This is a genomic window from Shewanella sp. AS16 (assembly GCF_021412365.1).
Classification (GTDB): Bacteria; Pseudomonadota; Gammaproteobacteria; order Enterobacterales; family Shewanellaceae; genus Shewanella; species Shewanella salipaludis.
On the sequence record NZ_JAKCLK010000003.1, the window covers coordinates 633530 to 691200 of the forward strand.

The following is a 57671-nucleotide window of genomic DNA, read 5'->3' on the forward strand; positions in this document are numbered from 1 at the left end:
GCCCTGCAGCAAAACATCACTACTATCCGTAACAGGGTTAACGAGTTAGGGGTAGCTGAGCCTGTGGTCCAACGTCAGGGCGCCGAGCGCATAGTCGTTGAGTTGCCAGGGGTGCAGGACACGGCCCGTGCCAAGGAAATTCTCGGCGCCACCGCCTCGATAGAATTCCACATGGTGGACGACAAGGCCGATGCTAATGCCGCCGCCAGTGGCAGGGTATCTGCCGGCTCCGAAGTGTTTCAGCGCCGTGAAGGCGGCGCCGTGGTGCTGAAGAAAGAAGTCATGCTGACCGGGGATCATATTACCGGTGCCCAGCCAAGCTTCGATCAATACAGCCGACCACAGGTGAGCATCAACCTGGACGCCAAGGGCGGCAGCATCTTCTCCAATGTCACCAAAGATAACGTCGGTAAGCCCATGGCGACCCTGTTCATCGAGTACAAGGACAGTGGCGAGCGCAATGCCGACGGCAGCGTCAAGATGAAGAAGATTGAAGAAGTGATCTCGGTTGCCACCATCAATCAACGTCTGGGACGCAACTTCGTCATCACAGGCCTGGGTCATGCCGAGTCGCAGAACCTGGCGCTCTTGCTGCGTGCCGGTGCCCTGATTGCCCCCGTCTCCATAGTCGAGGAACGTACCATAGGTCCTAGCCTGGGGGCCGAGAACATAGAAAACGGTGTTCAGGCCATGGTCTGGGGCATGGCTGCCGTGCTGATCTTCATGCTGGTGTATTACCGGGGTTTCGGTCTGATTGCCAACCTGGCGCTGACGGCCAACCTGGTGATGGTCGTGGGCGTGATGTCGATGATCCCGGGTGCTGTGCTGACCCTGCCCGGCATCGCCGGCATGGTGTTGACAGTGGGTATGGCGGTCGATGGCAACGTGCTGATTTACGAGCGTATTCGTGAAGAATTGCGCGCGGGTCGCAGTGTGCAGCAGGCCATACATGAAGGTTATGGTAATGCCTTCTCTACCATTGCCGATGCCAACATCACCACCTTCATGACGGCGCTTATCCTGTTTGCCGTGGGTACCGGCGCCGTCAAAGGCTTCGCCGTGACCCTGATGATAGGTATCGCGACTTCCATGTTTACTGCCATTGTGGGTACTCGCTCGATCGTCAATGCGATCTGGGGTGGTAAACGCGTGAAGAAACTGTCTATCTAAGGGGTAGTTGAAATGTTCGAGATTTTATCATTAAAAAACACAGTAAACTTCCTGCGCCATGCTGTGCCCATCAGCATCATGTCCGGCGTCCTGGTGCTGGCTTCTTTGGTCTCTCTGGCAACCAATGGCATCAACTGGGGACTGGATTTTACCGGTGGTACCGTGGTCGAGATGGCGTTTTCCAAGCCGGTCGATCTCAATGTGCTGCGCAGCGAGTTGACCACACCCGCATCCGAAGGCGCCCTGGTGCAGAACTTCGGTTCCAGCCGTGATGTCTTGGTGCGTCTGCCGGTTAGACCCGAGCTCAAGAGCGAAGTGCAGGTCGACGGCGTGATGGCGGCTGCCCTCAAGGTCGACCCTCAGGTGCAGCAGAAGCGGGTCGAGTTCGTCGGTCCCCAGGTGGGTAAAGAACTGGCGGAGCAGGGTGGCCTGGCGGTATTGGTCGCCCTCATCTGTATCCTCATCTATGTGTCGTTCCGTTTCGAATGGCGCCTGGCTCTGGGCTCGGTGGCGGCATTGGCGCACGACGTGATAGTCACCTTCGGGGTCTTCTCTGTGTTCCAGCTGGAGTTCGACCTGACGGTACTGGCCGGGGTGTTGACGGTTGTGGGTTACTCACTCAACGACACCATAGTGGTCTTCGACCGCATCAGGGAAAACTTCCTCAAGTTGCGCAAGAGCGTTCCGGAAGAAGTGGTCAACATCTCCATCACCCAGACCATGAGCCGTACCATTATCACCACGGGCACCACGCTGGTGGTGGTGGTGGCCCTGTTCCTCAAGGGGGGCAGCATGATCCACGGTTTTGCTACCGCGCTGATGATGGGGATCTTCGTGGGGACTTACTCTTCCATCTATGTGGCGAGCTACCTGGCGATCAAGCTGGGGATCAATCGTGAACATATGATGCCGGTGGAAATCGAGAAAGAAGGTGCGGATCAACCGCCCATGATGCCTTAAGCTTATAGGCCTATAGAAGAAACCACCTGCGGGTGGTTTTTTTATGGCTGTTGCCCGGCCGGTGGGGCATGGCGGCTTGGGCAGGGGGAACGTCTTGGGCTATTGCCTGGATAGCACTCGACAGCCGCCGCCTTTTGGCAGTAGGATGGCGAGTGATAAATTTGCCAGAAGAGCAATAGCCGTAGGAAATAGCATGGAAGAGCGCAAGTGTTTAGTCGCAGGTGGTAATTTGCTCCAGGCCCATACCTGGAAGGGGCTGCTGGAGGCCAGTGGCATCAGGGTCGAACTCAGGGGCGAGGCCCTGCTCGGCGGTGTCGGTGAGTTGCCGACCGATATGCAAAACGTTGAGTTATGGGTGAGTGAGTCCGAACTGAGGGCCGCCCAGACCCAGTTGGCCGGCCTGGATGTCGAAGGGCCCAGATGGCAATGTCTGCAGTGTCATGAGATGAACGAGGCCAGCTTCGAGCTCTGTTGGCACTGTGGTGCCGAGCCGAGTCAGTCTCACGGCTGAGACCACGGCTTAAACCATTGCTTAGGCCAGCCTATGCTGAAGTGCCGGCTTCTGAGTTGCTACCCCGGGCTTGGCCACTGGAGCCGGCTTAGTCCCCTGCCGCAGGCCGGTGCCGTGAAAGCGTGTCATCGCGGCGCGTCATGCTGCGTTATGTATATGCAGCGTTATATAAAAGTGCCATGCAGCAAGATGCATCGAATAAGGAGACTCACGTGCAACACAATTCCGAATTTTTCGCCTTGGTTCAATCCATACAGCCCAAGATCACTGAGATCAGCATAGAGGCCTATCAGGCCGATGACAGCTGGACCCTGATCGACGTGCGCGAAGATCATGAATGGCTGGCAGGGCACCTTCCCCGGGCCGAGCATCTGGGCAAGGGCATTATAGAGCGGGATATCGAGACCCGCTTTCCCGACAAGAGCCGGCCGCTGTTGCTCTATTGTGGCGGCGGTCATCGTTCGGCCCTGGCGGCCTATCAGCTGCAGCTGATGGGCTATTCGCATGTCGCTTCCCTCAGCGGCGGTTTCAGCGCCTGGACGACGCGCAGGTTACCCGTAATCCAGGACCAGGCAAAGCCGTAACAGGACCTTCAACTATGCAGTATTTCCCCCTGTTCGTCGACACGACAGAGCTCAAGGTATTGGTGATCGGTGGCGGCGAGGTCGCGAGTCGTAAACTCGATCTATTGACGCGCACCCGCGCCGAGATCCGGGTGATTTCCCCCGAAGTCAGCGAGGATATCCTGGCGTATGAGGCCAGTGGCCGTATCGGCCTGTGGCGTCGTGGGGCAACTGAGGCAGATATCCAAGATTGGGATCTGATTTATCTGGCCACGGCCGATGACAGGCTCAACGCCGAGCTGGCTGCGCTGGCCAAGACGCGCGGGATCTGGGTCAATGTGGTGGATAACCCGCAGCATTGCCGTTTCATCACCCCATCGATCGTCGATCGCGGCCGCTTGGTGGTGGCCATCAGCACGGCGGGTGCCGCCCCGGTATTTGCCCGCGACATTCGCGCCCGGCTGGAAACCTGGCTGCCTCAGTCTTTGGCGCCCCTGTTCGATTTCGTCGCCGAGCGCCGCGATGAGGTACAGGCGAGGCTGAGTACGACCAAGCTGCGCCGCTTGTTCTGGGAGACGTTTTTTAAACTCAATGGCGACAGGTTCGATGCAGCCACCGCCGAGCATTACCAGGATGCCTTTCTCGACTTAACGCCCGGCGGTGAGATCCTGCTGCTCGATGCCAACACCCGGGTCGACTTACTGCCCCTGGCGGCGATGCCACTGTTGCAGCGGTTGGATTGGGTGCTCAGCCCCGGGTCCTTCCCCCTTGAACTTGCCGAGCTGCTGCGCCGTGATGCCGGTCGCCGCGAGCTGCCCGGTCTGAGCGAGATCACCCGTCTGTACGAGCAAGGCGGCCGCTTGCTGATCTATGCCGACAGCGACAAGATAGCCCAGTTCAAGGCCCATTTCCCCATGGCGAAACACCTGCGTGGCGGCAGCCTGTAACCTGTCTGGCGCCGAGTGCTAAATTTGTGACTGGACCGGGTCTGAGGTAGACTCGGCTCCCTCTTAGGTTTGGGAATGTTTGGGCGGGATTTTTTATGGCACTCAAAGCCACAGTTTTTAAAGTCAATCTGCAAATTGCCGACATGGACAGGGGCTACTATCAGGATCATCAGCTCACCCTGGCACAACACCCTTCGGAAACCGACGGGCGCATGATGATCCGGTTGCTGGCCTTCATCATCAATGCCAGCGAGTCGCTGAGTTTCAGCAAGGGCTTGTGTGTCGATGACGAGCCCGAACTCTGGGATAAAGATCTGTCCGGGGTGATAGATCTTTGGGTGGAGTTTGGTCAGTCCGATGAGAAATGGTTGCGCAAGGCCTGTGGCCGGGCCAAACGGGTGCAGCTGTTTGCCTACGGTGGCCGCAGTGTGCCCATCTGGTGGAAACAGCATGAAGCCGTGTTCGAGCGCTACCAAAACCTCAAGGTGTGGAACATTGACGAAGCCTCGGTCGAGGCGATGCAGGTATTTGTGGCGCGCACCATGGCCTTACAGGTTTCGATAAGTGAAGGGCAGATCTGGCTGTCGGATGCCAGCAACAGCGTGATGGTGGAGCCGCAGGTGCTCAAAGCCGCAGAGTTTGACTGACGCCAGCGGGCAAGAATCGCGTGAATAAGAAAAGGGCTGCACACTGTGCAACCCTTTGGTTTTTGTCGTCTAGCGGGTCATAAGACCCGGCAGGACTCGGGGATTACTGAAAGCTCAGTTCCCATGAATCTATGTAACCTGTGTCCTGGCTGGCACTGTCCACCGCCTTGAGCGCCCAGGTGCCATTCGACTCAACCCCAGTCATATCGGCTGTGAAGGTCTTGTTGATGTTGTCGGCACTGCCGCCGCTGTTGCTTTGCAGTGTGACGGCTTGGCCTGTAGGGCTAACCAGGCTCACTTTCAGATCACCTATGTAGGTGTGAACTATGTTGACAGTGACAGACACAGTACCTGAGTCACCGCTGCGGGTAACGCTGATAGGGCTGGTGATGCCGGTGCTGTTGTTGTCTGGGATGTTGTAGTTGTCTGTGTTGCTGTAAGTGGCCGGACCGCCGGTGCTGCTGCCACCCGTGCTTGCGCTATAGCTGGCAAGCAGGTTGACATCGCTGAAGGCGGAGAAACCTTTGAGCATCACATAGTAGGTGCCGCCCTGAACGTTGGCATCTGCGATTGGGCATGACTCAGTGTTGCCACCCTTGTATGGACGGCAATCGTAGTCGGCCGTGGTTGGCGCAGTACCGAAGCGCACATACATGTCGGCATCACCCGAGCCACCGGACATGGCGAAGTTCAGGTTGGTGGCACCCTCGGGAACGTCGAAGGTGAAGTTGAGTTCTTCAGCCTTGGCGCCGGCGAGACCTGACTTGGTGACGCCGTTTTCCAGTACGTTGCCTACTACAGGACCCGTAGGACCATCACAAGAGGCATCCAGGTATTCCTTCGCCGCTACCGCATTGATCAGGCCGTAACCCGTTTGATCGTCGCGACCCGCTACGCCCAAATCTTCAGCCGTCATCTTCAGCGCAGTGCGCACTTGTGCCGCGCTACATTCTGGGTGATAGCTCCAGACCAGTGTCGCTACACCCGAAGCGTGTGGTGTCGCCATCGAAGTACCATTGTAGTACTCATAGTCTTCGCCACCCGTGTTCGCCACAGTCGCGGTTTGACCGACTTTGGCACGCAGTGCCAGGCCAGTTGTACGGTCGACAGACATGGAAGGGATGGTTATCTCGCTGTTGGCATCGACCAGGAAGGGGTTTTGCAAACCAGGCAGGGCCGAGTTACTGAAGACGATGGCCGCGCTGGCACCGGCATCTTTACAGGCCTTGACCGAGTTGATTTCCGGGTAGCTTGAACCTTGGTTGCCGACACGCTCGACCAGACAGATCTTGTTGCTCATGTCGCCACAGTTGAAGTTGCCGCCGCTGACGTTGCATTCTGCCAGGGTGGCAGTGACGCTGGCGTTGACGGGCGCAGGTGCATAGTTGGTGCCCGAGGGTACCAGGCGATTATGCGGCACTACGCCGTCGTTGAAGTAAGACTGACCCCCGACATTGATGTCGGCCAGGCGACCCTCACCGCGAGTCACGGTCGAGAGTATGGCTTCACCCGGGGCTGAGATTTCAACTTGGTTGGTGTACTGGGAGAAGGCCGAGTGATCTTTGTGGTTGTCGACCGAGGCGACCGACATGACGGCATCGTAGGATGCAGGGTAGCTGTGAGTGCTGTTGCCCGCGTTACCTGCGGCGGCGATCAGCAATACGCCGTTGTTGTAGTGCGCCGCCAGGGCGTTGCGTTCCGTGGTGCTGGAACCGCTGCCACCCAGACTCATGGTGACTACGTTTGCGCCGTTGCTGACGCAGGTGTCTACCGCACCGACCAGATCAGAGGAGTAACCCCAACCCGCTTCGTTGAACACCTTGATCACATGGATGTTGGCATTCTGGTTGGGCATCACCCCGACCACACCGTCACCGTTGGCGATGGCGGCTATGGTGCCGGCGACATGGGTGCCGTGGGCATTGTTATTGCCGGGCTCATACCAGTTACCCGTGCCCGAGTTATTGGTGCCTGTGACATTGTTACCACTGAGTTCGCTATGGCTGCGATCATAGCCAGAGTCTATGATACATATGGTTCTGTTGCCTGCCTGGGCGTCACTCAACATGGTCGCGCCGACGAAGGTCTGGCCCCATGGGGTGGTTTCGCTCAACAGCTGACGTGGCATGTCTTCTTCGACATATTCCACATCGCTCTGGGCGCGTAACGCCTCTATGCTGGCGGCATCGAGCTTGGCGGTATAGCTGTTGCTGCGACCCAGGCGTTTCATTTCCTTGGCCTTAACCTTGTTCAGGGTTCTATGCTGGGCAGTAATTTCATCGGACTGAGGCTGATAGGCCATGGAGTTGATGTTTGCCGCTGCACTGGCGACCGAGGCCGCATGGGCATTCTTGAACTTGACTATGTAGCGCTTCGGCAGCGGTGAATGTTGTGCTAATTGATTTTGTGCCTGGTGCAGGCCTTGAGGGGCTGCGGTGACAGCGGCCGAAATGGCCAGCGCCAGAGTGGACAGACTGAGCGCTATGCTGGTTGATTTTCTCATTGTCATACTTGCCTTCCATGTTACAGATCAGAATAAATCATTATTATTTGAAGTTTTGCCGAGTCACCATGCCGTCCGGCAAGGTGACTCAGGGGAGTGAACTTAGCGCTAGCCGTTACTTATGTAAACCATTTGTTAGCAGGATGCTGTTTGGTATTGATTGCTAAAGATTTTATTGATTTAGAATAAATATTCGAATTTATACCTGGCTTCGCAATGTTTCAGTTGTTGCTGTGAATAGTTATTCATTTCGCTATGGTTGCGGCAGCGGACGCCGCTGTGACTATACCATGGTGGCTTGGTGGCGATTTCGAAGCTAGTTGTTTGATAATATTACAAATTAAAATCTCTTATTCCTATTTTGAATTTCTTATGCTTCTTGGTTATTTGTTGTTGTTTTTATTCAGATTTATTCAGGATTTGTTCAGCTTTATCCACATGAACTGGGGATAGACAGGAGTGAGACGCCATGGGATTTTGGGGATGAGCCACAGCCAAAGCCCTGGGTTTGGTGATGGCGGTTTCGGCTGCGGATGTTAGCCAGTTGTAACTGAGGTTGCGCGCAATAAAAAAGCGCCGACGGCGCTTCTTATTCAGGATGTAGCATATTCTTGGGATGCCGGGCGCTATGCCCGGCGGGCAAGATCAAGGCTTCTCGGATGCGGCGGCATGCTGCGACAGGCCTTCGAAGCCGCCACCATTATAGGTCTGGGTATAGCCTGCGGCTATGAGTGCCTCCTGGGCCTTGCCACTGCGTCTGCCGCTGCGGCAATAGAGGACTACCGGCGTATCCTTGGGGATGTTGCGAGCGGCAAACTCTTCGGCAACCTGCTGGAAGGGGATGTTAACCGCTTGCGGCAGATGCCCCTGGGAAAACTCCTCCGCGGTGCGCACATCCAGTACCATGGCGCCGGCATGGATTTTCTCCCAGGCGAGCTGGGGATCTTTCTCTGCTGCCAGGAGTGTCGGCGAGGCCGTCAGCAGCAAGCCCAGCAACAGCAGCTTGAACGCGGCCAGGGTATGATTAACAGCGAGTTTGAGATGAGACATGGGATATTCCTTCATAGGGATGTAGATGACATTCTTGCCAGTTCTGCTTCTGACTTTATCCCGAATTTACGCATTAGCATAGCCGCAGGACAAAAGCCGCTGAAGGCACTCTGGAACAGGTTGGCGCCGACGAAGGCGGTAAACCAGATGAAGTTAGGGTGCACCCAGACTGTCAGTGCCAGTGATACCAATACCATAAAGCCGGCGAAGGCCATGACGCAACGTTCTAATGACATGTGAAAACTCCTTACTGCCTGACATCCAGGCTAACTTGGGTTAATGGGCAGGCCGGCCACATCGGCTCGGCTCCGCGGTGGATTTATGGTGCATCAGGCTGAAATAGAGCACAGGGATCACTATCAGGGTCAGCAGGGTCGAGATCAGTATGCCGAAGATGAGACTGATGGCCAGGCCGTTGAAGATGGGATCGTCCAGAATGAACAGGGAGCCTATCATGGCGGCCAGGGCGGTGAGCATTATGGGTTTGGCCCGCACGGCACCCGAGTGGATCACAGCTTGCTCCAGGCTCACCCCGGCGGCCAGTTGCCTGTTGATGAAATCGACCAGCAATATGGAGTTACGCACTATGATGCCGGCCAGGGCTATCATGCCTATCATGGAGGTGGCGGTGAACTGCGCCCCCAGCAACGCATGCCCTGGGAGTACGCCTATGATGGTCAGGGGAATGGGGGCCATGATGATCAAAGGCACCAGATAGGAGCGGAATTGCCCCACCAGCAGGAAATAGATGGCCAGCATGCCGACGCCATAGGCTATCCCCATGTCGCGGAAGGTTTCATAGGTGATCTTCCACTCTCCATCCCAATGCACTGCGATGGCATCGAGCCCTTTGGGGACATGGATGTAATATTGCTCGAATCCGGGGCCGGTTGCCGAGTCCAGCTCCGCCGCAACGGCAAACATGCCATAGAGGGGACTGTCCGTCGACCCGGCCATGTCGGCCACGACCATCACCATGGGCTGTTGATCCCTGTGAATGATGGGGGCATCTATCTTGCCCTTATGGACGGACACCAGATCGGCAACGGCTATCTGTTGCCCCTGATTGCCCGGCAAGGTCAGCGCCAGCACTTGTTGCAGCTCGACCTTGGCACCTTCCTGCAATGTCAGGCGGATGGGAACCGGTTGTTTCTGTTGCGGCAGATGCAGGTAGCCGACATCGGCGCCGCCAACCGAGGTGCTGATGAGTTCGACCAGACTGGCATAGGAGACCCCCAGCAGGCTGGCCTTGCTCCTGTCTATGCTGATGCGCCATTGCTGCTGTTCGGCGGGCAGGAAGATGTCTATGTCGACCAGATCCTGGGTCCGGCGGAATAGGGCCTCCAGTTGATGGGCCGCCTGTTCCCGGCCGGCGGCGCTGGGGCCATAGACCTCGGCCAGGATCGGCGACCAGACCGGAGGGCCGGGCGGCACTTCGACCACCTTGACGTTGGCGCCATAGGGTTCGGCCAGGCGCTGCAATCCGGCGCGCACCGCCAGCGCTATCTCATGGCTGTCTCTGTCCCTGTGATGCCTATCGACCAGGTTGACCTGGATATCGCCCAGTTCGAAACTGTTGCGCAGGAAGTAATGCCGCACCAGACCGTTGAAGTTCATCGGCGCATGGGTCCCGGCATAGAGTTGCAGTTGCTCTACCTCATCGACAGTCATCAGATACCGGCCCAGTTGCTGCAACAGCCGCTGGGTTTGCTCGACCGGGGTGCCCTCCGGCATATCCACCATGACCTGGAATTCGGATTTATTGTCGAAGGGCAGCATCTTGAGCACCACGAGTTTCCCCAGCGGCAAGGCCAGTGAGACGGCGATCAATGCCAGGACGCCCAGGGCCAGCAGGACTCTGCTGCGCCGGGCAGCGGCGCCCAGGAGGAAGGGGCCGAGCAAGCGCCGGAATAGCCGCGCCATGAAAGACGCGTCTCCTGGGGTGTGTGCCGCCATGGCATGGGGACGCAGCCATTTACGGCTCAGCCAGGGGCTGATCACGAAGGCAACGGCCAGAGAAATCAGCATCCCCATGCTGGCGTTGATGGGGATGGGGCTCATGTAGGGACCCATGAGGCCGGACACGAAGGCCATGGGCAGCAGGGCGGCGATCACCGTCAGGGTCGCGAGTATGGTGGGGCCGCCTACCTCATCGACGGCGGCTGGTATGAGCTCGGTCAGGGATTTCTTGCCCATGGTCTGATGCCTGTGAATGTTCTCCACCACCACTATGGCGTCGTCGACCAGAATGCCTATGGAGAAGATGAGGGCGAACAGGGATACCCGGTTGAGGGTAAAGCCCCAGACCCAGGAGGCGAAGAGGGTGGCGGCCAGGGTGATGATGATGGCAATGCCGACCACCAGTGCCTCACGGGCCCCCATGGTCAGCAACACCAGCAGCACCACGGCGGCTGTGGCAAATATCAGCTTCAAGATCAGAGTGTTGGACTTGTCTGCCGCGGTAATACCATAGTTGCGTGATACAGTGATCTGCACATTGGCGGGAATGAGCCGGTTGCCAACCTCAGCCACCCGTGCCAACACCTGCTTGGCGACGTCGACGGCGTTCTTGCCCTGTTGCTTGGCGATGGCGATGGTCACGGCAGGGTAACTGCCCTGGCGGTTTTGATGCCAAACCCCTTGGCTGGGGATATCACTCTTGAGGCTGATGTCGGCGATATCACTCAAATACACGGGGGCTGCGCGATTATCCGGGCCGGGGTAGAGACCGACAACCAGGTTGTTCACATCGTCCAGCGTTTGCAGGAATTGCCCCGCCTGCACCTTGATTTCCTGGTTGTTCTGCACCAGCGACACGGGCATGCCGACGCTATTATTGTCTGCCAGACGCTGTCTCAGCTGGGCGTAGCTGAGTCCATAGGCCGTCAGCTTCACCGGATCCAGGCGCAGGTTCAGCACCAGTTCATGGGCTCCCAGGGTGGCGATTTCCTTGGTGCCGGGAATGCGTTTCAACTCTGTTTCCAGGCCCGAGGCCACCCGGGTCAGGTGCTCGGCCGTGACCTTGGGGTCTTGCGACCAGAGGGTCAGGCCGACTATGGGCACATCTTCTATGCCCCTGGGTTTGATCTGCGGCTCGCCGACGCCGGCCGCCAGCGGCAGCCTGTCCATGTTGGAATAGAGCTGGTTATACAGCCGGACTATGGCGTCGTTGCGGCCGACACCCACCTCGAAGACGACGATGAGCAGGACACCACCTGGCTGGGAGAAGGAATATAAGGTGTCTATGCCGTCGATTTCAGAGATCAGCTGCTCCGCCGGGCGGGTGACCAGGTTTTCGACCTCGGTCGGCGCCGCGCCCGTGAAGGGAATGTAGACATCGGCGAAGGTGACATCTATCTGTGGCTCTTCTTCCTTGGGAGTGATCACCAGGGCAAACAGCCCTAACAACAATGCCAGCAATGCCAGCAGCGGCGTGAGGGCACTGGTCTGACAGGCGGCGGCAATCCTGCCGGATATGCCAAGAGAAGCGGATGTTGGCGTCTGATTCATGTATGACCTCTGAATGTGCCTGCCGGCGGTTAGTCTTGTGTCTTGGCAGGGTGTGTGTTGGCCAACACCCGCGAGGCCTGGACGGCGATGACATCACCTGGATTCAGGCCGGCGAGTATTTCCACTTCATCGCCGTTTACCTGGCCCGGGCGCACCTGAACCAGCTCGAAGTCATCCCCCCGTTGCAGGTAAACGCCACTGAGTTCATAGTGACTGAGCAAGGCGCTCCTTGGTATGTTGATGCCCTGGGTTTGGGCTATGACGAAGGCCAGCTTGGCCCAAGCTCCCGGCGTGAGCCCTGGCTCATTCTCAGGCAATGGCATGCGCAGCCGATAACTGTGGCTGAGGGGATCGGCGAAGCTGAATAGCCTGGATTCGCTCGAGGCGTATTGACGGCCATCGGCCAGGGTCAGCCTCACTTCCGCCGCCTGCTTGAGTGCCGTGGCGTAGCGCTGGGGTACCTGGGCCACGGCCCGCATCTTAGCGGGGGAATAGCCTGCCATCAGGGGTTGTCCGGGAGAGACTGTCTCACCCAATTGGACAAATCTCTGGCTGACGATGCCGCCGAAGGGCGCGGAAACTATGGTGTATTTCAATGATTCTGTGGCCTTGACGACTCTGGCCTTGGCCACACTGACGGCCTGGGTGGCGGATTTGGCCTTGGCTGTGGCTTCATCCATGGTGCCGCGGGAGATGGCCCCCTGGGGGAATAGTGCCTTGTAGCGTTGGTATTGGGCCTGCAGTTCCTGATCCTGAGCCAAGGCCGCGGCATAATCAGCTTCGGCGCTGGCCAGCTCGGCGCCTTGCTCCTTGCTGGTGATTTCCAGCAGCGCGGCGCCGGCGGGCACCTTGTCGTCGACATCATAGTTGAGCCTGATGATGCGCCCCGAGGTTTGTGCCGAGACGGTGGCGGCATCGACAGGTTCCAGAATGGCATCCAGCGTCAGCCAGCGTGACCTCGTCTCGGATGTCAGTGTGAGGGTTTCCAGCTGGGCAGCGGCATGAGCCTGGGACCAGAGGGCGGGCAGCAGGCTGATTAACACTGAGAGTGAGGCGGTGGCACGCATAGCACTATCCCTGATTTAAATAAGATAAATCTAATGTACCATGGGTCAGTGGCCGACTCAATCCATTAGTAAAATCTAATTTACTGTGGCGAGACAGGTATCTTGGCCCATGCCGGCCTATTCATAATAGCATCAGTCATTTAAGTAGTAGGTCAGAGTAGAGACAATTCTGATCTGTTTGATTTGCGGGGTACTGCTGTCTCTGTCTGAGATGGAAAACTGCCCCTGACTGGCATGCTTAATCTTGCCCAGGCGTGAGTCTGAATCCTTGGCGAATTTCTCCGCAACCTGGCGGGCATTTTGCGTCGCCTGCTGCACCATGGCGGGTTTGACCTCATTCAAGCCGCTGAAGATAAACTCGGGTTTGCTGTCGTAGTCCTGGCCGGAAACGGCTATGCCTTCCTTGACGAGATTGACCATGTCCTTACGGCTCTTGAGCAGCAGCTCCACCTTGTTGGTGTACAGCGACAGGCTGACCCTGGCGGCATAACGATACTTCACATTGGGATCCACATAGCCCTGAGCCTGCCTGTCTTCTATGGCCGGCAATGTCAGGCTGATCTCCTCTTCACTGAAGCCCTCTTGCTTGAGAAAGGCGACCACTCTGTCGGTCTTTTGCTGCACTGTGTCATAGAGGCTGGCGAGATCGTTATCTACCTGGGTAAAACGTATCGGCCAGATAGCCAGATCTGCCTTGACCTCACGCTCCGCCAGGCCCTTTACCGTAACGGTACGTTCCATGGCCTTCATCTGGAGTAAGGCGTCGGCGGCGCTATGACCCAATAATGCCAGGCCGAGGCAGATCAGGGCGCCGAGGATAAAGGCGGGCAGGGAGTTTTTTTGCATGTCAGGGCTCCATAAATACTTGTGTTTGAAGATGGGTTTCCGGGGATATCAGTTATCCTCGCCGTCCGGGACTTGCCACAGTTCGACCTTGTTGCCATCGGGATCCATGAACCAACCGAAACGGCCGAATTCAGAGTCTTCGCTGGTCCCTACGATTTCGGCGCCGGCGTCGGCAACCTGCTGCAGCGCCTGCGTCAGATCGTCGACTATGAAGTTAAACATGAAGTCTTTGCCCGAGGGGGCGAAATAGTCGCTCGAGTGGGCGAAGGGGCTCCATACGTGGTAACTGTTGCCCGGCAGTCCTGTGTGGGCGAAGGCCGCGCCGCCCCAGTCTTCCACGGGCAATCCAAGGTGAGCCTTATACCAGGCCGCCAGGGCCTGGGGATCGGCACTCTTGAAAAAAAGTCCTCCTAAACCAATTACTTTTGCCATGAGCTATCTCCTGTTCATCGAAGTTTAACTGTAGCAACAAACTGGCCGGAGATAAAAGTGTCAATCTTGCCCATGGCTGAACGCCCAGACAAAAAAGCCGTGCAATGCACGGCTTTTTACTTACATCAGGCTGACTTCAGCTTAGAACTGATAGCTGTACTGCATGGAGTAATACATGGCACTCGATTCCGTGGTGGCATTCACTGGGCCGGCGATGGCGCTGTACTCTATGAGATCCACCTGCTGGCCTTTGACAAAGGCAATACCCAGGTCCAGGGTGCTCTGTTGGCTCAAGCGGTAGCTCATACCGGCCGTGTACCAGTTGCGGTCCGAGTCAGGGATAGACAGTGAGCTGAGTTGGTCCACTACGCCCTGATCGTGCATGTAACCGGCGCGAACCGTCCAGTTATCGTCGATGTTGTAAGTGCCGCCGATACTGAATAACCAGGAATCTTTCCATTGGTATGACTTCAGGGGTTGGGTCACGCCGGTCGCAATCTGAGTGCCGTTGGCTGGGCCACCGGCAAGGGTCGCGGTGGCGTTGTTTGCGGTGATCTGTTCGAAATCACCCCATTTGGTGAATTGCGCCGTGTAGTGCACGGCGAATTTCGCATTCAGCTGGTGAAAACCTGCAACTTGGAAGATGTCGGCCAATGGCACGTCCAGATCTTCGAAGTCCAGCATCACGTTTTGCATCCCCAGGCCAGGAATGTCTTTGGTCGTCATGGCCGTGGTATCGCCTGTGACTGTGACTGTCGGGCTGAAACGGTAGCTGATACCCAAGCGGTTGTTCTGGTCGAGTTCCAGGGTCGCACCCAGTATGCCGCCAAATCCCCATCCGTCTGCGTCCACATCGACCAGGGGCGTGCTGCCCGCGTTACGGGTCAAGCGGCCTTCACCGTATACTGCGTCGATACCCGCACCGACACTGAACATCTCGTTGAAGCGATATGAGATGCTGGTGTTGAAGTTGACCGTGGTCACCTCGGTTTCACCCAGCAAATCGAATGGCGCCGCTGCCTGGTTCTTGGACAGTGAGCTGGTGTCTGTGCCTGTACCGAAGTTGGAGAAGGCCGCGAAACCTAAGGCAATCTTGTCATTCACAGGGTGAATGTAATAGAAGTTAGGGATGACTTTGCCGCTGCCGGCATCGTCTATGCTGCCCAGGTCGACTGCGCCGCCGGCAAAGTTGACGTCTTTCACATCGACCTGAACATCGGCGTAGGTTAAGCCAAGGGAGAGTGAACTCTTATCGAACAGGGCCATGGCGGCCGGGTTGCGTGCCAGCACAGAGGCGTTATCTGCGATCACTGCATCACCGGCGAAGGCGCGGCCTATGCCAGTGGCGGATTGGCTGTTGAGTTGGAAACCGGCCGCCATGGCCTGTGAACTTGCGAGTGCGACAGATACCGCTATGAGTGTCTTGTTGAATGTTTTCATTATTATCTCTCTGTTATAGGTGTCAGATCTTGCCCTAGGGTGAACCCCAAAAAATCCATGGGCAAGACCAACTCGTTAGACCAGTGCATAGTAGGGAGGGGGTCCTCGGCTAACAACTCCGACCAGATGAAATACTTGTTATTTTTTAGTTAATTATCTTTGGCTGACTCTGGGTCGAAAAATAACCATGGATTGAATCTTTCGAGGTGACACTCGCGCCGCTGGCGTTTGCCTGGATCGGCCTATTTGAAACCGGGTTAACGAATTGTAAATCTTGCTGAAACAAACTATTACATCAAAAAATAACAGCGCACCCGGGTGCGCTGTTATTGCCATCGAAAGCCTGTCTGTCGCCTCAGGCAGAGGCTAAGGCCCGGCTTAGAGCTGAGCCTTGAAGCGCGCGAAACCCGAGCGGATCTCGGCGCTCGCCGGTGAGATGCGGCTGAAGACTATGCCGGCCAGCGTCGCCAGCAGGAAACCTGGCAGGATTTCATAGAGGTCGAAAATACCGCCACTCAGTTGTTTCCACACCACGACAGTGATGGCGCCCACCAAAATGGTGGCTATGGCACCGTTGCGGCTATAGGCCGGCCAGAACAGCGAGAGTATGACCACGGGGCCGAAGGCGGCACCGAAGCCGGCCCAGGCATAACTCACCAGGCCCAACACGCTGCTGTCAGGATTGAGGGCGATCACCCCGGCGATCAGGGCTATGGTTAACAGGCCTATTCTGCCGACCAGCATCAGCTCCTTGCTGCTGGCCTTGGGCCTTATCCATTTCAGGTAGAAGTCTTCCGTGATGACGCTGGAGCATACCAACAGCTGGGAGTCTATGGTGCTCATGATGGCCGAGAGGATGGCGGCGATCAGCAGACCGGCTATCCAGGGATTGAAGGCGGCCTGTGCCAGATGGATGAAGACGGTTTCAGGGTTTGCCAGTGGTTCGGTGGCGTAATACAGGCTGCCGGCGATCCCTGTGGCCAGGGCGCCCGCCAGCGAGAGCCACATCCAACTCATGGCGATGCGGCGCGACAGTGGCAGGGCATCCACACTGCCTATGGCCATGAAACGCGACAGGATATGGGGTTGGCCGAAGTAACCCAGGCCCCAGGCCAGCAGGGATAACAGGCCAATAGTCGTGGTCTTGTCACTGAGCAGTGACAGCATGGCAGGCTCCAGGCTGTCGATGCTGGCATGGGTATCCGGATGACCGAAAATGGTCACAGGCACGATCAACAGGGCGATCAGCATCAGACAACCCTGGAAAAAGTCGGTCCAGCAGACGGCGAAGAAGCCGCCGATGAAGGTGTAAGACACTATGATGGCGCTGCCAACCACCAGTGCCAGGCGGTAATCCAGGCCGAAGACTTTCTCGAACAAGATGGCCCCGCCGACCATGCCGGAAGAGGCGTAGAAGGTGAAAAATACCAAAATAGTGACGGCCGATACCAGGCGCAGCAAGCCCTGGGTGTCGGCAAAGCGCTTCTCGAAGAAGTCCGGCAGCGTCATGGCGTTATCCGCCAGTTCTGTGTAGATCCTTAGCCGCTTGGCGATCAGCAGCCAGTTGAGCCAGGCGCCCAGGACCAGGCCTATGCCGATCCAGGCCTCCCCCAAACCGCCCAGGTAGACGGCGCCGGGCAGACCCAGCAGGAGCCAGCCGGACATGTCGGAGGCGCCCACGCTCAAGGCGGTTACCGCCGGTCCCATCTTGCGGCCACCCAGAATATAGTCATCGACCGTATCCGTGGCTCTGTAGGCCCATAAACCTATGCCCATCATGAGCAGCAGATAGCCGACGAAGGTGATGAGGATAGGGGTTTCTATTGTCATAGTGGCACTCGAATATTCTGATGATAGTGTTGAATGCCACGAATGCTAACAGATGCTCGGCCAAGATCCCAATAAGGTCTTAATTCTGCTGAAGGTTTGACCAGTGGTGAGCCTTCGCCCACCACGGCAGGCGGGGCTTAAATAAAGGTTTGTGTGATTTCGGCTTTGACATAGTCGAGATCGGCTTGCCGTTCACCGACCAACAGTATGTAGCTACCGCCGCGTTGGAAGCCCATGCCTTGGTATTCCTTGTCGGCGAAGCTGGCTTCCAGCAGCATGCGATCTTCCTGTGGCACCAGGAAGGCAGTGACCTTGTTTTCGGCCCCTTGCATGACCAGATGCAGGCTTTGGACCCCCTGGAAATCGCAATAGGACAGGTAATACACCTTACCCGGTTGCGCGCTGAACTTAGCGCCGCCCAAGGTCTTGAATGCCGCCAATTCTGCGTTGATCTGTTGGACACCGACATGCTGATCCACGACCAGGGCCACGGCCTCGTGATGCACATGGGCCAAGGCATGCTCGCCCAAGTCCACGGGGGCGATGCGCAGCAGACTGAAGCTGATGCCGACCACGAAGGCGACCGAGGCGACCAGGGCCATCATGAAGCCCGTCTTGCGCTTCTGTTGTTGATGATGCTGCAGTTGTTGGCGCAGCAGCAGCTTGTCTGCCATGCCGTCGGGAATATCCACCTTCAAGGCCAGGTCGAGCTTGCCATCCAGCTGCTTCAGCTCTTTGAGGAAGGCCTCTCTGTCAGGGTTGGCCTGCAGGGCCTGAAGAAATTCAGCATCCTGGCTATTGGGTTCGCCATAGGCCTGACGACGAAATTGCAGTTCATCCATTGGATTGACCTCTGACTGTGGATTTTTCTAACACATCTTTCAATTGGTTGCGGGCACGAAACAGCCGAGTCATTACCGTGTTGCGATTCAGATCCAGTAACTGGGCGATCTCTTCGCCGCTGAATCCCCCTATGAGCTGCAGCAGCAGGGGCTCACGATATTCGATATCCAGCTTGCCTATCTGACGCCTGAGCAGATGTTGCTCGACATTCTCTTCCGTGCTGGAAGAGAGGACATCGACCAACTGCTCTTGTTCTACATCCGAATAGTCGAACTGCTTGCGCTCGAAACGCCGGGCATTTTCCCGGCGCAGGATAGTAATGAGCCAGGCCTTGGCGGCCTTCTCATCCTTTAAGGAGTCCAGCGAGCGCCAGGCCCGCAGGAAGGTTTCCTGGGTGATGTCTTCGGCCACGTGCCTGTCGCCGCAGAGCCAATAGGCATAACGGAAGATGTCGCCATGCATGGCTCTGACAAGGCTGTCGTATCGTCTTTGTTTACTTAGCATGTCAGATATGACCGTGGGATCAGATTTTTTCTTGCGAAAGCTATCGAACATTTTTGAATTTCTTAATTCGCGAATGTTCAATAGCTTAAATCTCTCGGCCCGAATAGCAAGCCCGTGAGACCAAATCTAGGGATTTAGTTCATCGAGGGCCGAGAGGGGGTGATTGCGGCTGTGCGGGCTATAGGATGCGAGCGCGCCGAGCAGGGCGGCGGAGTCGAGTGCCCCGGGGCTTTTGCCGTAGGCCGCCGACTGCAATTGCTTGATGGCCTTGGTGAAATCCGCTGACAGGGCGGCGATCTCTTCCAGGGTCATGCTCTGGCCATGGAGCCGGCTCATGTGGGTCTGCAGGCTGGAGAGGATCTGGCCGGCATCGGCCCTCTTGCAGGCGTCCAGCAGCTGGCGATGACTGTCGAGCTTGGGGGCCCGGGCCGGTTTGGCCTCAGAGGCAGGAGAAGCTTGAGTCTGGTTCTGGTTCGCCAGCGCCTTGCGCCACAACACCAGGGTCGTCAACCACAGGAGGGCGAATACCAGGCTTACCCAGGGCCAGAAGCCGGCGCTCCCTGACTCGACTTGGCCCTGGAGGGGGACGGCCGCGACGGCCTGGCCTTCGGCGACGGTGATGGTGCGCGCCGGCAGGCTGGCAAATTCCTGGCGTTTCAGATGCGGATTCCACCATGGAACCTTGACCTCGGGCAGGGTATAAGTGCCTGCCTTGGTCGGCACCAATGCCGAGGTGATGCTGTATTGGGACACCACCTGGGCGTTGCGCACGAAGGTCTGACGCTGGGGTTTCTCCGGATAGGACTTGAATTCGGCCGGCAGCGGCGCCGTTATCTCAGGCAGGCTGTTCTCATCTGCGTTGGATGCCAGCAGTGTGATGGTGCGGGTGATGGGACTGCCGACTTCGAACTTGTCTTCTGTCTCGGGCCAATCCTCCTTGAGCAGCACAAGATCTGCGACCAGCCATTTGCCCTGGAAGCCGGCTTCCGTTGGCTCTATCTGCAGCGTCTTGGTGGGCGACTTGGTCTGCATGGGACGGCTCTCGTTGAAACCGAACATGCTGCCGCGGCGCTGGCTCTCTACCAGCACATCGCCGGAGAAACTGGCGCCGCCTATGCTGAGCTCCCCAGGCATGTCGGGGATGATGCCATAGGTGCGCTCGATCACCCGGAAACGGCGGCCATCGACGATCTCGCTGCCATCCTTATCTTCGCCTATCTGCTTGATCTGCGCGCCTTCGAGCACGGGCGCACTCAGGACCCCGCGTTGCAGCTCCACCGCCAGATACAGCTTGACCCTGTAGGTGATCAACTGGCCGACGTAGGCCTCATCGCTGGAGACGCTGGTCTCGATGAAGAGATCTTTGCTCTGCGGCGCCTGGCTGCCCTGACTGACGACGTTCAGGGGAATGACATTGGAACTGACGCCGTCAATCTTGAAGGCCGGGATCATGAGTTTGCCGCTGCGCTTGGGTGACAGCAAGATCTGCCAGCGGGTTTCCTTGCTGGCATCGAAATTCATGATCTGGGTGCTGCGGCTGACGCTGGTGCGACCGACGACAAAGTCCTTCAACAGGCTGCCGGTATCCAGCTTGCCTGCGTCCAGTTCATCGTCGGCACGAATGTTGAGCACCAAGTATTCGCCTTCCATCACAGGATTGCGATCCACCGAGGCCTCCAACTTGCTCATGGCCAAGGCTTGGCTGGGTGCCAGCAGCACCATCAGCAGCAGGATAAAAAATTGTCTGGTTACCACTGTTCATTATCCCCAGGTAAGTTGCCGCTTTGGCGGCGTTTTTGATATTCCAATTGCATCTTGTTGCGCAGCAGCACCTGAGGATCTTCTATGACCCCCCTGAGTGCCCGCTCCATGTCGGCCGGCAATGGCTCATCCGTCATCTGGCTGGCGGCTATGCTGGCCTGTTCCCCCGGCTCTCCTGCCTCGGCACTTTGGGCTTGACCCGATTGGGCGGCCTGTTGCTGCGCCTCGGCTGCGGCCTTGGCCCGTTCGTCCCCGGCTGCAGAGCCTGCTTGTGCCTGCATTTGGGCCTCGTTATTGGGACTGGCCGACTCGCCGGCTTGGCCCGAGGCGCCCTGGTCTTGCTGATTGGGCTTATCCTCATGTTGACTTCTGCCCTGAGGATCACCGCTTGCTTGCTGCTCTTGCTGCTTATCGGCGGATTGAGCGGCTGTTTCCGGCTCGTCATCCTGCTGGGCACCGGCTTGCTCTGATGCCTGTTGCTGACGCTGATTCTCAGAGTCCTGATCTTGGCCCTGATCTTGTCCTTGGCCTGCCTGCTCTTTATCGGATTGGCCAGCGTCCTTGTTGTCCTGATTCCCCTGGCTGTCTTGCTTATTGTCTTTGTCTTTGTCTTTGTCTTTGTTTTTGTCCTTATTCTTATCTTTGCCCTTGTCCTTATTCTGGTTTTTATCCTGCTGCTTGGCTTGCTGCGCCAGTGCCAGGTTTTGTTCGGCCTCGGGGAAGTCCGGCTGCTTGGCCAGTGCCTGTTGGTAGCGTTTGATGGCCTGCTCCGGCTGCTTGAGCTGCATCAGGGCATTGCCTTGGTTGTACAGACCCCGGGCGCTGGCGTCTTGCTCGAAGTGCTTGAGCGCCTGCTGGAAATTTCCCGCCTTGTATTGGGCGCTGCCCTGCCAGCTGGGATCTTCGAACCGCGCGGCGGCATCGGCATAGTTTCCGGCCTCGAAGGCCTGCATCCCCTGTTGATCCCTGTTATGCCACAGATCTTCCCAGACGCCGGCCTGCGCCGGGGTGGGCGGCGTGAGCAGGACCAGCAATACCGCAGCGACCAGGCCGTGGCGGAAGCTCAGCAGCAAGGGCAATAGCAACAGCAGCGCCAGGAAGGGGCCGAGATCTTGCCAGCTCTCACCGCTGAGTTCCGTCGCCTTGGCATCGCCTTCTGTGGCTAACCAGGTGTTGAGGTGCTGCAGATCCTGGCCATCCGAGGTGATCTGGAAGAGCGCGCCCCGGTTGGCCTGGGCCAGGCGTTGCAGCAAGTCGTAGTCTGTGGCGGCGATCACTACTTCGTTGGCATTATCCCGCAGCAACTGGCCGTCGGGCAGGCGGATGGGCGCGCCCTGGGCACTGCCGAGTGCCAGGACTGCGAGGCGGTACTGGCTGCCATCCAGAACCTTGTTGGCTTGGCTGAACTGTTCCTGGCTCAGGCCATCCGTGAGCAAAATGATATCACCGCGCAGATGACCCCCCTGCGCCAACAATTGGCTCGCCTGACTCAGGGCGGCAGCGAGGTTGGAGCCGCGCACCGGCATGATATCCGGGGTCAGGGTCGGCAACAGGTTGAGCAGGGTGGCGTTGTCCCGGGTCAGTGGACTTATGGTAAAGGCATCACCTGCATAGGCGATGAGACCCGTCTCACCTTCCTTGAGACCGCGCAACAGGTCGGTGGCGCGGAACTTGGCCTGGGTCAGGCGGTTGGGTGCCAGATCTGTGGCATACATGGACAAGGACATGTCCATGATGACGACCCGGCCCTGTTCCGTGGCAAACACCGGCAGGGTCTGCTTGGTCACTGCCGGGCCGCTCAAGGCCAGGACGGCGATGAACCAGGATGAGGCCAGCCACCAGAGCCTATGTTGTTGCGCTTGGCTGCCCTCGGTGACCAGGACTCTTGCCAGGTGCGGCGCTATGTAGCGATTCCAGGCCGAGCCCTGGCCATGGCTGCGCCATAGGCCGAGCAGCAACAGCGCCAGTGGCAGCAGCGCCAGGAACCATTCGGGGCGGATGAAGTGCAGTGTCATGAATTGCGTCTCCCCTGGGATAACTTGGATTGCGCCCGGGATGGCAGGCGGAATTGGAACTGGGGCAGGTGACCGAGTGCCAGCAGGGCGCTGATGATGAGCATGAGTGCCAGCGGCCAGTAGAACAGCTCGGCCTGGGGCCTATAGCTGAGTTGATCCCGGCTCACAGGCTCCAGCTTGTCGATTGCCTGATAGATCTGTGCCAACTCTTCGCTGTTGCGGGCGCGGAAGTATTTCCCCTTGGTGGTCTCGGCCAGGGCCTTGAGTTGCGCCTCGTCCAGGTCCATGGAGGGGTTGACCCGCTCGCGGCCGAATAGGGTGCGGCGTTCCATCACCTCGGCGCCGACGCCTATGGTATATAGGGTGACATTGCGCTTGGCGGCGATGCTCGCCGCCTGCTCAGGCTCTATATTGCCGGCATTGTTGGCGCCATCGGTCAGCAGTATGAGTACCCTGTTGCTCTCTTTCATCTTGTCGAAACGTTTCACCGCCAGGGCTATGGCTTCGCCTATGGCGGTTTGCTTGCCTACCAGACCGATTTGCGCTTCCCGTAAAAATTGCGCCACCGAACGCCTGTCCTGGGTCAGAGGGGCCTGCAGGTAGGCGTGATCGGCAAACAGGATCAGCCCCAGCCTGTCGCCCTTGCGGCGTTCGATAAATTCGCTCACCACATGCTGCACCAGGCTGAATCTATCCACTGTCTTGCCTGCGACCACCATGTCTTCTATCTGCATGCTGCCGGACAGGTCCACCGCCAGCATGAGATCCCGTCCCTGACTCGGCAGTTCTATGGGCTCGCCCAGCCACTGGGGGCGGGCCACGGCCAACACCAATAAACACCAGAGCAGCCAATAGCCGCTTCTCGAGCCGGATGGCGCGCGGCCGCTCGCCAGCTTGCCGTTCTGGGCTATGCCGGGCAATTGCAGGCGGGCGCCTTCTTCATGCTGGGTGTCTTGACGGCGCAGCAATAAGGGCAGGGGCAGCAGGAGCAGCAGCCAGGGCCAGTAGAGGGTTAACATTTGGCCTCCTGGGGCGCATTCTGTGGCGCATTCTGTTGCACATCGACCGTTGACTGTCCGGGAACCGATTTTTCGTGCTTAGCAGGTTTGCTTGCCCGTGTTTTTATCTTGGGCAGGGCCGTCTTGAGCCAGGTGTGTGCCAATTCCGACAAGGCCAGGCTTTCGTCCTCCGCCAGGGGCTCGGGTCTGTGGCGTTTTGCCAATAGTGGCCCGAGTTGGCCGCGTTTGGTCTGTGTTAAGGCGCTGTCGAGCCAGTCAGACCAGGCCTCGCCATCCAGGGAGGCGACTGAGGTTCTTGGCAGGTAACTCAGGGCGGCGCGTTTGAGCAGGCCGTTGACCCGGCTGGCATAGTCTGGCGCATGCCTGTCGAGGGCGGCGAGCAAACTCAATGCCGCCCGTTGCGCCGCCCTGGCCTGGAAGCGTCGCTTGCACCAGAGAAACAGGCCGGCGAGGGCGAGCACAGAGACGATGAGCAGCAGCCAGTAGCCCGGAGCCGGCGGCCAGAAGGGGACGGGCTCCGGAAGCTTGATATCCTGCAATGCTGCCAGCGCCGGATTGGTCATGGATTGAGGAGCTGAAGTTGTCATGGTTAACGTAATGATTCCAGTTGGTCGGCCAGGAGCGTGCCGGCATCGAGCCTGCGGGTGCGGACCTTGAGTTGTTGCATCATATCGATAAAGCCCTGCTGCTGCGCCGCCTGTTCCGCCAGCCAGGCATCGTAGCTGCGGCGGGTCAGAGTCAGGTTTTTATTGCCGTCACGCACGGGTAGCCGGAAGTGTTTCGGCAGTGGCAAGGTGCCCTGACGCAGGGGATCCGTGACCAGGAAGGCGCCTATGTCGCAATGGCGCTTCAACTCAGTCAATGGTGCCAGACAGGCGTCGGAAAAGTGGGCGCCATCGCTGATGATCCAGATAAGCGAGCCAGGCTTGGCGATGCGTTGCAAGCGCTGGCAGGCGCGGAAAATATGCCCGGGATCGCTCTGGCCTGCATCCAATTGCTTGAGCTGGTTGGCGTGTACCCGTACCAGCGCCGAGATCAGCTGCAATATGCCCTGACGCCGGCTGCGGGGCTTGAGCTCCACATGCTCTGTCTCTGTGGCGATCAAGGCGCCGAGCCGGTCGCCATGGTTGATGGCATTCCAGCCCAGGGTGGTCGCCAGATGTGCCGCCTGTACGGATTGCAGCAGCAGGCTGGAGCCGAAGTAACTGCTGTGACTGAGATCCAGCAGTAACAGGATAGGGCGTTCACGCTCCTCGACAAAGAGTTTGGTATGGGCCTGGCCGGTACGGGCCGTGACGCGCCAGTCTATGGTGCGCACATCGTCGCCGTTCTGATAATGGCGCACCTCGGCAAACTCCATGCCGCGGCCCTTGAGCAGGCTGCTCCTGTGGCCGGCCTGGTTGGCGCGGGCACGGCTATGGCGCTCGGGCAGGGCGCGGGCGATATTCTGGCACGCCAGCAGTTCCCGCTCACACAAGTGCAGGCCGTCGGCGAATAAAGGCAGTAAGGTATTACTCATATCTATTTACCGGCGCTAAGGGACTGCCACTAGGTTGAGGATGTGGCTTATCACCCGATCCGGACTCACGCCCTCGGCCTGAGCCTGGTAGCTGAGCAAGAGTCTATGCCTGAGCACGTTGGGGGCCACCGCCTGTATGTCTTCGGGGGAAACGAAGTCGCGCTCGTTGAGCCAGGCGCGGGCGCGGGCGCAGCGCTCCAGCGAGATGGTGGCTCTGGGGCTGACGCCATAGTCGAGCCATTTGGCCAGCTCGTCGCTGTAACGCTGGGGCTGACGGGTCGCCATCACGATTTCGACCAGGTATTTCTCCAGCGGTTCGGCAAGGTAGATCTCCATGGCCTCATCCCTGGCGGCAAACACGTCTTTCTGGGCTATGGGATCCATCTGCGGCAGCTCATGACTCAGGGCTTCGCGGCGGGATTGACGCAATATCTCGAATTCGGTTTCGGCGCTCGGATAATCCAGATTCAAGTGCATCAGGAAGCGGTCCAGCTGGGCCTCGGGCAGAGGGTAGGTGCCTTCGTTTTCCAGCGGGTTCTGGGTCGCCATTACCAGGAACAGAGGGGGCAACTTGTAGCTGTTTTTGCCGACCGTGACCTGGCCTTCGGCCATGGCTTCGAGCAGCGCCGACTGTACCTTGGCCGGAGCACGGTTGATCTCATCGGCCAGGATCAGGTTATGGAATATGGGACCGGCCTCGAATTCGAAGGTACCTGTCTGGGCACGGTAGATGTCGGTGCCGGTCAAGTCCGCCGGCAGCAGATCCGGGGTGAACTGAATGCGGTGGAAATCTCCCTCGACCCCGTCACACAGGGCCTTGACGGCGCGGGTCTTGGCCAGCCCCGGAGGGCCCTCGACCAACAGATGGCCATTGGCAATCAAGGCGATAAGCAGGTTTTCGGTCAGAACTGGCTGCCCTAAAACAACCTCGTTTAAATAAGTACGTAATGCATGAAATCGACTCAAAGGCATGATGCTACTCGTTTTATTGACTGTGATGGCTGTAGACAACGGTTATGGTAAATAATTCCCTCCGGGTTTGGCTAGTGTTAAAAAAACAAACAGGTGTTTTAAACTTGTCGACAAGAAGTTAGAATCGGATCACACTTTAATGGTCAGACCTGTTATAGCTGAGCATTGAACAGCAAGAGTGCAGGTCAAGCATGGAAATCGACAGCGCCGCTTAATTAACAAGGCGATAGCGCACATAAAGAGGGTGACAAATGAGTGACAGACAACAGGTAACCAACGCCAGAGGCGAGCGCATTGCGATTGTGGCCGGCTTGAGAACGCCCTTCGCCAAACAAGCGACCGCCTTTCATGGGGTGTCGGCATTGGACATGGGCAAGATGGTGGTCAATGAGCTGCTGGCGCGTTCGGAACTGGATCCCAAGCTGATAGAGCAGCTGGTCTATGGCCAGGTGGTCCAGATGCCGGCGGCGCCCAACATAGCCCGTGAAATCGTCTTGGGTACCGGCATGAATGTCGCTACGGACGCCTACAGTGTCACCCGCGCCTGCGCCACCAGTTTTCAATCTGCGGTGAATGTGGCCGAGTCCATCATGACGGGCAACATAGAGATAGGTCTGGCCGGCGGCGCCGACTCCTCGTCCGTGTTGCCTATCGGCGTGTCCAAGAAGCTGGCCCATGCGCTGGTCGATCTTAACAAGGCCCGCAGTTTCGGCCAGAAGCTGGCGATCTTCCGTCGTCTTGGCCTGAAAGATCTGCTGCCTGTGCCGCCCGCGGTTGCCGAGTACTCCACCGGCCTGTCCATGGGGCAGACCGCCGAGCAGATGGCCAAGACCTATAACATCAGCCGCGCGGATCAGGATGCGCTGGCACACAGATCCCATACCCTGGCGACCCAAACTTGGGCCTCGGGTCATCTGCGTGACGAAGTCATGACGGCCCATGTGCCGCCCTACAAGCAATTTATCGATCGCGACAACAACATAAGAGAAAACTCTGTGCTCGAGTCCTACGCCAAGCTGCGTCCGGCCTTCGACCGCAAGCATGGCTCAGTGACCGCGGCCAACAGCACGCCGCTGACCGATGGCGCCTCGGCCATCATTCTCATGAGCGAAGGCCGTGCCAAGGCGCTGGGTTATCAGCCCATAGGCTACATCAAGAGCTATGCTTTCAGTGCCATAGATGTATGGCAAGACATGCTGATGGGGCCTTCCTATGCGACGCCGCTGGCATTGAAGCGCGCCGGTATGGAGCTGGAAGATCTGACGCTTATCGAGATGCACGAAGCCTTCGCCGCCCAGACGCTGGCGAACATGCAGATGTTCGGCTCGAAGAAATTTGCCGAAGAGAAACTCGGCCGCAATCGCGCCATAGGCGAAATCGACATGAGCAAGTTCAACGTCCTCGGCGGCTCGCTGGCCTACGGCCACCCCTTTGCGGCCACCGGCACCCGTCTCATCACTCAGGTATGTCGTGAGTTGAAGCGCCGCGGTGGCGGCACCGGCCTGGCAACCGCCTGCGCCGCCGGTGGTTTGGGTGCAGCCATGATAGTGGAGGTGGAGTAATGAATATGGAAATCAGCATGGCAAAGACCTTCAGTTTGAGCCGCCGCGATGACGGCGTTGCCGTACTCACCATGGACGTACCAGGTGAGACAATGAATACCCTCAAGTCGGCATTTGCCGACGAGATCTCCGGCTTATTGCAGGAGATCAAGGCAGATAGCAGCATTCGTGGCCTGGTGTTGATTTCCGGCAAGCCGGACTCTTTCGTGGCCGGCGCCGACATTTCCATGCTCGATGCCTGCCAAACGGTCGCCGATGCCAAGGCCTTGTCGCAGCAGGGACATAAGGTATTCGCCGAGCTCGAGGGGCTGAACATCCCTGTGGTTGCCGCCATTCATGGTGCCTGTCTCGGCGGTGGCCTGGAGCTGGCGCTGGCCTGTCATTTAAGGGTATGCAGCGACGATAACAAGACAATGCTGGGGGTGCCTGAGGTGCAACTTGGATTGTTGCCGGGGGGCGGCGGTACCCAGAGGCTGCCGCGTCTGGTGGGGATCACCACGGCCCTGGACATGATGTTGACCGGCAAACAGATACGTCCCAAGCAAGCACTGAAAATGGGCTTGGTGAACGATATGGTGCCCGAGTCTATCTTGCTGCGCACCGCGGTGGAGATGGCGCTGGCCGGTAAACGTCAGCCCAAAGTTGTGAATAAGTCGCTGGTCAACAAGCTGCTCGAAGGCACGGCCCTCGGGCGCAACATCATCTTCGATCAGGCGGCGAAACAAGTACTGAAGAAGACCCAGGGAAATTATCCTGCGCCCTTGAAGATCATCGACTGTGTGCGTCAGGGCATGGCCAGAGGCATGGCGCAGGGACTCGAGGTCGAGGCCAGTCATTTTGCCGAGTTGGTGATGTCTAAAGAGTCGGCGGCGCTGCGCAGCATCTTCTTCGCTACCACTGAGATGAAGAAAGAAACCGGTGCCTCCGGGGTCGAACCCCGTAAGGTGAAAAAGGCCGTGGTGCTCGGTGGCGGCCTGATGGGCGGCGGCATCGCCTCGGTGACGACCACCAAGGCCAAGATCCCGGCGCGGGTGAAAGACATCAACGACAAGGGCCTGAGCAATGCATTGGCCTATGCCTACAAGCTGCTCGACAAAGGCGTCAAGCGTCGCCACATGACGCCCGCCGCCCGTGACAGCCTGATGGCACTGATGACCACTACCACAGAATACACAGGCGTCAAGGATGCCGACATAGTGGTCGAGGCAGTGTTCGAAGACTTGGCCCTCAAGCATCAGATGGTCAGAGACATAGAGCGTGAGTGCGGCGAGCAGACGATTTTCGCCTCCAACACTTCGTCGCTGCCCATAAGTCAGATTGCCGAAGCGGCGAGCCGGCCGGAAAATGTCATAGGCCTGCACTATTTCTCACCGGTAGAGAAGATGCCGCTGGTGGAAGTGATAGCCCACGCCAAGACCTCGCCAGAGACAATAGCGACCACAGTGGCCTTCGCCCGCAAACAAGGCAAGACGCCGATAGTGGTACAAGATGGCGCAGGTTTCTACGTCAATCGTATCCTGGCACTGTACATGAATGAGGCGGCGCAGCTGCTGCTCGAAGGCCAGAGCGTCGAGCATCTGGACAAGGCGCTGGTGAAGTTTGGCTTCCCGGTGGGCCCAATGACCCTGCTCGATGAAGTCGGCATAGACGTAGGCGCCAAGATCTCTCCCATCCTGGAAAAAGAGCTGGGCGAGCGCTTCAAGGCGCCGGCCGCCTTCGATAAGCTGCTGGCAGACGGCAGGAAAGGGCGCAAGAATGGCAAAGGCTTCTATCTATATGCCAATAACAGCAAGAAGATTAAGCCGGTGGATGAGACTGTCTATGGCGTGCTGGGCATTACCCCGGGTGCCAACAAGGCTGCCGCCGCGGTCGCGGAGCGCTGCGTAGTGCAAATGCTCAACGAAGCCGTGCGCTGCCTGGAGGAGGGGATCATCGCCTCAGCCCGCGATGGCGACATAGGCGCCATCTTCGGTATAGGTTTCCCACCTTTCCTGGGCGGACCATTCCATTACATAGATAGCCTGGGAGCGGACAAGTTGGTCGCTATCCTCGAGGGATACAGCAAGCAATTCGGTGATAGATTCGCGCCCTGTGAGCGTCTGAAGGCCATGGCTGAGAGTGGGGAACGTTTCTTCTAATCCGGCTTAACATCATGTAACAGCTTAAAAAAACGGCATTAAATTGCCGTTTTTTATGTCTGCAACAGAGTGCTGCCTAAAAAATGCTCACAAATTGAGTTGGACTAGGTTAGAATACTGTGCAGTTTTACGGCACATAGCCGTGAATGATAATGATGTCGGCTAAGGATAGGGCCAGTAAAAATACGAGGTAATGAGTGCTGTTTATCTTAATCATGGGCCTGGCAGGTTTTGGGTTATTTCTTGGTAATGCGGCTTTTTGTGCCGGTCTGCCAGTCAAACGTTGGTTCATCCTGGGGGCCCTGTTGGGGCCAGTTGCTTATCCATTATTCAATACTCATAAGCACTTAGCCTACAAGCGCTGCACCAAATCCTTCGATGCCAGCACAGAGTGTTAGAGCGTCAGAGATCCATAAAGAGCGCGCAATAAAAAAGAGAGCTTGGCTCTCTTTTTTATTGCACGTTTCATGTTCATGCTTGGATATCAAATTATATGATTCGGCTAACCCCCTTTGTTGGTTAGCTGTCAGTTCCACCAGATCTTGGCCGGCACCACTTCGAGACGGTTGAGGCCGGCAGGCAACTGCACTTTCTTGCGGGCAGGCTTGGCGAATCCTAAGGCTTTCTTGAGTGACTTAAACATAATCATTCTCCTTAAATCTGGATTAAGCAATAGCTGAAGTAGATTGCACTTCGCCGTTGGCCAGTTTGATGTAAGGCAGGCCGGCAGTCTGGACTTCGCAGTTGGCCAGTTTGATATAAGGCAGGCCGGCAGTCTGGACTTCGCCGTTGGCCAGTTTGATGTAAGGCAGGCCGGCAGTTTGCACTTCGCCGTTGGCCAGTTTGATGTAAGGCAGGCCGGCAGTTTGCACTTCGCCGTTGGCCAGTTTGATGTAAGGCAGGCCGGCAGTTTGCACTTCGCCGTTGGCCAGTTTGATATAAGGCAGGCCGGCAGTCTGCACTTCGTCGTTAGCCAGTTTGATATAAGGCAGGCCGGCAGTTTGCACTTCACCGTTGGCCAGTTTGATATAAGGCAGGCCGGCAGTTTGCGAATAGGGTGTTTTCAACTTAACAATACGGGATACATCTAAACTGGCAATATTATTTGCAGTTACAATATTGTGTGTATCCAAGGCTGTTGCCGTTGCACTCATGCAAGAAACTAAAGCCACAGCAGTCATTATTCCTTTAATCATGTCAGTTCTCTCATTGTTAGTTGAATTTATTTTGACGTTGATAAAGGTAATGCAGTTGCTATGCCAATGTTTGCATGTTGATCGTTATTTGTGTTTTCCAGGTATTATTGAGCTTGCTTTTTGGCCAATTTATCTTGTTGCAATAATTGTGTGAATTGTTGCTCCTCTATGGCTTTACTGTAAATAAACCCTTGAATTTCCTCGCAATTAAGGGCTCTTAAAATATTGAGTTGAGAATCAACTTCGACGCCTTCACCCACGACCGACAGTCCCATGTTGTGGGCTATGGTGATGATGGAATCCACCATTTTGAGATCCCGATCCGATTTATCTATGTCGTCGATGAAGGCTTTGTCGATCTTCAGCGTGTGTATGGGAAAACGTTTGAGGTAGGACAGGGAAGAATAGCCTGTGCCGAAGTCGTCCAGCGACAGACTGATGCCCATCTTGGCCAGTTGTTGCATGACCTTGATGGCGACTTCAGGTTGTTTGATTACCGTGCCTTCGGTGATCTCCAGCTCCAAATGACAGGCGGGTAACTTGGTGAGTCGTAAAATTGACTCTATTCGCTGCTGAAGATCGGGTAGGGCAAACTGACGTGACGATAAATTGACGGCCACTCTGCCGCTAAACAGTCCTTGCTCACGCCATTTCTGCGCCGCGAAGCAGGCTTTACGCAGTACCAGATCGCCGATTTCGACGATCAGACCGTTTTCTTCGGCCTGTGGGATAAAATCATTGGGAGGGATGAGACCGAGAGAGGGGTGCTTGAGTCTGACCAGCGCCTCCATGCCGGCTATCTTGCCCAGTTTCACGTCGACCTTGGGTTGGTAATAGACCTCGAAGTAGTCTTCTTTCAAACCTTCACGGATGAGGTTCTCTATCTCCAACTGCCTGATGGCGTTGCGATTGAGGGATTCGGAGAAGAACTGGTATCTGTTACCCCCGGCGGATTTGGCATGGTACATGGCGATGTCGGCCTTACGTAATAAGGCTTGCTCGTTTTGCTCATCTTCTGGGTAGAGCACTATGCCTATGCTGACCCCTATCACCAGGCTCTCTTGCTGAATATCGAAGCTTTGTTTGAAGCCTTCGATCAATTGATTGGCTATGGCGGCACTGGAACCTATGTCAGGGTTTTTGTCTATCAAGACGGCGAATTCATCGCCACCGAGGCGGTAGACACTGGTATGGCTGGGAATGCTGGCCTGAATGCGTTCGGCAACCAGGCACAGCAGATCATCGCCAATCTGATGACCGAGTGAGTCATTGATCTTCTTGAAGTTGTCTAGATCCAGCACCATAAGCGTGTGGTGAGTGTCTTTCTTGACTAAGTTACTCAGGGTGACCTGTAGGTTGGAGCGGTTAGGCAGTCCCGTCAACAAATCGTTGTTGGTGAGTTTTCTCAGCTCTTCTTCCTGTTGCTTACGGCGGGAAATATCGGAAAATACCCCGACATAGTGTGACAACTCACCCTGTTCGTCATAGATGGCATCGATAGTCAGTTCCATCAGGAAGCTGTCAGCATGGCCTTTACTGGCCTCCACATCATTGCTCCAGCGGCCCTGTTGTTTCAGCATCAACTTGATTTGATCAGAGAAGCTATTTGGATAGCGTTCGAAGTGGAGTTGCTCACCGATAAAGTCTTCCCTGGTTCGTTGAGAAATAGTACAACAGGCCTCATTGACTTCAACGAATCTGAATTGGTCGTCGAGAATAAACATGCCTTCGGAAATATTTTCGATGGCCCGTTCGAACAAACGTAGCTGTTCTTCTGCCTGCTTGAAATTACTGATGTTCTTGATAGTGCCCGTCATACGTAGCGGGTTGTCGTGTACATCCCGCTCGACTATCTTGGCTCTGTCCAATATCCAAATCCAATCGTTGGCTTTACCTTTAACCCTGTAGGTGACTTCGAAATGATCCGTTGTGCCTTTGAAGTGATTGGTCAACGCTTCGCGAACCCGCAGCTGATCCATTGGGTGAATATTACTTTCTTCATCGGATGCCCCGGCCCTGTGGCCGTCGCGGGGAAATTCAAGTGAGCCCCATATGTTGGAACGGTAAATTTTTCCTGTCTCTATGTCCCAGTCCCACATCTCGTCGCCGCTGCCCCACAGAGACAGCTTGAGGCGCTCTTCACTCTGGGCTATCTGTTTCTGTACTTCCCTGCGACGTAGCATAATCTTTAATATTGCAGCCGCAATAAACATAAAAATAAGGAAATAGACTAGTTTGGCACTGACAGAAAGCCACCAAGGAGGCGTAATCTTTAATGCCAGTTGGCTGATTTTTCCGTGTTCACCCGTAAGTGAGTTTATGCCGTAAACTTTAAAAGTATAATTACCTGGAGACAGATTCGTGTAGGTCGCCGCATTAATATTTTTAGCCGATATCCAGTCGTCAGACAAGCCAGTCATTTGATACATGTATTCAATTTCGTCGTGGAAAGATCCTGGGGAACGAAATTTTATGGAAAAAGGATAATCGGAATGTTTAAGGCTTAGCTCTGTCATGAAACTCAATGTTTTAGGGAGTATTTTGCTTCCTACTTTTTCTGGTGAGTTGAATATCAACAACTCTTGAAGTTGGGTTTTGGGTTCTTTTTTTTCTTCAAAGTAAGTCCTCATTTTATCTAACGATAATAAACTTACACCATCAGTACCCCCAAATAGGACATTCTTGTTATTGATTGTTATTGCTTGAGCGTTGTACTCATGCTGACTGCCATAGCGATTGGATAATATATATTTCTTGTTGTCTTTTTTAAGAATGATGACGATTTCATTTAGAGATGAGGATACAATGATTTCATCGTTGAGTGCTATTGCATATATTGCTTTATTATTGTTGAAAAGTATTTTTGTTTTCTTGCTTTTTAGGTTGTAAGAATTGAGTGATGTCCTGGTTCCATAGTAAATGAAGTCTTTATCACTATTTATGCTTATTACAATATCATCTTTGTAAATATTACTTGTTTTCCCGTCTCGAAATAAAAACAGCCCCCCTTGAGTTGCCAGCCAAATACCATGGCTTGTCAGGTGTATGTTAAATATCGGGTTGCCGTTATCAATGATATATGTTTTTATGGTGTTATTTGTATTATCATATTCGATAAGTTTTCCATCAACTGTGCCGGTATATATTTTTTCTGAACTGTAGTCTGAAGAAATAGTAGAGAAATAGTCATCACTTAGTTTGACAGTTGATTCATTTTCCTTGTCGATCGAATATAAACCTTGGGATGTTGCCGAGAATATTTTATCTCCGAACTGTATTGATGACTTAGGACCTTTTATTTTTGTGTTGTAAATATGTTTTACTTCAAAGTTCTCATCGTAAAGCTTTAACTCTTCTGCATCGGTTGATACCAAGGTTTCGTTTTTTTCTCTATTAATACTCCAGGTATTTTCGTTTTCTATATTTATTTTTGATATGATATTTTCAGTATCACTTATCACTATAAAGCCTTGGTTGGCTGTTGTGATAAATAGAGCTTTTTTACCACGAAATAAAACTGGGTTTAAAAGTTTTTTTTCAATATCAATCGTTCCTTTGAAATCGAGCTTTTTGTAATTCTCATCTAAATACTCGATATCTTTATTTGTTATTGATATTATTTTGTCTTTCTCTTGCGTCAGTGATGTTGAATTCAAGCTGTTTATTTTGTTTTTTCTGTTTTCATATATGCTAAAAGTGCCAGTGTCAGTGGATGCAACAACCTTGTTATTTATCAGCTCTAATCCAAAAGAGTGTTTTAATATTTCAATTCCATGGCCTACATTATCCATTGTGTAAATGGCGCCACTATAATTTCGGACTACAAATCCTGAGGCCGTAGGAATGACCTGTTTTATTTCCTTTGTGTCTTCACTTGTAATGATATTAACTACATGCTCTAAATCTTTATCTACGATAATAATTGAATTTTCTGTACTGAAAATGATGTTGTCATCTTGCTCTCTTATTGACCAAATTGGTTTGTCTGCAAGTTCTGGAATCTGGTTAATAGTATTAAAATCATCCGTTTCCTCATTGTACACAGCCACTCCCGCATCTGTTCCTACAAGGAGTCGTGCTTCTTTATCTATGAGTAAACTGCGGATAAATGAGCTGGGAAGATCAGCTGTTTTACTGCCGCCAAAATAATGCTTAAATTCCTCGCCGTCAAAGCGGTTCAAACCATTAATGGTGCCTATCCAAACATAGCCATTCCTGTCCTCTGTGATGGAGGAAACAGCACTTTCAGAAAGCCCTTCAGATACGCTATAGGATTTGGTATTGAGCAGGATTGAAGCCGTCCCCCCTTGTTGAACTGGAGAGCCTAGTACCGAAAAGCTGCAAGAAAGCAGCAGGGCGAAGCCGATCTTGAAGAGTATGTTAGGCATAATTGTTCTTATTTTTTATCCGAAGATGCCATGAAACAAAATATTAACCCCACTTTTTCAGAAAGTTGCGAGTTTGTCAAAGCCGAATGTGCTAAATGCCCTCCGAGCTTGATTGTATGGGGGGAATCTGTTCGATTCGCATCTTGGGGCCCTCAGGACCCGGATGTTTGGCTCGAATATCTATGCCGGTAGATGGGAGGAGATACGTTCTGCCCAGGGTTAACGGCCCTGAGTTTGTCTCAGGGCCGACAGGGCTAAAAATCAAACTTTTCGCTCTGCAGCTTGAACTGCCGCAAATCGTTGATCATGTTCGCCGAGGTCAAGGGTTCCAAATGCCTGTGTTGCTCGCCGTTGCTGAAGAGTACCAGACGGTCACTGTGTTTGGTGCGCATCTTGCGCATCATGAATTTGAGCAGATCCGCCCGGGTCAGCTTGGCGATTTCGGCGACCACCAGCTCCCGCTGGTTAAATTGGTAATCCCGGTTGCCGACACTGACCCAATATCTCTGGCTGCGGGTCTTGAGGTTGGCGTCATGCTCCATTACTTGGTTGATCAGGCCTTCCTTGGTCGTTTCCCATTGCTCATTGGTGATCTGCAGCACGGCATAATTGAAGTCGGCGATGAACTCATCTATGGCCTCCAGCAGTTGCCTGGGTCCCGTGGTGGGGGACTGGATATAGAAGATCATTCCCGGATGTCGGTTCAGCGGCAGGTAGCCTGTGCCCACCATATAACCCAGCTGTTTCTCGGTCCTGAGCTCATGGAAGAAGGTCGATGACATAGTATGATTGAGCAAGCTGAACAGGGCCATCTTCTCCGGGGTGGCGGCGGCCGATTGATAATAGACTATGATGGCGCTGTCTTGGTGCGTTATCGCCAACTCCCGCAGCAGTGTGCCTGCCCCCGTCAGATTGACCAACTCTCTGGCGGACTCTGGACTGGGCTTGGACACGAGTGCCAGGATCTGGCTCAACCTGTCGCCCAGTGCCTGCGCCTCGCTGACCAACCAGTCACCATAGACCAGGCCTTCGAGATAAATCTTGTCGTAGAAGGCGCGCACATGGTCGTGGAGATCTTCCAGGCTGATGTCTTCCAGCATTTCGGCCATCCGCAGCGGCTCGTAGCTGCGTTTCTGCAGTGTTACCGTCAGGCTGGTGAAAAGTTGAGAAATGGGCTTGGCCTGGGCGACGTTGCCCCAGCTGCGCAGTAGCTGACGTTTTATCAGCTTGAAACGATCTTGGGTGAATTTACGCTCACGGGCCTTGTGGATCAGCAGTGCCAGCAGGGTTTCTTGGTTGCCGGTGAAGCCGGTCAAATGCAGGGTGATGCCGCCCTGGTGGGGGTAAATATTGTAGCTTAAGCCTGCGACCTCGGCCTGGTAGGTGGGTTCGGTCAGGTAATCCAGCAACATTTCGACATAGAGGCGGGTCAGGGCCGCGTGCCTTGGTGTCATACTGGCCTGTTCCGAATCCAGCGACAGATACAGGTGCCCCTTAGGGACATTGAATTCATCGTCTTTCTTATGCCAGATGCGGTAACTCTCGGTTTCGCTGACGATCACCGGCACCTGGGCCTGGCTCTTATCCGGGCGCGCCACGGATTCGGCGACGATGAAAGGGTTAACTTCAGGCAGCTTAAGCTCCGGACGAGTCGCTGTTACATGCCAGCTTGCCATCGCCTCGGAGGCGATGGGCCTGACTTGATAAGGGGTGTGATACCAGGCCGTCTGCTGGTCAGTATCCAGCTCCCTGGCTATGAGTTGCAGCCGCATGTTCTCCGGGGTCAGCATGGCCAACAGGGACAGGGCCTCGGCCTTGTCCAAACCATCCATGCGATAGTCGCCATAGAGCAGATCTGCGACCTCATAATGGTGCATGTTGATGCTCAGGTGGCTGGCGAGATCTTGTGCCTTTATCTGCTCCTGGTATCTGAAGGCCATCTTGAGCAGGTTGGCCCGCTCAAGATAGCGCCAATCCTCCAGTCCTTGGGTGGCGATCAGCCGGATATATTCGAAGCAGGCGGTTATCAGGGTATCTGTATCGGCCAGTCCCTTATCCGTCAGCTGGAAGCTGATGTTGTAGTCTTTAAAGTTGTAGCCGTTGATGCCGCCGCCGGCGGAGAGGTTGTCCGCCAGCCCCCTGTCCTTGAGGTAAGACAAGAGGCTGCCGGGGCTCTCATTGCCCAGCAAGTGGCTGATGAAGGTCAAGGGTTTGCGCTTATAGAATGAATCTATGCCTGGCAGATTGAAGCTCATGGTGAGGCGTTTCTGCTCCTTGAGTGGGATCACTTGGATCTGGCGTTGCAGCTCGTCAGGGCCGTAGAGGGGGACGTCCGGATAGGCCTTGGTGAGCCCCAGGTTGTGGATGCCGCCAAAATAGCCTTCGGCCAATGCCTGCTGCTCATCCAGGGGGGCCGGGGATACCAGGCATAGGGTCATCAGGTTGGCGCTGTAGTGAGTCAGGTAAAAGGTCAGCAATTCGGCGCGAATTTCCGCCTGACTGCCCGCCAGCGTGGTTAAGTTACCAACCGAAAACTTGGCAAAAGGATGCGCCTGGTTGGCCGTTTCCTTCTGGACCTGATAAATGCGACGGATATCGTCTTTCAGCTTGAGACTGAATTCAGATTCTATCGCCTGACGCTCGCGCTCGACCAAATCGAGATCGAATTTCGGGGCGATGAAGAACTGGCTGAATCTGTCCAGTGCCGCCTCGAACACCTCGGCATTGATGGTGAAGAAGAAGTTGGTATGCTCTGTGCCTGTCCAGGCATTATTGCTGCCACCATGCTGGTTGATGAAGGCATGATATTCGCCCGAGTCGGGAAACTTGTCCGTACCCAGAAACAGCATATGTTCCAGAAAATGGGCCATCCCGGGTCTGTCCTTGGGATCGTCAAAGTGACCCACACCGACGGCCATGGCGGCCGCGGCCTGACTGGCATGACAGTCCTCTACCAACAACACCCTCAGGGCATTGTCCAGTTGCAGATAGCGGTAGTGGCGGTGGTCGTTGGGACTCTTGTAAACAGACTGGGAGTTGGACAAGGATGAGGCTCCATTGTAGATAGCTTTTTATATAGTGATAGCCTTGAGGTTTTTTAGCAAATATCTCTTGTGTTTATCGACTAAAGATTAGGTCTTTGATGGTTTGTTCAAACGCTTTTTAGGGCTACAATTGGGATTAAAGGGATACAACAAAAATAACTAACGTCACGAGAAACGTATGCAGCTATTTCTAATGAGACATGGGGAAGCGGGTTATCATGCTCAATCAGACAGAGAACGTATTTTAACCGAGACCGGCCGCCACCATACAGGCATCATGAGCAACTGGCTGACCCGCAACGTGAGTGCATTCGATCTGGTCCTGGTCAGTCCTTACTTACGTGCGCAGCAGACATGGCAGGAAGTGAGCAAACACTTTCCCGAGCCAAGAAAGTGGCTGGTATTGGACGAATTAACCCCGGCGGCAGAACCCGGCAAGGCCGCCGACTTGGTGTTGGCCTATGCCGAGCAATACAAGGCTGACAAGGTGTTGGTGATCGCTCACATGCCGCTGCTCGGGTACATGGTCAGCGAACTGGTTGCGGGTGTCGAGCCGCCTATCTTCGCCACCTCAGGCATTACCCTGATAGACAAGCATGCCGAACAGGCCTCCCTAGTCTGGCAACATGCTCCCCACAGCATAAGTTGACCCTGACCGGCGGACAATAGGGCGCGGGCCTGTCTCTGTTTAAGAAAAGCGCATTCTTTTGGATGCGCTTTTTTTGTGTGAGCCGATACCTGGATTTAGGCGAGTACTTGGGTGTGAGCTAATACTTGCCGTATGAGTGGATACTTGCGATGTGAGCCGATACTTAGATGTGAGTTGATACTCGGGCGCGAGTTGATGAAGGGGAGGCTCAGCGCCTATGGGGCTGCTCGCCAATGTCAATCAACACCAATAACGCCGCATCGCCGCCCCATTCCTTGGGCGCCTGGTGAAAGGCCTTGACCTTGGGGTGTTGTGCCAGCCACATGGGCACTTGCTGTTTGAGAATGCCGCTGCCGTAGCCATGCATCACGCAGCAGCAGAGACTTTGCTGCTTGACGCAGGCCTGGATCAAGGCGGCCAGTTCCAGTTTGGCTTCCGACTGGCGATAGCCATGCAGGTCCAGCAGCAGATCCGGCTGGTAGTCACCGCGGCGCAAGCGCTTCAACTCCAGGCTTTCTATGCCTTCATTCAACCAGCGTATCGGGCCATCGACGGGGAGCAGTGGCTGATAAGTGTCCGAAAAATAGCTGTCGGCATGCAGCTGACGCTCTTTCTGCTCAACTTGCTGTTTGGTTTTTAATGGCTCGCGAAAATGACGCTTGTCCTGCTTGATAGGTCTGATGCCTTCAATCAGCGCAGAAAACATCGCCGAGCCTTCCGGGTCGTGATCTTTATTCATTGGGGTATTCTATTGAATCCTATGCCATCTGAATAGACTTCAGTTACAATGTTGGCGAACAATCTAGCGGGAGCACGTTTTGGATAAGATTTTTGTTGATGAAGCCGTCACCGAGTTGCGGACGATTGGCGATATGTTGCGTTGGGCCGTGAGTCGTTTCAACGATGCCAACATCTATTATGGCCATGGCACGGATAACGCCTGGGATGAAGCCATAGCCCTGGTGTTTCACGCCCTGCATTTGCCGGATGAACTGGGTCAGCAAGTGATCCACAGTAACCTGACCAGCAGCGAAAAACACAAGATTGTCGAACTCATCATCCGCCGGGTGCGCGAACGTCTGCCTGTGCCTTATCTTACCAACAAGGCCAAGTTTGCCGGGTTGGAATTCTTCGTCGATGAAAGGGTGTTGGTACCACGCTCACCCATAGCCGAGATGATCGCCAACCGTTTCGGCCCCTGGTTGTATAACAAACCGGTTCACCGCATTCTGGATCTCTGCACCGGCAGCGGCTGCATAGCCATCGCCTGCGCCTATGAGTTTGAGGATGCCGAAGTCGATGCGCTGGATATCAGTGAAGATGCATTGGATGTGGCGCAGATCAACGTCGAGACCTTGGGCGTGATGGATAGGGTCTATCCCATCCAGTCCGACTTGTTTTCCGCCATTCCCAAGGGACCCCAGTACGATCTCATCGTCTCCAATCCCCCTTATGTGGATGCGCAGGACATAGACGAGATGCCGGACGAGTATCATCATGAACCCGCCATAGGCTTGGCTTCCGGTCATGACGGCTTGGACTTGACCAAGCGCATTCTCGCCAATGCCGCCGACTACCTGACGCCAACAGGTTTGCTGGTGGTGGAAGTGGGCAATTCCATGGTGCATCTGATCGAGCAATACCCCGAAGTGCCTTTCACTTGGGTGAGCTTCGAACATGGCGGTGATGGGGTGTTCGTGTTGACCTATGATCAGCTAGTTGAAAATCAGTCACTGTTCGCCATCTATAAAGATAGTGAATAATACCGGGCCCGTCGGTTGTGGCCGACGGGCTTGGCGTCCGGCCCTGGGCCGTGACTTGGGGTGTTAAGTTTATAATCTGAGGTGTACAAACGGATGTCGGGAAACAGTATTGGTCAGAACTTTGTAGTGACAACCTTCGGTGAGAGTCACGGTGTGGCATTGGGATGCATCATAGACGGTTGCCCCCCTGGGTTGGAACTGACCGAGGCCGACATGCAGCAGGATCTCGACCGCCGCCGCCCAGGTACCTCGCGCTATACCACGGCCAGGCGTGAGCCGGACCAGGTCAGGGTGCTTTCCGGGGTGTTCGAGGGCAAGACCACGGGTACCTCCATAGGTTTGTTGATCGAAAATACCGATCAGCGCAGTCAGGATTACTCCAACATCAAAGATCTGTTCCGTCCGGGACACGCAGATTACACCTACCAGCAGAAATACGGCCTGCGCGACTATCGTGGCGGTGGACGCTCATCCGCCCGTGAAACCGCCATGCGGGTGGCTGCCGGCGCAGTAGCGAAAAAATACCTCAAGCAAGTCCATGGGATAGAGATCCACGGCTATATGTCGCAGCTCGGGCCCATCTGCGCCGAGCAGATAGATTTGGCCCAGGTAGAACAGAATGCCTTCTTCTTTCCCGATGCCGGCAAGCTGGCGGCGCTGGACGAGTACATGCGCGAGCTGAAAAAGTCCGGGGATTCCATCGGCGCCAAGATCACTGTGGTTGCTACCCAAGTGCCGGTCGGCCTGGGTGAGCCAGTGTTCGACAGGCTCGATGCCGACATAGCCCATGCCCTCATGGGCATCAATGCGGTCAAAGGGGTCGAGATCGGCGATGGTTTCGCCGTGGTCAATCAGAAGGGCTCGGAGCATAGGGATCTGATGTCGCCGCAGGGCTTCGAGTCCAACCATGCAGGTGGCATTCTGGGGGGGATCTCCTCGGGGCAGCCGATAGTGGCTCACATAGCACTCAAACCTACCTCCAGCATCAGCGTTCCGGGTCAGAGCATGACCGCCCAGGGGGAGACGGCCGAAGTCGTTACCAAGGGGCGTCACGATCCCTGTGTCGGGATCCGCGCCGTGCCCATAGCCGAGGCCATGTTGGCCATAGTGTTGATGGACCACTTGCTGCGCCATAGGGCACAAAATCAGGACGTACAGAGTCAGACTCCAGTCATCGGAATGCGTTAATGGTCGCGATAGTCAGCACCGAGCGGCAATTGCGCTGGCTCCGTGCCTGTTATTTCTTTTTCTTCTCGATTCTCGGCGTCATGGTGCCCTATTTGGGGGTATTCTTCGAGAATCGCGGTTTCAACGCCCAGGAAATTGGCTTCCTGCTCGCCATTTTGATGGCGACCCGCATCATAGCGCCCAATGTCTGGGCCAGGGTCGCAGACCGCAGCGGGATGCGCGCCGAGCTGATAAAGCTGGGCGCGGCGGCAGCGGCCATCAGCTATCTGACCTTCTTCTATCACGGCGGTTTCTGGTATCTGGCCATCAGCCTGGCGGTCTATACCTTCTTCTGGAATGCCATTCTGGCCCAGCTGGAGGTCATCACCCTGGAAACCCTGGGCGAAAATGCCGGCCGTTACGGCAGCATTCGCAGTTGGGGCAGCGGCGGCTACATCTGCCTGGTGGTGGGCGGCGGCTTCGCCATAGGCCACTGGGGCCCCGAGGTTTTGCCTTTCATCGGCATGGCGTTATTCATCGGCATGTTGGCCAGCGCCTTGCCGCTGCCCGCCAATCGTGCCTCGGTACAGCGGGCGACCGAGCGCAGCAAACTCAACTGGGATAAGTCCCTGCTGTGGTTTCTGTTGTCGGCCCTGTTGCTGCAGATGAGCGCCGGCCCTTTTTACGGTTTCTTCGTCCTGTACCTTAAGCAGGCGGGCTATTCCGAGGCCATTGCCGGGCTGTTCGTTGCCCTCGGGGTGGTGGCCGAAATAGTCATGTTCCTGTTTGCCCCCAGGTTATTGAGTCGTCATGGGGTCAAGGCCTTGCTGGTGCTCAGCATAGGCATGACTGCGCTGCGCTGGCTATTGGTGGCCTTCGGCGTCGACAGCATCTTGTGGCTGGGACTGAGTCAGCTGCTGCATGCCTTCACCTTCGGCCTGACCCATGCCGCCTCTATCCAGTTTGTGCATCGGCACTTCGAGGCAAGTCATCGCAGTCAGGGCCAGGCCTTGTATGCCAGCCTGAGTTTCGGTGTCGGCGGTGCCTTGGGCACTTGGCTCTGCGGCCTGATCTGGGGCGATGGCTCGGGCGCCGTCTGGAGCTGGGTCTTCGCCGCCGCTTGTGCCACTGCGTCCATGCTGGCGGTGCTGGCTATCCCCGACAGCCAGGATAAGAGGCCCAGATGAGCATCATGTCCGCTGGGCACCGATCATTTTGTCGTATTAAGAATATTCACGTGAAGAGGTAAGTCATGACGGTACGCTTTCGTTTGGGGTTGCTCATCAATCCCCTGGCCGGTTTAGGCGGCAGTGTTGGTCTCAAGGGCAGTGACGGCGTAGCCGCGGATGCCTTGGCACTTGGGGCCAGCCCCAAGGCGCCGTTGCGGATGGCACAGGCGCTGGAGATGGTCAGGGATTATAGCGCCGAACTGGAAATCGTGACCGCCTCCGGGGACATGGGTGAAACCGTGGCCAGGGAGCTGGGATTCAAGGTCCGCGTGGTCTACCAAAGTCCGGAGCATACCCAGGCCGACGATACCCAGGCGTTGGTGCGGGCCTTGGCGGCCGAGCCCTTGGATCTCCTGTTGTTCGCCGGTGGCGATGGCACGGCTCGGGACGTGTATGCCGTGGTGGACGAGCACTTGCCCGTGCTTGGGGTGCCGGCCGGCGTGAAAATACACTCGGGTGTCTATGGCATCACCCCCAAGGCGGCCGGCCTGGTGGTCAAGATGTTGCTCGACGGTGAGCTGGTCAGCCTGATGCAGGCAGACGTGATGGATATCGACGAAGTGGCTTTCAGGCAAGGCAATGTCAGGGCCAAACGCTACGGCGAGATGCTGGTGCCGGCCGAGCCCAGGTATGTGCAGGCGGTGAAGATGGGTGGCAAGGAAGTCGATGAGATGGTGCTCGCCGATATCGCCGCCGATGTGATAGAGCAGATGAATGATGAATATTACATCATGGGCTCTGGCAGCACTGTCGCCGCCGTGATGCAGGAACTTGGCATAGACAATACCTTGCTCGGCGTCGATGTCATCCAAAATCAGCAGCTTATTGGCGCAGATTTAACCGCGGACGCCCTGCTTGAGCTCACAGAACATCAAGCCACCAAGTTGGTCATCACCCTCATAGGAGGGCAGGGGCATATCCTGGGGCGGGGCAATCAGCAGCTGTCACCGGCGCTTATCCGTCGTATCGGCAGAGACAATATTATCATTCTGGCGACAAAATCTAAGCTGAAAGCACTTGAAGGACGACCGCTAATTGTGGATAGTGGCGACCCTGAATTAGATAGTGAGCTTGGCGGCTACTATAAAATTGTCACCGGGTACCATGATTATGTGATGTATCAGGTGGGCAATCCGGATCTTGTGGACAGTGACAACAGCGTGGAGAGTGGCAACCAATGTTAGAGAAATACGAGAGCGCCTTGGAGCAGTGGATCACCTGTGTGGTCGGCGAAGGGGACGATGACGCCCTGTTTGCCTGCGGCTACCTGCAGGGCCATGTGGCCGTGGTATTGGCACAGTTGGAAACCGACGGGAACAGCGATCTGGCAGCCCTAGAACTCAAGATGGTCGATTGCCTCGAGCTCGCCAACCGGGAGCTCAATGACGCTGACTATGACTTGGTCGAGCAGGCCTGGGCCCAATTGCGCCAACGTATCGCAGCTTGAACGTCGCGACAATATTCACTCATACGGGCCTGTGATAATGAACAAACCCCATGTCAGCATAGGCCTGGTCAACCCCAAGACCCCGGTGAACGTCGACGGCATCATGCGTGCCAGTGGCTGTTATCGGGTCGACTCAGTGTTTTATACCGGCAGGCGCTACGAGTTGGCGGCCAAGTCGGGAGAGGCACAGTATCAGGTCGACACCAAGGCGGCGGCCAAGCGCATTCCACTGACGGGGGTCGACTGCCTGTTGGAGCAGATGCCTGCCAATGCCAAGCTTATCTGTGTCGACTTGGTGGAAGGGGCGACGCCGTTACCCGAGTTCGAACATCCGCAAAATGCCTTCTATGTGTTCGGCCCAGAGGACGGCACCATAGGTCAGCAGCTGATAGACAGGGCAGATGCCGTGGTCTATGTGCCCACGGTCGGCTGCATGAACCTGGCCGCCTCGGTCAACGTGCTCTTATACGACAGGTTGGCCAAATCCAGTCAGATGATCGCCGGCGATGCCCTCATTCGCCAGAGCCGCGACAACAACAACAGAGTCAGGGTCAAGCCGCAACGCGCATGAGTGCCCATTGGCGCTAGAGCGCCTTGCCCTTGAGCAACTTGCGCATCCACATGCGGTTGGGGTTGAGCAGCGCCAGGCTGGGGTAATCCAGCGGCGGGGTCTCACCGCATAACTGGGCCGCCAGGCACTCGGCCGCCAGTGGCCCTGAGCTTAAGCCGCGTGAGCCCAGCCCGCCCAGCACATAGAGGCCCGTATGTATGGGTGCCGGCCTGGTCTGCCATTGGTGCTGCGAGTCATGGCGCCGCTCATTGGTGTGCTCTTGTTGCTCATAGGCGGCGAGAATCGCCTCCACATCCGGGGCGCAGCCCATCATGGGGAAATGATCCCGGGTGACCATACGCACTCCAACCCTGGCCGCATGGCCGCGGATATCCATTTCCTCTACCCAAGGCTTGTTGCCGTAACTGTGCTGCATTTTATGCAGGTTTTCCAATTGCTCCGCCGGGCTGTAGTCCAGGTTGGGGGCATCTTTGACATAGCTGGCACCCATGCAGTGGAAGTTGTCGTCGAGTGGCGTCAGGTAGCCGTTGGCACAGAGCACGGTCGCCAACTTACTCAGCTTGGGACGAGCGGGAATATGACTGACCTGACCGCGAAAGCCGCTGATCTGCAATGATTTTGTCTGTTCGAACCGGGTCAGCTGAGCGCCGCCGGCCAGGATGACCCGGGCGAAGGGGCCAAAGGTGTGTCTGTGTGAATGCAGATACCAGGCCGCATCCCTATATTCCAGCCGCTGGATCTCTGTGTTCAGTCTTTGTTCGACCCGGGCCAGGCGCGCCGCCTGCGCCAATGCCGCCCGGGTGTATTGCGCCGGGCTGACCCAGCCCCCCAGGGGATAATAGAAGCCGGCCTTGTCCAGGCTTACTTTGGCTATGGCATTGGCCTCGGTTGCTGTGACGGCTGTGGCGATTTCCGCCGGCCAGTCCTGGCCCTGGATTATCTTGTCCAACCTGGCCTGGCTGCGGTCATCGTGCCCGGTTTGCAGCACGCCGCAAAAATCATGGGCTATGGGATAACCTGCATCCAGCAGCTGTTGCAAACGGCGGCGGCTGAAGAGGAAGGCCTGCTGGAAGAAGCGGCTCAGCGGGCCATTTTCCGGTGTCAGCAGCGGGTAGATGGCGCCTTGTTTGTTGCCCGATGCGCCCTGAGCCAGGGCGGCATCCTGACAGAATAGGGTCAGCGGCTGGCCGCGTTCGGCCAGGGATAACGCCAGGTGGGCGCTGGCGAGCCCGCCCCCTATGATGGCTATGGGGGAATGGGACACCCCGGCCGTCGGCAGGGGACAGAAGCCCTGGTGCGTCCGGGTTTGATGCCTGAGGGCCCGGCGCTCCTGCAGGGCGATGGCATCCTGGCCTGGGGCGCTTGCCGGCGTTGGCTCAGGTGCCAGAGCCTGGGATACCTGAGCTATGTCGACCAGGGCGAAGCCGGTTTTTCTGGCCAAGCCGGTCAAATCGGCCGCCCCTGAGGCTGGAGAGGATGCCGGCCCGGCGGCATGCCATAGCCTGGCGTCATCGCGGCTGACTCTGGCCATCTGCCACAGCAGTTTCTCGTGCCGGCTTGAGTCCAAATATTGGGGATGGATAAACCACTCATGTATGAGCCCGGTATCTTGCACCGCCAGCGTGGACAGGGAAGCAAGCAAGGGGCCGAAATGCAGATCGACAATGAAGCGGCCGTCATCAAAACTTAATCTCTGGCAGCCTATAATCCTTGCGGGACAGGCCCTGATGAACTGCTCGGCCAGCGGCGACCAGGGGTGAGGCTCTTGCCTGGCTGCGGCCGGCGTGTGTTCAGTGGCCAGGATGCCGGCATCTTCCCAGTGCCGTTGCAGCCAAGTGGCATCTATGGCCTCGGATTCAAATACCGCCAGCTGCAGACGCGTGTTTGTCTTCAGTTGGCGCTGCGCGTGCCACAGCCCCAGGAGTTCGTCCCCGGAGCCCAGTCCCAATTGGGCTAACACCCGTGCTGGCATCTTGCTTTGCGCCTTGCCGGTCTGAACAGAGCTGGGTAACTGCTCGAGTAACCGACGCCAAAATATGCCCATGCCGCTCTGTTCCCGGTGATAAGTTGCTGGATAGACATGGGCGGGTTTGTTATGTTCGGGCTTATGATGGGTGGCTTTATCGGCTGGAACAGTCAAAGCATTTTACTCTCGGTCGCATAATTGGCATTATTTTACCTGCCTTTATGGAAAGCTGACCACTTAATTGCGCTAAAGCAGATATTATTGGCTCAGTGAAAATAGGTACTACTTGTACAAAATGGATAAGCAGAAATGAAAAGAGTCGTGATAACCGGAATTGGCGTTGTTTCAAGTATCGGTAATAACAAGCAAGAAGTGACAGATTCACTCAAAGCCGGACGCAGCGGTATTACTCACTCAGATCAGTTTGAGGAGATGCAGCTTCGCAGCCATGTATGGGGCAATATCAAGTTAAACCCAGCTGAGCTTATCGATCGCAAGGCGTTGCGCTTCATGGGCGATGCGGCTGCCTATGCCTATTTGGCGATGCAGGAAGCCATAGCCGATGCCAACCTGGTTGAAGCGCAATACTCCAACCCCAGAGTCGGACTGATCGCCGGCACCGGCGGCGCTTCTTCCTCCAATCAGGTACAAGCCGCAGATACCCTGCGCAGCAAAGGTGTCAAGCGCGTCGGTCCTTACATCGTCCCTCGTATCATGTCGAGCACCGCCAGTGCCTGTTTGGCCACGCCATTCAAAATCAAAGGCATGAACTATTCCATCAGTTCTGCCTGTGCCACCAGTGCGCACTGTATCGGCCATGCCGTCGAACTCATCCAGATGGGCAAGCAGGACATGGTATTTGCCGGTGGTGCCGAGGAAGTGGATTGGACCCTGACCATGGGGTTCGATGCCATGGGCGCCCTGTCGACCAAGTACAACGACACCCCTGAGAAAGCGTCCCGCACCTATGATGCCGACCGTGATGGTTTTGTGATCTCAGGTGGCGGCGGTATCGTAGTGGTCGAGGAATTGGAGCATGCCCTGGCTCGCGGCGCAAAAATCTACGCCGAAATCGTAGGTTATGGCGCGTCATCCGACGGTTACGACATGGTTGCCCCATCGGGCGAAGGCGCAGTGCGCTGCATGCAGATGGCCATGGCCGATGTCGACACTCCCATCGATTATGTCAACACCCACGGCACTTCGACTCCCGTCGGGGATGTGCGTGAACTCGAAGCCCTGCGTGCCGTCTTCGCAGACAAGGTGCCACCCATAGGTTCGACCAAGTCCATGACCGGGCATGCCTTGGGCGCCGCCGGGGTACATGAAGCCATCTACAGCCTGCTGATGATGGAAAATAACTTCATCGCCCCGAGCATCAACATAGATAACCTGGATGAGGCTGCCAAAGACATGCCTATCGTCAGGGAATATCGCGATACCGAGTTGACCACAGTGATGAGCAACAGCTTCGGTTTCGGTGGTACCAACGCGACTCTGGTGATGCGTAAGTACAAATAACAGGTGGATTTTGCATCGACCAACCGAGAAGGGAAGCTTAGCTTCCCTTTTTTATTGCGCTTTTGGAGCCGTATTTAAGACAGAGGCCGACGACTGGCAGGATTTTCACTCGCAAGCTTGCTAGAATGCCCGGCATCAATCGCCTATCCCTGTTTGCAGGACGTCAAATGCTGATCCTTGTCGATGAAAATATGCCCTATGTCGAGCCCTTGTTCGCCGACTTGGGCGAGATAGTTGCGGTCAATGGCCGCAGCCTGACCCCGGAGCAAGTCAAAGATGCCGACATACTCCTGGTGCGTTCCGTCACCCGGGTCGATGCCGCCTTGCTGGCGCAGAACCGCCGCCTCAAGTTTGTTGGCAGTGCCACCATAGGCACAGATCATATCGATCTCGATTATCTGGCCTCACGGGCTATTCCCTTCGCCAACGCCCCAGGCTGTAATGCCATCGCCGTCGGCGAGTTCGCCTTCATCGCCATGCTGGAATTGGCACAGCGTTTCGGCGAAACCCTCAAGCACAAGACGGTCGGCATAGTGGGGGCGGGCAACACGGGCACCGCAGTGGCCAACTGCCTCAAGGCCTATGGGGTGCGGGTCTTATTGTGCGATCCCCTGTTGGCGCAGAGCGGGGACGAGCGTGAGTTCATGGGTTTGGATGAGCTGCTCAGCGAGGCAGACGTCATCAGTCTGCATGTTCCCATCATCAAGACGGGTGAACATAAGACCCACTATCTGTTTGATGAAGCCAGGCTGAAGCGCCTGAAGCCGGGGGCCTGGCTGCTCAATTGTTGCCGCGGCGAGGTCATAGATAACCGCGCGCTTATCCGGGTCAAGCAGCAGAGACAAGATCTCAAGTTGGTCCTGGACGTGTGGGAAGGTGAGCCCCATCCCATGGCCGAATTGGTGCCTTTGGTGGAGTTTGCCACGCCTCATATCGCAGGTTATAGCCTGGAAGGCAAGGCCCGCGGCACTTTCATGCTGTATCAGCGCCTGTGCCAACAGTTAAATCTTGCCGCCGATAAATCCCTGGGCAAGCTGTTGCCCAGCTTCGCCGTTGACAGTCTCGCCCTGACGGCCATGCCGGATGAGCGCGGGTTGCTGCAGCTGGCGCGCCTGGTCTATGACCTGCGTGATGACGATGAGTTGTTCCGCAAGCACTTCGCCGATGTGCAGGGCTTCGATCAGATGAGAAAAAATCATCGCCATAGGCGTGAATTTAGCGCCTTGACGCTGGTATACCAGGGGCAATCTGAGGTAGATTGGTTGTTCAAATTAGGATTTTCAGGAGTCGGTCGGTAACTATGTCAGAAGCAATGTCGCAAGAATTTAACGTTGTCGTGTTAGGTGCGTCGGGCGCAGTGGGTCAAACCATGATAGAGATCCTCGAAGAGCGTAATTTCCCGGTTGCCAACTTATACCCACTGGCGAGCAGCCGCAGTGCCGGTGAAACCGTCAGCTTCCACGGTAAACAGGTGGAAATTCTGGACGTGGAAAGTTTCGACTGGTCACAGGCGCAAATAGGTTTCTTTTCGGCCGGCGGCAGCGTGTCGGAAAAATGGGCACCGATAGCGGCCGAAGCGGGTTGTGTGGTCATAGACAACACCTCTCACTTCCGCTACGACATAGATATCCCCTTGGTGGTGCCCGAGGTGAATCCCCATGCCATCGCCGATTTCCGTAACCGTAACATCATAGCCAACCCGAATTGCTCGACCATACAGATGTTGGTCGCGCTCAAGCCCATCTATGATGCCTTCGGCATTTCGCGTATCAATGTGGCCACCTATCAGTCCGTGTCCGGCACGGGCAAGAAGGCCATAGAAGAGTTGGCCAAGCAGTGTGCTAAATTGCTCCAGGGCTTACCGAGCGAATCCGAAGTCTATTCCAAGCAGATCGCCTTCAACGCCTTGCCGCAGATCGATGTGTTCATGGATAACGGTTACACCAAGGAAGAAATGAAGATGCTCTGGGAGACCCAGAAAATTTTCGGTGATGACGAGATCACAGTCAACGCCACTGCGGTACGGGTCCCAGTATTCTACGGCCACTCAGAAGCCGTCCACATAGAGACGCGCCAAGCCGTGGATGCCGAAGATGTTAAGGCACTGTTGCGTGATGCCCCGGGCGTCGTGTTGTTCGAATCCGATGACGACTTCCCCACGGCGGTGACCGAGGGCGCAGGGACAGATCCTGTCTACGTGGGTCGGGTGCGCAAGGACATATCCCATTCCCATGGGATTAACCTCTGGGTGGTGTCGGACAATATCCGCAAGGGCGCCGCCCTGAACAGTGTGCAAATTGCCGAGATCTTGGTCCGCGATTATTACTGATTTTGTCCTCCTATCGACGGATTTAGTCTAAAAGCCAGCAGCCAGCAGGCTTTTTTTGTTTTACAATTGTGAACAGTAGCAGGCCAGAGATTTCTGGTTTATAGTAATTCTAATAAATACAATAGCCTAAAGCCTGTTGTCGCTTGACAACCTAATAGCGCTTGAAAGGGAAGAATTGATGACTTTTTGCACTTCATACCGTGTTGGCCTGATGGCCGCTGCCTTGTTGGTTTTTTCTGCTTCTCCACTCAGCTATTCCGTTCACGCCGCCGAGCCCCTCAGAATTACCGGCCCAGATGGCCAAACGCGACAGCCAAATCGTCAATATGGCCCCACGACGGGTGCCGATACCTTCTGGGGCATAGCCCAGAAGATGCGCCCGGATAAGAGTGTCAGCGTGTATCAGGTGATGGCGGCCATCTATGAAGCCAATCCGCACGCCTTCAGCAACAACAATTACAACAGTCTGGAACGCGGCATGATATTGCTCATCCCTTCGAAAGAGGTGATGGCGTCATTTCCCAAGGCAGCAGCCAAGCAGAGGGCCGAGCGTGACGACGGCCAGACTGGCCGCAACACGGCTGCAGCGCCGCTTCAGGCCATGACGCGAACGACTCGAGTCGATGCCATAACAAAAGACGTACAAGCGGAAAGCGAGGCTGCGACTCAAACGCCTGCCGCAACGGCGACGCATGAGCCCGAGGCCAGGCCCGCCAAGGTGCAGATAGCACCGGCTGTGGCCAACCAGGGCAAGCCGAACACAGAAGTCAATCAGGAGCTGGTATCGCGCCTGGAGGCTGCCGACAGCAAGAACCTCTCCCTGACCGACGAGCTTGCACGCCTGCAAGACGAAATGCTGGTGCGGGGCACAGACATAGAAACCCTCCAGGGCCAGGTAACAACCCTGGAACAGCGCATTGCTGAGCTGGAGCAGGCCTTGACGGCCAGCAAGGAATTGAATGCACAGTTGCAGACGGAAAACGACGACCTGAAACAGCAAAATGCGGCTGCGAGCGAGCCGGCAGCCCCCGCCAATACCTGGCGCACCCTGATGGATAGCCCCTGGTTGTTGGCGCTGGGGGCCATCATCCCCGCCTTGTTGCTGCTGGGATTGGTGTTCTGGTGGTTGGGGCGTCGTCGTGAACGTCCAATTGCCGAGGCCGGGATGGGAGCTCCGGTGGCCATGACGGCCACCGCTGCGGCCGCAGGGGCGATGGCAGCCACGGGGGCAGCAGAGGCCTCTGTCCATCTGGATACCGACGATGAAGATCCCATCGATTCGCTGCTGGAAGTGGGCAGTTTCGATTCGGCCCACGAGATGAAGTTGGATCCCCTGGATGAGCCAGATATGGACGCCGACATCTTTATCGACACGGGCGAGGATGGCTTGTTTGCCGAAGACGAAGGCCAGTCACTCGATGATCTCTGGGCGGAAGCCATGGGTGAACAGGAAGAGGCGGATGCCGCCGAGCCGGATGATGCCGACGATCTGGATGCCCTGTTGGCCGGTTTGGATGCGGATGTTGGCATAGATAACCAAGCTGTCGCCGAAGTTGAGGCTGATAGTCAGGCAGAAACTGCAGCCGCACATGATCTGGACATGGAGCTTGGAACCCTGTTCGATGAACTCGACGGGGCAGAGGATAGCCCCGATGCCATCGACGTGCAGCTCGGCGACGCCGAACCGGACCCTGAGGTGGCGAATGAAGATCTCGATGCCTTGTTGACCGGCCTGGCGCCGGCAACAGAGCCCGCAGCCGCCGAAGTATCCGAGCAAAAAAAACAGGCGCCCGAGCCGTTGGAGTTCGACTCATCCGAGCTGAGTGATGCCATCGCCGCCGAGTTGGAGACAGACGTGGTCCTGGACGAGGCGGAAGATCTCGACGCCTTGTTGGCCGGCCTAGCGCCAGCAGCCGAAGCCGAGGCGTCCGCGCAAGAGTCCGGGCAGCAACCCCGGTCGCCCGAGCCGTTGGAGTTCGACTCATCCGAGCTGAGCGATGCCATCGCCGCCGAGTTGGCGACAGATGTGGTCCTGGACGAGGATGAAGATCTCGACGCCTTGTTGGCCGGCTTGGCTCCTGCAGCCGTTGAGTCTACAACAGCCGAGCCCGTAGCAACCGAGCCTGCAGCCGAGGCATCCGAGCAAGAGTCCGGGCAGCAATCGTTGGCGCCCGAGCCGTTGGAGTTCGACTCATCCGAGCTGAGCGATGCCATCGCCGCCGAACTGGCGACAGATGTGGTCCTGGACGAGGAGGAAGATCTCGATGCCTTGTTGGCCGAATTCGGGGCCGAGTCCGAGACGCAGGCGTCGCTGGTCGAAGACGCTGCAGTCGCTGACTTCGCCGCCCTGGATGAGCCTATCGAAACGCTGCAGACGGCGGAGGATGCAGATCTCAAGGCGCTGCTGGCCCAGTTCGATGTGCCGGAGCAGGAACTGCCGGATGAAGACAGCGACTTCGACATAGAGACTGAACTCAATGCCACCTTCGCGCAGATGGATGAGGTCAAGGATGCGGCCAGCCCAGCCGTGAGTGCCAAGGCCAAGGAGAGCGGTTTCTTCAAGGATCTCAAGGCCAACAAGGCCAAGGAAGCCCCTGTGTTGGAGTGGGAATCCGCTTTGGAGCCGACCTTGTCCGCGGCGCAGGACGATGAGATAGACATCAGCGACGATAATCTGCTGGCGGCCTTCGCCGGCAACTCAGAGCTGGGTTCAGATTTGGATTCGGATTTGGACTATGACGAGGCATTGGCCCCGGAAGACAGCTTCGCCGCCATGGGGGAGTCAAGCTTAACCGTCGATGAGGCGTTGGCGGCGCTGGATGCCAGAGAGTCGACGAAGAGCCGGACATCCGATGAGCAGCACGAGGACTCCCTGGCGAGTTTCCAGAAGGAGAATGGCTTCATAGATATCGACAAGTTGCTCAATGAGTCGGACGACGAGCTGTCGGACACAGATCTTTATAAGGATGTGTCGGTCGAAATGGGCGAAGTCGAAGCCTTGCTGGGCAACACCCCCATGATAGATGTCGACGATGAAGAAAACGCCGTCAATGCCAAGTTGGATCTGGCCAGGGCCTATATAGAGATTGAAGACAAAGACAGTGCCAAGGCCCTGCTCGGTGAAGTGCAGCTCGACGGCAACCCAAGGCAACAGGAAGAGGCGGCCAGCCTGTTGAAAAACCTGGCTTAAGAGAGCAAATCCGCATCTTGGATAAACGGCACCCAGAGTGCCGTTTTTTATTGCCGCTTGCCCGGCTTCACATTGAGCCCGGGCGCGGACCTAAGCCATTGCAGGCCCCAATGCCAGAGTCGATAAATATCTGTCCGGGAGGTGAATTAGCCGCTTTGGCTGTGATAAAATGCGCCGCTAAATTAGCAGAGTGCGGTGAGAGGAATAAGCAATGCGGGTAGCATTAGGTATCGAATACGACGGTCATGGCTTCTATGGTTGGCAGCGCCAGGCCGAGGTCGATTCGGTGCAGGCACAACTCGAGCGGGCACTGTCGACCGTCGCCAACGAACCTATTTCGGTTCAGTGTGCCGGTCGTACGGATGCCGGCGTGCATGCTACCGGCCAGGTAGTGCACTTCGACACCCAGGCGGTGCGGGGCATAGGGGCCTGGACCCTGGGCATCAATGCCAACCTGCCCGACAATGTGGCCGTACGCTGGGCCAAGGAAGTGGATGATAGCTTCCACGCGCGCTTCTCTGCCACCGCCAGACGCTATCGCTATGTGATTTACAACCATAATCTGCGCCCCGGCATATTGCGCCAGGGGGTGAGTCATTACCATGGCGACATAGATGCGGCCAGGATGCATGAAGCGGCGCAGTACCTCTTGGGGGAACAGGATTTCAGCAGTTTTCGCGCCATAGGCTGTCAGTCAAACACCCCGTTCCGCAATGTCCATAAGGTCAATGTGACCCGCCAGGGCATGTATGTCATAGTCGATATCCAGGCCAATGCCTTCCTGCATCATATGGTGCGCAATATTGTCGGCTCCCTGCTCGAAGTCGGCTTGGGAAACCAACCACTGCATTGGTTGCAGTATCTGTTGGCACTCAAGGACAGGAACCAGGCGGCGGCCACGGCCAAGCCCAATGGCCTGTATCTGGTGGATGTGACCTATCCGGAGCAATATGAGTTGCCTAAACTGGCACTGGGTCCCCTGTTTATGTTGGATTGAGCCGGCGTTCACGCCCGAGCTCGCTTGTGTGAATCTTATCTGGCATGGCCCGGCAGTATAGTCTGAGGGCCAGGTCTCAAGCCTGTTAACTGGAAGTGGAATAGTATGCCGCACGCCCCGCAACAAGACGCCTCACTCGATACCTGGCTGGATTACCTGCTGGCGCTTCATCCTACCGAGATAGACATGGGCCTGACCCGGGTCCTCAAGGTGGCGAGCCTGATGGGCCTGACCCATCTGGGGCGCGCCAAGGTGGTTACCGTGGCGGGGACCAATGGCAAAGGCACCACCTGTGCCATGGTGGAGCAGATCCTCAGGCTGTCCGGGCTCAGGGTCGGGGTCTACAGCTCACCACACATGCTCAAATACAACGAGCGGGTCCGCATCGAAGGTGAAGATGCCAGTGACAGTGACCTTATCGAGGCCTTCGAGGCCATAGAGCGGCATAGGGGCGATATTTCACTCACCTTTTTCGAATATGCCACCCTGGCCGGACTCTATCTGTTCAAGGCCGCGGATCTGGATGCGGTGATCCTGGAGGTGGGCCTGGGTGGACGCCTGGATGCCACCAATATCATAGATGCGGATATCTCTGTGGTGACTGCGGTGGACTTGGATCATCAGCTGTTTTTGGGTGATACCCGCGAGGCCGTTGGCCGGGAGAAGGCCGGGATCTTCCGCCGGCAGCGCCCGGCCGTGATAGGCGAGCCGGACCTGCCGGCCAGCGTCGATGAGACCGCCATTGCCCTGGGGGCCATTCCTTATCGGGTCGGACGTGAGTTCAGCTATCAGCCCCATGGCCATAGCTGGGACTTCAATGGCCGCGTCTTTCACCTCACGGACATTCCCTTACCTGCATTGCCCTTGCCCAACGCGGCCACCGCCATTGCGGTGATCGAGATGGGCTGGCCGGAGACGGCGCCGGCCGTGATATACGAAGGCATAGCCACTGCCAGACTCGCGGGCCGCCTCGAGCGGGTCAGCGAGCAACCTCTGATCATGCTCGATGTCGCCCACAATCCCCATGCGGCCCGCTATCTGGCCAAGCGCTTGTATCCCATCAAGGCCGCGCTCGAGGGCGGGGGACGGTTGTTTGCCCTGTGCGGCATGCTCAAGGACAAAGACATAGCCGGGGTATTGCCCGAGTTGCTGGAGTTGGTGGATGCCTGGTATCTGGTGAGTCTGTCGGGCGAGCGCGGCGCCAGTGCGCAGCAGTTGCATAGCGCCTTGCCTGCGGCCTGTGAGGCCCATGAATTCGATGACCTGGCGGCCGCCTGGGAGGCACTGAACACGCAAATTACTGCAGATGATGTGGTAATTGTGTTTGGCTCCTTTTACACTGTGGCAGGATTTAAATCTTTATTGGACGGGAAGTAGCTTTTGTCGACTCAGTTTCATAATCGCCTTGTGGGCACCGTCGTCTTGGTGGCCTTGGGGGTAATCTTCTTACCCGATATCCTCGATGGCAAGAAGGCGCAGCAGGAAGAGCAATTTTCGGAAATTCCATTGCGCCCGACCCTGGCCGAACAGACCTCGGATGATGCACTGTTCGAAGCCTTGTCTGTGGCGCTGGCCTCCGGGGATGAAGCGGTGACAGACCCCATGCCGGAAGAGGCGCAGACAGACGGCCCCGCCGCGGCAGCCGGGGAACAAGCGCCCGAGCAGCAACAGCCCAAGACTCAAGCCAAGACCCAGCCCAAGGCTCAAACCAAGGCTCAGGCCAGGACAGCACTCACCGCCGGCTGGACCCTGCAGCTCGGCAGTTTCAAGAATGCCGCCAATGTGAATGCCTTGGTGAATCAATTACGTAAAGCCGGATTTACAGCCTACACCTTGCCACATAAGCCCGTCGATGGCGCCTTGACCAAGGTATTTGTCGGTCCGGATGTCTCTGAAGCGAAAGTGAAAAAGGTGCAGCAGGCCGTCGAGAAGCTCACTCAGCTCAAGGGACGCGTCGTGCCCTATAACCCACAGGAAACCTGAACGCGAACCTCGCCCCCGGACTGACCACAATTTATTTACCTCTGTGGGGGTGAGAAATGGGTCAGTCTCTGGTAGAATCGCGCCGTCTTAACGCCTATGCCGGATCACCATCTCAATGGTTTGGATTGATTACGCTATCATACTCGTCATCGGATTATCGACTGTTATCAGTCTAGTCCGTGGTTTTGCCAAAGAAGCCATGTCGCTCGTGGTCTGGTTCGTTGCCTTTTTCGTCGCCAGCCAATTCTACCAAGATCTCGCCGTTCACCTGACCCAGATGCAGGATGAAATGCTCCGCAATGGCGTCGCAATTGCTATTCTTTTTATTATTACCCTGATCTTGGGTGCCTTAGTCAATTACTTGCTCGGCCAACTCGTGGCCAAGACCGGATTATCCGGCACCGACAGGCTCTTGGGCCTGT

At 56.2% G+C, this 57671-nt stretch carries 45 protein-coding genes (2 of these 45 running past the window's edge); 23 read left to right on the forward strand and 22 right to left on the reverse strand.

Features of this window, described 5'->3' with window-relative positions; translation table 11 throughout:
* From secD to LZP73_RS11455, 6 genes are all read left to right on the forward strand, one after another.
* Positions 1-1170, forward strand: the 3' portion of a protein-coding gene (gene secD, locus LZP73_RS11430) for a protein translocase subunit SecD (RefSeq protein WP_234235127.1). It extends 681 nt beyond the left edge of the window; 1170 of the gene's 1851 nt are visible here — the last part of the coding sequence; its start codon lies off the left edge, out of view; the stop codon is at positions 1168-1170.
* A 12-nt stretch (positions 1171-1182) separates the two neighbouring features.
* Positions 1183-2130, forward strand: a complete 948-nt coding sequence (gene secF, locus LZP73_RS11435; protein ID WP_234235128.1) for a protein translocase subunit SecF — start codon at positions 1183-1185, stop codon at positions 2128-2130.
* Between the two features lie 193 nt (positions 2131-2323).
* Positions 2324-2641 (forward strand): putative signal transducing protein, encoded by a 318-nt coding sequence (locus LZP73_RS11440; protein WP_234235129.1) that lies wholly within the window; start codon positions 2324-2326, stop codon positions 2639-2641.
* 212 nt (positions 2642-2853) lie between these two features.
* Positions 2854-3225, forward strand: a complete 372-nt coding sequence (locus LZP73_RS11445) for a rhodanese-like domain-containing protein (protein WP_234235130.1) — start codon at positions 2854-2856, stop codon at positions 3223-3225.
* A 14-nt stretch (positions 3226-3239) separates the two neighbouring features.
* Positions 3240-4151 (forward strand): precorrin-2 dehydrogenase/sirohydrochlorin ferrochelatase family protein, encoded by a 912-nt coding sequence (locus tag LZP73_RS11450; RefSeq protein WP_234235131.1) that lies wholly within the window; start codon positions 3240-3242, stop codon positions 4149-4151.
* 95 nt (positions 4152-4246) lie between these two features.
* Positions 4247-4798: a YaeQ family protein gene (locus LZP73_RS11455; RefSeq protein ID WP_234235132.1), complete on the forward strand. Its 552-nt coding sequence runs from the start codon at positions 4247-4249 to the stop codon at positions 4796-4798.
* Between the two features lie 103 nt (positions 4799-4901).
* Here LZP73_RS11455 and LZP73_RS11460 read toward each other — a convergent pair whose 3' ends face one another.
* The 17 genes from LZP73_RS11460 to LZP73_RS11540 all read right to left on the reverse strand — a co-directional run bounded on the left by LZP73_RS11460 (position 4902) and on the right by LZP73_RS11540 (position 26109).
* Positions 4902-7307, reverse strand: coding sequence for a S8 family serine peptidase (locus tag LZP73_RS11460; protein ID WP_234235133.1), 2406 nt, complete (start codon positions 7305-7307; stop codon positions 4902-4904).
* Between the two features lie 639 nt (positions 7308-7946).
* A complete protein-coding gene (locus LZP73_RS11465) occupies positions 7947-8351 on the reverse strand; it encodes a rhodanese-like domain-containing protein (protein ID WP_234235134.1) in 405 nt (134 codons plus the stop codon).
* An 11-nt stretch (positions 8352-8362) separates the two neighbouring features.
* A complete protein-coding gene (locus LZP73_RS11470; protein ID WP_234235135.1) occupies positions 8363-8587 on the reverse strand; it encodes a YgaP family membrane protein in 225 nt (74 codons plus the stop codon).
* Between the two features lie 40 nt (positions 8588-8627).
* Positions 8628-11861, reverse strand: coding sequence for an efflux RND transporter permease subunit (locus LZP73_RS11475; protein ID WP_234235136.1), 3234 nt, complete (start codon positions 11859-11861; stop codon positions 8628-8630).
* 29 nt (positions 11862-11890) lie between these two features.
* Complete coding sequence (locus LZP73_RS11480) at positions 11891-12928, reverse strand: efflux RND transporter periplasmic adaptor subunit (protein ID WP_234235137.1); 1038 nt, start codon at positions 12926-12928, stop codon at positions 11891-11893.
* Between the two features lie 132 nt (positions 12929-13060).
* Positions 13061-13774, reverse strand: coding sequence for an SIMPL domain-containing protein (locus tag LZP73_RS11485; RefSeq protein WP_234235138.1), 714 nt, complete (start codon positions 13772-13774; stop codon positions 13061-13063).
* A 48-nt stretch (positions 13775-13822) separates the two neighbouring features.
* The gene (locus LZP73_RS11490) at positions 13823-14206 is read right to left on the reverse strand and encodes a VOC family protein (protein WP_234235139.1); all 384 of its coding nucleotides are present in this window, start codon (positions 14204-14206) and stop codon (positions 13823-13825) included.
* A 141-nt stretch (positions 14207-14347) separates the two neighbouring features.
* The gene (locus LZP73_RS11495; protein WP_234235140.1) at positions 14348-15646 is read right to left on the reverse strand and encodes an OmpP1/FadL family transporter; all 1299 of its coding nucleotides are present in this window, start codon (positions 15644-15646) and stop codon (positions 14348-14350) included.
* 378 nt (positions 15647-16024) lie between these two features.
* The gene (gene putP / locus LZP73_RS11500; RefSeq protein ID WP_234235141.1) at positions 16025-17476 is read right to left on the reverse strand and encodes a sodium/proline symporter PutP; all 1452 of its coding nucleotides are present in this window, start codon (positions 17474-17476) and stop codon (positions 16025-16027) included.
* Between the two features lie 137 nt (positions 17477-17613).
* The gene (locus tag LZP73_RS11505) at positions 17614-18318 is read right to left on the reverse strand and encodes a DUF3379 domain-containing protein (RefSeq protein WP_234235142.1); all 705 of its coding nucleotides are present in this window, start codon (positions 18316-18318) and stop codon (positions 17614-17616) included.
* A complete protein-coding gene (locus LZP73_RS11510; protein WP_234235143.1) occupies positions 18311-18874 on the reverse strand; it encodes a sigma-70 family RNA polymerase sigma factor in 564 nt (187 codons plus the stop codon). The genes LZP73_RS11505 and LZP73_RS11510 overlap by 8 nt, the downstream gene beginning before the upstream one ends.
* 75 nt (positions 18875-18949) lie before the next feature.
* A complete protein-coding gene (locus LZP73_RS11515) occupies positions 18950-20578 on the reverse strand; it encodes a BatD family protein (RefSeq protein ID WP_234235144.1) in 1629 nt (542 codons plus the stop codon).
* Entirely contained in the window at positions 20572-22599 is a 2028-nt protein-coding gene (locus tag LZP73_RS11520; RefSeq protein ID WP_234235145.1) for a VWA domain-containing protein, read from the reverse strand. The genes LZP73_RS11515 and LZP73_RS11520 overlap by 7 nt, the downstream gene beginning before the upstream one ends.
* Positions 22596-23618 (reverse strand): vWA domain-containing protein, encoded by a 1023-nt coding sequence (locus tag LZP73_RS11525; RefSeq protein WP_234235146.1) that lies wholly within the window; start codon positions 23616-23618, stop codon positions 22596-22598. The genes LZP73_RS11520 and LZP73_RS11525 overlap by 4 nt, the downstream gene beginning before the upstream one ends.
* Positions 23612-24205 carry a DUF4381 domain-containing protein gene (locus LZP73_RS11530; protein ID WP_234235147.1) on the reverse strand — a complete coding sequence of 198 codons (594 nt, stop codon included), beginning with the start codon at positions 24203-24205 and terminating at the stop codon, positions 23612-23614. Before LZP73_RS11530 ends, LZP73_RS11525 begins: the two co-directional genes overlap by 7 nt.
* Positions 24206-24207: 2 nt before the next feature.
* Positions 24208-25137, reverse strand: a complete 930-nt coding sequence (locus tag LZP73_RS11535) for a DUF58 domain-containing protein (protein WP_234235148.1) — start codon at positions 25135-25137, stop codon at positions 24208-24210.
* A 15-nt stretch (positions 25138-25152) separates the two neighbouring features.
* Positions 25153-26109 (reverse strand): AAA family ATPase, encoded by a 957-nt coding sequence (locus tag LZP73_RS11540; RefSeq protein ID WP_234235149.1) that lies wholly within the window; start codon positions 26107-26109, stop codon positions 25153-25155.
* Between the two features lie 251 nt (positions 26110-26360).
* On the opposite strand from LZP73_RS11540, the gene fadI reads away from it, so the two are divergent.
* A complete protein-coding gene (fadI, locus tag LZP73_RS11545; RefSeq protein WP_234235150.1) occupies positions 26361-27671 on the forward strand; it encodes an acetyl-CoA C-acyltransferase FadI in 1311 nt (436 codons plus the stop codon).
* Positions 27672-27688: 17 nt separating this feature from the next.
* Complete coding sequence (gene fadJ / locus LZP73_RS11550; protein ID WP_234235151.1) at positions 27689-29809, forward strand: fatty acid oxidation complex subunit alpha FadJ; 2121 nt, start codon at positions 27689-27691, stop codon at positions 29807-29809.
* A gap of 665 nt (positions 29810-30474) precedes the next feature.
* On the opposite strand, the gene LZP73_RS11560 is transcribed toward fadJ, so the two are convergent.
* From LZP73_RS11560 to LZP73_RS11570, 3 genes are all read right to left on the reverse strand, one after another.
* On the reverse strand, positions 30475-30876 hold the full coding sequence (locus LZP73_RS11560) for a hypothetical protein (RefSeq protein ID WP_234235152.1): 402 nt from the start codon (positions 30874-30876) through the stop codon (positions 30475-30477).
* Between the two features lie 233 nt (positions 30877-31109).
* Positions 31110-35393 (reverse strand): EAL domain-containing protein, encoded by a 4284-nt coding sequence (locus LZP73_RS11565; RefSeq protein WP_234235153.1) that lies wholly within the window; start codon positions 35391-35393, stop codon positions 31110-31112.
* 254 nt (positions 35394-35647) lie between these two features.
* Positions 35648-38437, reverse strand: a complete 2790-nt coding sequence (locus tag LZP73_RS11570; protein WP_234235154.1) for an insulinase family protein — start codon at positions 38435-38437, stop codon at positions 35648-35650.
* Positions 38438-38615: 178 nt separating this feature from the next.
* On the opposite strand from LZP73_RS11570, the gene sixA reads away from it, so the two are divergent.
* Positions 38616-39086 (forward strand): phosphohistidine phosphatase SixA, encoded by a 471-nt coding sequence (gene sixA / locus LZP73_RS11575; RefSeq protein WP_234235155.1) that lies wholly within the window; start codon positions 38616-38618, stop codon positions 39084-39086.
* Between the two features lie 208 nt (positions 39087-39294).
* On the opposite strand, the gene smrB is transcribed toward sixA, so the two are convergent.
* Entirely contained in the window at positions 39295-39825 is a 531-nt protein-coding gene (gene smrB, locus LZP73_RS11580; RefSeq protein WP_234235156.1) for an endonuclease SmrB, read from the reverse strand.
* Positions 39826-39904: 79 nt separating this feature from the next.
* Between smrB and prmB the strand changes: the two genes are divergently transcribed.
* The 6 genes from prmB to LZP73_RS11610 all read left to right on the forward strand — a co-directional run bounded on the left by prmB (position 39905) and on the right by LZP73_RS11610 (position 45263).
* Complete coding sequence (prmB, locus tag LZP73_RS11585) at positions 39905-40849, forward strand: 50S ribosomal protein L3 N(5)-glutamine methyltransferase (RefSeq protein WP_234235157.1); 945 nt, start codon at positions 39905-39907, stop codon at positions 40847-40849.
* Between the two features lie 93 nt (positions 40850-40942).
* Positions 40943-42037, forward strand: a complete 1095-nt coding sequence (gene aroC, locus LZP73_RS11590; protein ID WP_234235158.1) for a chorismate synthase — start codon at positions 40943-40945, stop codon at positions 42035-42037.
* Positions 42037-43203: an MFS transporter gene (locus tag LZP73_RS11595; protein ID WP_234235159.1), complete on the forward strand. Its 1167-nt coding sequence runs from the start codon at positions 42037-42039 to the stop codon at positions 43201-43203. The genes aroC and LZP73_RS11595 overlap by 1 nt, the downstream gene beginning before the upstream one ends.
* Positions 43204-43268: 65 nt before the next feature.
* Positions 43269-44429, forward strand: coding sequence for an ATP-NAD kinase family protein (locus LZP73_RS11600; protein ID WP_169564784.1), 1161 nt, complete (start codon positions 43269-43271; stop codon positions 44427-44429).
* Complete coding sequence (locus LZP73_RS11605; protein ID WP_234235160.1) at positions 44423-44692, forward strand: YfcL family protein; 270 nt, start codon at positions 44423-44425, stop codon at positions 44690-44692. The genes LZP73_RS11600 and LZP73_RS11605 overlap by 7 nt, the downstream gene beginning before the upstream one ends.
* Positions 44693-44729: 37 nt before the next feature.
* Positions 44730-45263, forward strand: coding sequence for an RNA methyltransferase (locus LZP73_RS11610; protein WP_234235161.1), 534 nt, complete (start codon positions 44730-44732; stop codon positions 45261-45263).
* 13 nt (positions 45264-45276) lie between these two features.
* Here LZP73_RS11610 and mnmC read toward each other — a convergent pair whose 3' ends face one another.
* Positions 45277-47403: an FAD-dependent 5-carboxymethylaminomethyl-2-thiouridine(34) oxidoreductase MnmC gene (mnmC, locus tag LZP73_RS11615; protein ID WP_442800733.1), complete on the reverse strand. Its 2127-nt coding sequence runs from the start codon at positions 47401-47403 to the stop codon at positions 45277-45279.
* Positions 47404-47538: 135 nt separating this feature from the next.
* Here mnmC and fabB point away from each other — a divergent pair, with 135 nt between their 5' ends.
* From fabB to LZP73_RS11655, 8 genes are all read left to right on the forward strand, one after another.
* The gene (gene fabB, locus LZP73_RS11620; RefSeq protein ID WP_234235162.1) at positions 47539-48750 is read left to right on the forward strand and encodes a beta-ketoacyl-ACP synthase I; all 1212 of its coding nucleotides are present in this window, start codon (positions 47539-47541) and stop codon (positions 48748-48750) included.
* A gap of 167 nt (positions 48751-48917) precedes the next feature.
* The gene (locus LZP73_RS11625; RefSeq protein ID WP_234235163.1) at positions 48918-50048 is read left to right on the forward strand and encodes a 4-phosphoerythronate dehydrogenase; all 1131 of its coding nucleotides are present in this window, start codon (positions 48918-48920) and stop codon (positions 50046-50048) included.
* Between the two features lie 14 nt (positions 50049-50062).
* Complete coding sequence (locus LZP73_RS11630; RefSeq protein ID WP_234235280.1) at positions 50063-51079, forward strand: aspartate-semialdehyde dehydrogenase; 1017 nt, start codon at positions 50063-50065, stop codon at positions 51077-51079.
* A gap of 178 nt (positions 51080-51257) precedes the next feature.
* The gene (locus tag LZP73_RS11635; RefSeq protein WP_234235164.1) at positions 51258-54269 is read left to right on the forward strand and encodes a FimV/HubP family polar landmark protein; all 3012 of its coding nucleotides are present in this window, start codon (positions 51258-51260) and stop codon (positions 54267-54269) included.
* 211 nt (positions 54270-54480) lie between these two features.
* Positions 54481-55266, forward strand: coding sequence for a tRNA pseudouridine(38-40) synthase TruA (truA, locus tag LZP73_RS11640; protein ID WP_234235165.1), 786 nt, complete (start codon positions 54481-54483; stop codon positions 55264-55266).
* Positions 55267-55371: 105 nt separating this feature from the next.
* Positions 55372-56643, forward strand: a complete 1272-nt coding sequence (folC, locus tag LZP73_RS11645; protein ID WP_234235166.1) for a bifunctional tetrahydrofolate synthase/dihydrofolate synthase — start codon at positions 55372-55374, stop codon at positions 56641-56643.
* A gap of 3 nt (positions 56644-56646) precedes the next feature.
* Positions 56647-57249, forward strand: a complete 603-nt coding sequence (locus LZP73_RS11650; protein ID WP_234235167.1) for an SPOR domain-containing protein — start codon at positions 56647-56649, stop codon at positions 57247-57249.
* A 115-nt stretch (positions 57250-57364) separates the two neighbouring features.
* Positions 57365-57671 carry the 5' portion of a CvpA family protein gene (locus LZP73_RS11655; RefSeq protein ID WP_169564794.1) on the forward strand. The gene runs 182 nt beyond the window's last position, so 307 of the gene's 489 nt are visible here — the first part of the coding sequence; it begins with the start codon at positions 57365-57367; its stop codon lies off the right edge, out of view.

Coding starts and splice junctions, on each gene's coding strand:
- LZP73_RS11455 (WP_234235132.1), top strand. CDS start 4,247: ATGGCACTCAAAGCCACAGTTTTTAAAGTCAATCTGCAAATTGCCGAC.
- LZP73_RS11495 (WP_234235140.1), bottom strand. CDS start 15,646: ATGAAAACATTCAACAAGACACTCATAGCGGTATCTGTCGCACTCGCA.
- LZP73_RS11635 (WP_234235164.1), top strand. CDS start 51,258: ATGACTTTTTGCACTTCATACCGTGTTGGCCTGATGGCCGCTGCCTTG.
- putP (WP_234235141.1), bottom strand. CDS start 17,476: ATGACAATAGAAACCCCTATCCTCATCACCTTCGTCGGCTATCTGCTG.
- secF (WP_234235128.1), top strand. CDS start 1,183: ATGTTCGAGATTTTATCATTAAAAAACACAGTAAACTTCCTGCGCCAT.
- truA (WP_234235165.1), top strand. CDS start 54,481: ATGCGGGTAGCATTAGGTATCGAATACGACGGTCATGGCTTCTATGGT.
- LZP73_RS11530 (WP_234235147.1), bottom strand. CDS start 24,205: ATGACAACTTCAGCTCCTCAATCCATGACCAATCCGGCGCTGGCAGCA.
- LZP73_RS11440 (WP_234235129.1), top strand. CDS start 2,324: ATGGAAGAGCGCAAGTGTTTAGTCGCAGGTGGTAATTTGCTCCAGGCC.
- LZP73_RS11565 (WP_234235153.1), bottom strand. CDS start 35,393: ATGCCTAACATACTCTTCAAGATCGGCTTCGCCCTGCTGCTTTCTTGC.
- LZP73_RS11540 (WP_234235149.1), bottom strand. CDS start 26,109: ATGCCTTTGAGTCGATTTCATGCATTACGTACTTATTTAAACGAGGTT.
- LZP73_RS11475 (WP_234235136.1), bottom strand. CDS start 11,861: ATGAATCAGACGCCAACATCCGCTTCTCTTGGCATATCCGGCAGGATT.
- LZP73_RS11610 (WP_234235161.1), top strand. CDS start 44,730: ATGAACAAACCCCATGTCAGCATAGGCCTGGTCAACCCCAAGACCCCG.
- fadI (WP_234235150.1), top strand. CDS start 26,361: ATGAGTGACAGACAACAGGTAACCAACGCCAGAGGCGAGCGCATTGCG.
- LZP73_RS11470 (WP_234235135.1), bottom strand. CDS start 8,587: ATGTCATTAGAACGTTGCGTCATGGCCTTCGCCGGCTTTATGGTATTG.
- LZP73_RS11480 (WP_234235137.1), bottom strand. CDS start 12,928: ATGCGTGCCACCGCCTCACTCTCAGTGTTAATCAGCCTGCTGCCCGCC.
- LZP73_RS11460 (WP_234235133.1), bottom strand. CDS start 7,307: ATGACAATGAGAAAATCAACCAGCATAGCGCTCAGTCTGTCCACTCTG.
- LZP73_RS11490 (WP_234235139.1), bottom strand. CDS start 14,206: ATGGCAAAAGTAATTGGTTTAGGAGGACTTTTTTTCAAGAGTGCCGAT.
- sixA (WP_234235155.1), top strand. CDS start 38,616: ATGCAGCTATTTCTAATGAGACATGGGGAAGCGGGTTATCATGCTCAA.
- aroC (WP_234235158.1), top strand. CDS start 40,943: ATGTCGGGAAACAGTATTGGTCAGAACTTTGTAGTGACAACCTTCGGT.
- LZP73_RS11510 (WP_234235143.1), bottom strand. CDS start 18,874: ATGTTCGATAGCTTTCGCAAGAAAAAATCTGATCCCACGGTCATATCT.
- LZP73_RS11450 (WP_234235131.1), top strand. CDS start 3,240: ATGCAGTATTTCCCCCTGTTCGTCGACACGACAGAGCTCAAGGTATTG.
- LZP73_RS11485 (WP_234235138.1), bottom strand. CDS start 13,774: ATGCAAAAAAACTCCCTGCCCGCCTTTATCCTCGGCGCCCTGATCTGC.
- smrB (WP_234235156.1), bottom strand. CDS start 39,825: ATGAATAAAGATCACGACCCGGAAGGCTCGGCGATGTTTTCTGCGCTG.
- LZP73_RS11600 (WP_169564784.1), top strand. CDS start 43,269: ATGACGGTACGCTTTCGTTTGGGGTTGCTCATCAATCCCCTGGCCGGT.
- LZP73_RS11465 (WP_234235134.1), bottom strand. CDS start 8,351: ATGTCTCATCTCAAACTCGCTGTTAATCATACCCTGGCCGCGTTCAAG.
- LZP73_RS11630 (WP_234235280.1), top strand. CDS start 50,063: ATGTCGCAAGAATTTAACGTTGTCGTGTTAGGTGCGTCGGGCGCAGTG.
- folC (WP_234235166.1), top strand. CDS start 55,372: ATGCCGCACGCCCCGCAACAAGACGCCTCACTCGATACCTGGCTGGAT.
- LZP73_RS11605 (WP_234235160.1), top strand. CDS start 44,423: ATGTTAGAGAAATACGAGAGCGCCTTGGAGCAGTGGATCACCTGTGTG.
- LZP73_RS11595 (WP_234235159.1), top strand. CDS start 42,037: ATGGTCGCGATAGTCAGCACCGAGCGGCAATTGCGCTGGCTCCGTGCC.
- LZP73_RS11535 (WP_234235148.1), bottom strand. CDS start 25,137: ATGAGTAATACCTTACTGCCTTTATTCGCCGACGGCCTGCACTTGTGT.
- LZP73_RS11625 (WP_234235163.1), top strand. CDS start 48,918: ATGCTGATCCTTGTCGATGAAAATATGCCCTATGTCGAGCCCTTGTTC.
- fadJ (WP_234235151.1), top strand. CDS start 27,689: ATGGCAAAGACCTTCAGTTTGAGCCGCCGCGATGACGGCGTTGCCGTA.
- fabB (WP_234235162.1), top strand. CDS start 47,539: ATGAAAAGAGTCGTGATAACCGGAATTGGCGTTGTTTCAAGTATCGGT.
- LZP73_RS11505 (WP_234235142.1), bottom strand. CDS start 18,318: ATGGATGAACTGCAATTTCGTCGTCAGGCCTATGGCGAACCCAATAGC.
- LZP73_RS11525 (WP_234235146.1), bottom strand. CDS start 23,618: ATGTTAACCCTCTACTGGCCCTGGCTGCTGCTCCTGCTGCCCCTGCCC.
- LZP73_RS11520 (WP_234235145.1), bottom strand. CDS start 22,599: ATGACACTGCACTTCATCCGCCCCGAATGGTTCCTGGCGCTGCTGCCA.